We start from the raw sequence: 57671 nt of genomic DNA, 5'->3' as shown, positions 1-57671 counted from the left end.
ATCAACGAGACCGCTGTACACTATAACCTTCCTTCCGATTCTACACTTTTGAATTGGGTAAATCAGTTTAAGGAAGGAGGTATAGACGCCCTAAAACCAATGAAAAAGGGGCGTCTATCCATGAAAAAAGAAACTAATAAAAAATCGCAAGCTAATGGCTCTCAAGAAGCACTTCTTGCCGAATTAGAATACTTACGTGCAGAGAATGCCTATCTAAAAAAGTTGAATGCCTTAGTTCAAGAAAAGGAAGCCTTACAAAGAAAGAAAAAGCGAAAGTAGTCCATGAACTAAGGAAACAATTTGATTTAAAACTGCTTCTATCCATTTCTAAAATGGCACGGAGTACGACTATTATTGGGTAAACGCCTTCGGGCGTGAGGATAAATACACAGAAATTAAATCCCTTATCAAAGAGATTTTCCATACGCATAAAGGGCGTTATGGGTATCGGCGTATTACCCTAGAATTACGTAACCGAGGTGCTCGCATCAATCATAAAACAGTTCTCCGATTGATGAATGAACTAGGATTAAAGTCATTGATTCGCATGAAGAAATACCGTTCGTACAAAGGGAACATCGGTAAGATTGCGCCCAACATTCTAGCACGTGATTTCAAGGCGGCAAGGTCCATTGAAAAATGGGTGGCAGATGTCACGGAATTCCATCTAGCTGGGGAGAAACTATACTTATCAGCCATTCTTGACCTGTTTAATGGAGAAATCATCGCCTATAATATCGAATCTCGGCCTGTTTATCCGCTCGTTTCCAAAATGCTGGATAAAGCCTTTGATCGCTTGGAATGAAAGATTCACCCATTCTCCATTCAGATCAGGGCTGGCATTATCAGATGAAACAATCTCGCATGATTTGAAAAAACATAACATTACACAAAGCATGTCCCGCAAAGGAAATTGTCTCGATAATGCGGTCATTGAAAACTTCTTTGGCTTATTAAAATCCGAATTACTCTATCTTCAAGAATTTGAAAGCATGGAGCATTTCAAACAAGAACTAGGAGATTATATCCATTACTACAATCATCAACGAATCAAGGTAAAATTAAAAGGCATGAGCCCGGTAGATTACCGGGTTCATGCCCTCAAGGCTGCCTAAGTAAATAAAGTGTCAAACTTTTTGGGTTCACTTCAAAAGCAGCTCTCTTTTTGAAGTAAGGTACCTGTCTCAAATTCATGAACGATTATTGTAAATGACTGTTTCTTTTTATCACTGCCAGTTTGTGTGAAAGGATCCTGCTATATCACGTCGTTCATAGGTATGTGCACCAAAATAATCACGTTGTGCTTGCAAAAGGTTTGCATTAGAGATGCCTGTTCGATAACTATCGTAATAAGTGAGGGAAGCGCCTAAACATGGAAACGAGATACCAGAATTTATTCCCTCACAGACAACCTTTCGCAATCCTACCTGGTAACCTGTAACCTTTTCAGCAAAATATGGTGAGATTAATAAATTGGCCAGATTCGGCTGCTCTTGATAGGCTTCGCTAATGACATTTAAAAATTCTGCACGAATGATGCAACCACCACGGAAAATCAGCGCAATATCCTTTAAAGGCAAATTCCAGCCGTAAAGTTCAGAAGTCATCTTATATTGAGTAAAACCTTGCGCGTACGCACAAACTTTTCCCATATATAATGCTTTTCTAATATAGTCAATCCACTCATTTTTATCTAATTTTTGCTGATCGTTCTCAGGGCCAGTTAGAATATTTTCTGCATTGACCCTTTCCTCTTTTAAAGCAGAAATGTAACGAGCAAACAAAGACTCTGTAATAATCGATGCCGGGATTCCGTTATCAATAGCTTGCATGCTGGTCCATTTACCTGTGCCTTTTTGTCCTGCTTTATCAAGAATCACATCGATCAAGGGTGAACCCGTTACTTCATCTTTTTTCCTTAAAATTTCGGCTGTGATTTCAATTAAATAACTTTTCAGTTCGCCTTGATTCCATGTTTCAAAGATGTCAGCTATTTCATTAACTTCCAAATGTAACTTTTCTCTTAAAAACGTATAGGCTTCGGCGATTAATTGCATATCTGCATACTCAATCCCGTTATGGACCATTTTCACAAAATGACCCGCTCCTTTTGGGCCGATATAGGTACAGCAAGGGTCATCATTTACTTTGGCTGCGATTTTTGTCAGAATCGGAGCTACTTTTTCATAGGCATCTTTATCTCCACCTGGCATGATTGAAGGTCCTTTTAACGCTCCGACTTCTCCACCAGAAATACCGATGCCTAAGTAACTGATTCCTTTAGATTTCAATTCATCATATCTGCGTTCAGTATCTTCGTAATGGGAGTTGCCCCCGTCCATGATAATATCGCCTGATTCAAGATGTGGAAGTAATGAATTGATCACCGAGTCTATCGCCTTACCCGCCGTCACCATTAGAAAAATCTTTCTTGGAGTTTCCAGTGACTGAACAAAGTCTTGGATTTCGTAATACGGATGGAGCGACTGACTGTCCAAGTTAGCAACAAGCTGATCCGTTAAATCTCTTGTGTAGTTATAGACAGCTACTCGTTCACCTTTACTAGCCATATTTAAAGCGATATTACTGCCCATTACCCCTAAACCAATGACACCAATTGTATTGAACATTTATTTCTGCTCCTTTTATGTAAGAATAATAGGCAGTAAATCCCTGCCATAAGTGAGGGATTTACTGCCGGGAAAAGCTTATACAAATAAGCTTAGTAATAGAATAAATCCTAATCCAGCTACTGAAATAATCGTCTCAAGCAAGGTCCATGTTGCAAATGTTTCTTTCATGCTTAAACCAAAATACTCTTTAAACATCCAGAAACCAGCATCGTTAACGTGTGAAGCGATTAAACTTCCCGCTCCTGTAGCAAGTACAACTAGAGCAAGGTTAACGTCCGACTGACCTAACATTGGAATAACTAAACCAGCTGTCGTTAAGGCAGCAACGGTAGCAGATCCTAAGGAAATACGCAGGATTGCCGCGATGATCCAGGCAAGCAAGATTGGTGATAATGATGTTCCTTTGAATAATTCAGCTACATAGTCACCTACACCGCCGTCGATCAATACTTGCTTGAAGGCACCGCCCCCCCCTATGATTAAGAGCATCATTCCGATATGCAAGATTGCAGATGTACAAGATTCCATAATATCCTTCATTGGAATCTTTCTTGCTAATCCCATTGAATAGACCGCAAATAATAAGGAAAGCAACATGGAAGTACCGGCTTCGCCGATAAAACGGATAGCCGCTAGTAAACCATTATCTTCAAATCCGATTGTTTTTTGCATCAAAGTGATAATCGTAGCAATTGACATTAATATAACCGGAAGTAAAGCGGTAAATACACTAATCCCAAATCCAGGTGTGTCTTCAAGTTTAAAAGATTTTTGTTCTCCTAAAGAGGCAATGCTGCCTGTTTTCGTAAATGATGCAGGTACTAATCTTTTAGCTATCTTCGTAAATACTGGTCCAGCTAAAATAACTGTTGGAACTGCAATAATGAAGCCGTAAAGTAAAACCTGACCAAGGTCTGCACCATATTCACCAGCGATAACGGTTGGTCCTGGGTGTGGCGGTAAGAAACCGTGTGTTACGGATAATGATGCTACCATTGGAATACCAAGATACAATATCGAAACTTTTAATTCTCTTGAAATGGCAAATACGATTGGAATTAATAATACTAATCCCACTTCAAAAAATAATGCGACACCGATAATAAATGATGCTGCTACGACTGCCCATTGAATATTCTTTTCACCAAATTTTTTAACAAGGGTCATGGCAATGCGCTGCGCGCCGCCTGAATCTGCGATTAACTTACCCAACATCGCTCCAAGTCCAAAGATTAACGCTAAGTGACCAAGTGTTCCGCCTAATCCAGCCTCAATGGTTTTGACAATTCCATCAAGTGGCATCCCAAGTGCTAAAGCCACTCCAAACGAAACAATGATCAAGGAAATAAAGGTGTTTAATTTTAAGCCCATTATTAAAATTAATAAAGCGACAATTCCTAAAGCGACAATAACTAATGGCATTGTAATTCCTCCATGTCTTTACTTTGCAGCATTTATTAAGTTTCTTTGATAATTCGCAATCTGTGTATATTCATTTTCCAATACCCTTGATAGGTTAATAAAAATCGGCAGTAGTTGCCTATATTCTTTTACAGAATCATCTTTCGGTGTGTGCTTGTGGGTATTGCCTATCATTTCAGAAACTACTTCGAAGGACTCAATTTCCCCAGTGGCATATAACCCCAATATACAAGCACCCAGGCACGAACTTTCGTAGCTTTCCGGAACCACGACTTCCGATTCGAAGATATCGGACATCATTTGCCGCCAAACAGCCGACCTTGCGAAGCCTCCCGTAGCTTGAATTCGGGTCACGGGACCGTCCATACATTCTGTTAAGGCTAAAAATACTGTATATAAATTGTAAATGACTCCTTCTAGAGCCGCTCGAATCATATGTTCTTTCTTATGTGACAGTGTTAATCCGAAAAATGAACCCCGTACGTCCGGATTCCATAATGGTGCACGTTCACCTGCAAGATATGGATGGAATAACAATCCGTCAGCGCCTGGTCTTACACGTTCGGCAATCTTGGTTAAGACTTCATAAGCGTCGATTCCGAGCCTTTTAGCTGTTTCTACCTCGGAAGAAGCAAATTCATCGCGAATCCAGCGAAGGACCATCCCGCCATTGTTTACCGGCCCGCCAATCACCCAATGCTTTTCCGTTAAGGCATAGCAAAAGATTCTTCCCTTTTCGTCTGTTTTCGGCTCGTCAATAATCGTCCGAATCGCACCGCTTGTCCCAATCGTGACAGCAATTTCCCCTTTACGGATAGCGTTTACACCTAGATTTGAAAGGACACCATCACTTGCCCCAATAACAAAAGAGGTTTGTGGATCAATCCCAATCTGTTTGGCTAAATCCGGGTCACAGTTGTTAAAGATCTTTGTTGTTGGTACGAGTTCAGATAATTGACCACGCGTTATTCCAGCAATTCTTAAGGCTTCCTCATCCCAATCCAAGTTTTTGAGATTCAACATGCCCATGGATGAAGCAAGGGAATAATCGACAACATATTGATCAAAGAACTTTTTAAAGATATATTCTTTAATCCCAATATACTTTTTAACATTGGTTGCGATCTCTGGGTGATCATTCACAATCCAGGTGATTTTGGATAATGGAGACATCGGGTGTATCGGTGTTCCGGTTCGTTTGTAAACTTCATGCCCATCTAATTCATCTTTAATTTTATGGGCCCAAGCTTCACTGCGATTATCTGCCCAAGTGATACAACGGGTTAGCGGCTGGTCATTTTCATCCATAGCTATAACACTATGCATCGCACTGCTAAATGAAATAAATGATATCTTTTTATCTGGATGCTGTTTCGTTATATTTGAAAAGGCTTTCAGAACGGCCTGGAAAATCTCCTCAGGGTCTTGTTCCGCTGTTGTCATATCCGGTGTGTAAAGAGGATAACCAACATTCTCTTGCTGAATGACATCGCCTTTTTTCGTAAATAATACAGCTTTTGTACTTGTTGTACCGATGTCTACACCTAACATATAGCTAGTCATTTTCTTGTTCGACTCCTTTTGAAAGCATCTGTTGGGCCATCCATAAGTCTTCAACTTCCCCTTGAACATCATCAAAGTTTACATGTAACGACTTAATCATGAGTTCTCGATCTTTTGTTCTGATCGCATCAATATAAAGTTGATGATTATTAATGATCCGTGTAAAGTCTTCATACTTTTCTTTAAAACGACAACGCATGGATAGAAGAATCAAACTTTCCATCACAGGTTTTAAATTATCCCAAATCATCAGGATATAGGAATGATTGATGGACCGAATGATCGTTTCGTGGAATAGGACATCCTGATAGGAAAACTCATCAGCATCTCTGTATTTTATGGAAATTTTCATCATTTCCAGGATTTTACTAAGCTCCATTACTAATTCATTCGTGTCCACCCTTACTAGACGTTCAAATACAAACGTCTCGATGAGTATCCGTACATCATATATTTCTGCATATTTTTTTTCTGTTAAACCAATGACAACCGCACCCATTCTTTCTAATCGGATGATATTTTCAGATGCCAGTATTTTTAACGCTTCACGAACTGGTGAGCGGCTAACACCAAAATCGGCAGCTAATTTATTTTCAGATAAGATGGTACCGCTTTCAATCATCCCCGAAATAATACGCATTCTAAGCTCGGATGTTACACGATCACCAGCTGAAGCTTTTGAAAGCCATTTTACAGGATAAAGAAATTCCTTTGATTCAGCCATAAATTCACCTTCTTATAGAGTTCAAGTACACTTGTATACAAGTATTATAATAAAAATAAATAATAATGCAAGTTTTTTGAATTCACTGGGTTCTCGTTAATATAAGTCAAAGTTTGTTGGGAGTTTAGAAGGTTCTGGTGCAAAAACAATGAAATAGAAACATAGAATGGTAATATTGTGATAACTTTGGGAGTAATCAGCTACTCGGAACAACTTACGAATGAATTCAACCTCATTTTGGGCAGACTTTGCCAGTTGATGAGGTTAGTACCTATTAGAGATTGCACGTTACTGGTCGGCTAGCATAGGTTGCTACTCGCGGGGATCAACCTGCCTTCCTAAATTTACTTAGATAGCCCTCATTCACCTATAAAAAAAGATATCATTGATGAACCTGCTTGGGTTTGGCTTCGCCACGAGACATATATCCCTGGCCTTGAGACCTCCCTTTGTCTTCGGCCTTAGCCTTGTTCTCTTTGACTTGCTTGTAGGTCTTGTTGTAATGTCCGAGCGAGCACAGGTCGCTACTCGCAGCGATTTAGCTGCCTTCAGTACTATCGTAGGGTGTCCCTCATTCACCCCTTTATATTTCTTTAGTCCTGAAAGGTGTGTTCTTCTCAAACACATACGCTTTCATTCAAAAGTACACATACAATCTAATTGACTTTTCCATGTTCCCCCTTTTAAAGGAAACTTTACCTAGTTTTAAGGGTTACAATAGAATACAAATTATGTATCCTCACGTAACCCTTCTTGTAAAACAATTTTGTGCTGAAGTAAAATTTCAACTTTTTGATAATATATTTATTGATTAAAATTCCTTTATGAGCCCTACCTCTTTTATTAATAGTTGTGTAATTCACATCCATGTCCTTGTTTTTAAAAGAACCTTGATCAAAGTAATGCTAATAACCTTGATAAATGAACAAAAGAAAGAGCCTGTTTTGAAAATAAGATTTAATCAAAACAGGCTCTTAATATATTCAATTGAACCAATCACACTCACAAATACCCATACAATTGTAGGAAAGACTGCTCATCTAATCTAGTTATTTTATTCATGTGTATCGCCTTTTTTGGAAACGGTTTCACTTCAATCACCTGGGTGTTTGTTTCATTGCTTGCCCCAAAACGGCTGATTGGAATTGCTGGAGGTACATTCAATTTTATTGGTGGTACAGCATCAATTATTATACCGATTGTGATTGGCTTCCTGGCCAAGGGCGGTGATTTTGCTCCTGCACTTACCTTTATTACTTGTATAACCTTCGCAGGAGCACTGTCCTACATTTTCTTGGTCGGTAAAATCGAAAGGGTTCAGGCTTTTAGAAGCTTCTAATTTTGTCGATATCTACTCAGAATTTGTAGATATTTCTCGGGAAATTGTTGAAATTTGAAAATAGTGATTCTGAATAGTTGGAACAAAGGAATTTCTACTTTTGATTTGATTGCCTTAGGTTTAAATTGTTATTAACGTAAATTAACACCTCAATATCGTAAAAGAGACTAAAAGAAAGGTAATGAAACCTTTTTCTTATTGAAGTAATGTTTCGTAATGGGTTTTTTATTGTTCAGTTTTAAGCTGTGACATATCGTTTGTCAGTTGGATGTTCATTTGACGCGTAGCTGCGAGTACATTTGTTAAAAAATTAAGCTCTCTTTTAATTGAATGAGAACATGGGTTAAATTGTCATATATATCGGGTATCGCTATCTCTGTTTCATTGGTTCCTTTTAATCTTTCTTTTTCTTGAAACAAGAGTCCTTAGCTCTATCGTTTAGGGGGTTGCCCGTATCGTGTAACGCTTTAATCGTTTCGATGTCGGATTGAACGAAGGTATGATTATTTCCATTTATTGACAACAACTTTCCGTTTCGCTCTAAGTTTTAAACATACTTTCGAACATTGATTTTGCATCTCCACTTCTTTTGCCACTTCCTTGGAAGAGGATGCTCATTCATTCGGATGTATATCCTGTTGCATATCGGACTTCCCTTTCTATTAAAGATGAAGGTCTGTGGATTTATTTTCATGTTATATCGCCCAGCGATACGAAACACAAAAAAGAACCGATAATCCCCTTTCTTGAGGAACACTATTAAGGACGTGGATCTTGCTGGAGCTGGGAAACCGTTGTTTTAAGCTGAGACATATCGTTTGTCAGTGGACGTTCATTTCAAGCGTAGCTGCGAGTTTATTGGTTAAAACAATTAAAATCTCTTTTATTTGTTTGGAATTATGGGTTAAGCGTCATATATATCGGGTATCGCTATTCATTAGATTCATCTAATCTATCTTTTTGTAGATACACAAGGTCTTTAGCTGTACCCTCTAGGGACTTGTCCGTATCGCATAACGCTATGTGTGCTTCGATGTCAGATTGAATAATGATAGGCAACCACCATCTTAAAAACTCATATCCGCTTCGTTCTCAGTTTTGACCATACTTTTGAACAGTGGGTGTTGCATCCCCACTTCCTTAGAAAAGAATACTTGTTCATTCGGATGTATATCATGTTTGCATATCGAACGCCGCTTTTCTATTAAACTTAAAGGTTTTGAATTTATTTGCAAGTTATATCGCTCAGCGATATGAAACACAAAAAAAGAGCCGATCAATCCCTGTCTGGAGCAACTCTAGTGAGGATGACTCTTGTTTTTGAATACAAGTTCTCAACCGCCTCAACTCCCATTTTATCAAACTACCTTTTTTGCTTGCTTCAAATTGTGTATTTTGTTTTAGATGCATAGCGCTTAAACAAATCTCCAATGAATTTCAATTGAGCCTTCATTTGCCTTTGGTAGAACGTCTGATACAGTGATATCGCCGAGCTCTTACATAGCAGGCACCAAATCCTGTAAAGTTGAAATATTCTTTCTAAATTCTGTGTTTCCAGCTACGCGAATCATATATGGCACTATGATTTTTTAAAAGTTTTATGGATTCGCATCTCAATGCTTTTATCAATCATTATTTATTCAAAAAATATTTATCAAATGTTTCTACATCAATAATTTGCTTCCACAAATCAATACACAGCTAGGCAAAAAACCTTTACAGTCACCTTATTTTTTGAATATGGAGAAAAGCCCCCGCCATTTTTCGGAACGTTTTTGTATAGACTCTTCTAAACGTTTATTAAATTCATTTTGTGAACTCCATTCTTTTTTCTGTTCGTCCCGCATACTTTGTATTTCTTTTTGTAAGAGTTCACTTTTTTGTTTTTCTTGTTCCAGCAATGTTTCGTAATGGGTATTTTGTTGTTCAGTTAATTGTTCAATTTTAGCATTAGTTCTTTGCGCTGAATTTCCAATACTAGAACTTATAACATGATGATCTTGCTGGAGCCGGGAAACCTTTGTTTTAAGCTGTGACATATCGTTTGTCAGTTGGACATTCATTTCACGTGTGGCTGCGAGTTCATTGACTAAAAACATTAAGACCTCGTTTAATTGATTGGGGTCGTGGGGTAAATTTTCATATGTATCGGGTATCGCTATCTGTGTTTCATCGGATCCTTCTAATCTTTCTTTTTGTTGATATACAAGGTCTTTAGCTGTATCGTCTAGGGGCTTGTCCGTATCGCGTAGCGCTATAAGCGCTCCGATGTCAGATTGAACAAAGATACGTCGATCTCCATCTTTCAAAAACTCATATCCATTCCGCTCTAAAATTTGACCATACTTTCGAACAGTGGGAGTTGCAATCCCCACTTCTTCTGCCACTTCCTTGGAAGAGAAAGCTCTTTCATTCAATTGTATATCACGTCGCATATCGGACCTCTTTTCTATTACTAGTTGTATCTGTAGTCTACCTGACCTTAAATTTTCTGTCTAGATAAGTATAGCCTATCCAGAAGTCGTTAGGGATAGCGATAAGGTTTCCTTTTCCTTTCTTCTGTTTCCATATAGGATTAGATCATCTATTCGCTTACCTTTCTTCTCTTGCATAGCCTCTATCTATCCTTATCCATTGTGGATGTTACATCTGGTTGGGCCTGGCGCTTGGTCCCGTGCCTTTAGAAAACTGGCCAGCCTTATCCTTAAGATTCCCCCTTTTTTGTTGCAAATTACACACTCGCACAAATTTCGTATATTCACTTAAGATACATTGAACCCTCTTATATACTCACACATCCCTTTTAATTGAAGCAGGTGTAGGAGTAAAGGAGATTCAGCAGCGTTAACCTGACTGGAACTTTTGGACAATTGCAATCACTTTAGGTATTACGGCTTTTACAATGCTGACAATCGCTATAAGACTATGAATCACATTCCAACTGAAATGTAATCCATAGTTCCTTAAGTTAATGACATTGATTACCAAAGCGATTTTGCCTCGGAATCTACTCTTTTACTGTCAATTATATCTATGGGCTTTATTATTATAATTTCTCCTGAGAAAGAGCACTACCCGCTGTAAATTCTTCTAAAGCATGCATGGCAAACCTCGCGTTGGGATAAGTGATCGAGCCGCCACCAATCACACCAATTTTGAGGGTTTCCATGATTTCTTCGATGGTTACCCCGGCATTTAAGCAGCCATCCATGTGATAGCAAATGCATTCATCGCAGCGGCTGACTATTGATATGGCTAATCCCATAATGGTGTCCTTACCCTAACTGGCGTTTAAATACTTTACTGGCGAAGAAGTAAGCGATGACCATGATGCCGACGCACCAGGCAAGCGCGATCCAGATATCGTTGCCAACAGACCCTTCATACAAGAGGGCACGAATCGCATTCACGATTGAAGTCACGGGCTGGTTCTCAGCGAACGCACGGACAATTTTAGGCATGGTTTCGGTGGGGACAAAGGCCGAACTGATAAACGGCAGGAAAATCAGCGGGTACGAGTAGGCTGTTGCCCCTTCCATAGACCCCGCTGTCAATCCGGGAATGATCGCCAGCCATGTCAGCGCCAGCGTAAACAGCGCGAGTATCCCAGCTACCGCGAGCCAATCCAGGATACCAGCGCTGGAACGGAAGCCCATCAAGAGCGCGACGAGGATAACCACCACAACAGTAAGCGCATTGGAAACAAGCGAGGTCAACACGTGAGCCCACAATACCGACGAGCGCTTGATGGGCATGGTAATGAAACGCGCCATTAGCCCGCTCTTAACATCCGTAAACAACCGCACGGAAGTGTAAGCGACGCCGGATGCGATAGCCATCAGCAAGATTCCCGGCAATAAATAATTGACGTAGTTGTCCGTGCCTGTCTCTATGGCGCCGCCAAATACGTAGACAAACAGCAGCAGCATCATAATCGGCGTAATCGCCACCGTGATAATTGTATCCGGGCTGCGCATGATGTTGCGCATTAAACGTCCTAGTAATACCCCTGTTTTGCTTTTCATTTACATCTCCTCCTTTTTGCCGATGATCGCAAGGAAAATTTCCTCCAATGTCGGCTGCTTCTCGATGTACTCCACTTTCGCTGGCGGGAACATCTCCTTGAGTTCGGTAAGGGTCCCGGTCGAGATGATTTTTCCGCCATGCAGGATGGCGATACGATCCGCCAGTTGTTCGGCTTCCTCCAGGTACTGGGTCGTCAGCAAGATGGTTGTGCCTCCGTCGGCAAGCTCCTTGACGGTATCCCAGACTTCAATCCGCGCTTCGGGGTCAAGCCCTGTCGTCGGTTCGTCGAGAAAAATGACTGCTGGCGTCCCGATCAGACTCATGGCGATGTCAAGCCGGCGCTTCATCCCGCCGGAATATTTGTCCGCCCGGCGGTTGGCCGCATCGGTCAGGCTGAATTTTGCAAGCAGATCGTCGGCGACTTGAGCGGGATTGGAAACTCCCCGCAACTTGGCGATCATCATCAGGTTTTCCCGCCCGGTGAGCATGCCGTCTAAAGCTGCGAACTGCCCTGTCAGGCTGATGCTCTGGCGAACATGATCCGGTTGACGCTGGACGTCAAAGCCGCAAATACCTACTTCGCCGCCATCAGCCTTCATCAGCGTCGAGAGGATGTTGACCGTCGTCGTCTTGCCCGCTCCATTTGAGCCCAGCAGTGCGAAAATTTCGCCACGCCGCACCTCAAAATCCACCCCCTTTAAGACTTCCTTGTCTTTAAAGGATTTTTTTAACCCTTTTACAGAAATCGCTGCATTGCTCATACTTTTTTCCTCCTTATAAAATGCGCAGCAAGGTCGCTTGCGAGATCCGTAATTATCCGGTCAGCGCCTTGCGGAGCTAGATTGCCTATACTCATCTATTTAGTCTGACTGATAATCTGTATAACTTACTACTGAGTTAAAAATATAACTGAATAGCGAAGGTGGTAATTCACATTTATAACCAGCTATTCAGTCGGTATTATCTATTGAATTTATTTTTTCCCAAACGCTTCATGATACTCTGATTCAAATCTTCACGATACTTGGCGACATAGGTTTTAGCGTTTGCCACTAGTTCATCGGCAAAGGACGCCACGTCGTCCCCAGTGATTTCCAGCACTTGTCTGCCTTCCGCCGCACCGGCTTCGAACAACTCGATTAATTCATACTGCATGTGCAGCATATCCATCCCGCTGCCCGCTGAGAAATTCCACATGTAGTTTTGAATTTTCTTAAATACAAACTGGTAGTCCTCTGGCAGGGCTTCAACCCGTGCCATCATCATCTTGTATTCTTTTTTATCACCAATCATTTTTTTGAACATTTCCATCATGTTATTTTTCCTCCTTTTTATAAAGCTGAACAAGATACTCCAAAAATATCGTACGGAATATCTTATGAAGCTAGATTGACTTTAAGACGTTGATTTTTGATGATACAAAATCCCATTTTTTCCAAAACAATTCAAGTTCCTGACGGCCAGCCTCATTAAGTGAGTAAAACTTGCGGGGCGGCCCCATATCTGACGGTTTCTTTTCTATATTCACCAGTTTTTTCTTTTCTAATCGCACGAGGATGGTGTAGACCGTCCCTTCCACGACTTCAGTAAACCCAAGCTCGTTCAGGCGGCGAGTAATCTCGTAGCCATAGGTTTCATGGCGGCTGATGATTTCCAGCACGCAGCCTTCCAGCGAACCCTTCAGCATTTCAGTTAAATTTTCCATGTTCAGAACCTCTCCTATTTTGTCTGACTTATATTCAGTATAACTTAGTACCAAGGAAAGTTTTACTTAATAGCCTTTGGGAAATCACGCTATTAAGTATTGCTTATTACATGTGCATTTTAACAACGAGTAGCAGTGTTGTCAACTATTTTTCTTAAAAATAATTTTGCAACCTCACTATTCAGTGGTGCAGGTATCCAGTGTGACTAAATACAAGTATATCGTAACACGTAGTAGGTGGGGTGTCAACTGGATTTTCTAAATATTTTTAAAACCAGCTATCCCCACCTATGTTATTCACAAATTGATAGATCATCGTTTGAATCATTCGGGTGTCGTTTACTCCATTTGAATGGATCAAGTATCTGAGGATAAGAATTCAGGAATGCAGATCTTCTTTCAACAGCCACTTTGGTTAAGTTAAAAGTTCCGATATACACTTTAGGATTCCCCCATACTTATGCACAGAGTAGAAGTAAACCACTTTACCACTGCTGGATTCCTCTGATACATCTACAACTATGGGCTTCCTATCAAACTCATGCAAAATAACCGAAGCAAAAGATACAAATAAAGGGAAAACCGCCTTTGGATGATCCTTCACTAAGTTAAAAACATTTCCAATCCAACTACCAACAGTTCCTTTTACTCGAAAATACTCTAGTAGTTGCTGTTCCCCCCCATCACCCGGAACTATATGTATGTCTTTCGTTGAAATTAGATGTATGAAGTTTCCCTTTCAACAAAGAAGAAAAAGGCCAACAGTAAACCGTGGGTGGCCTTCAACTTTAAAGATATTCACATGTTAGGTGAGCATTCATTCTGAAACCTCGTCAAACCCCTATATTCCAAGGGATTTAGGCGATGATTACATCATGCCGCCCATCTAAGAGGTGGTTTTTTGCTCTTTTATGGGCTGGCAAAACCTTTGTGTAACTTGGATTTTAAGAATGGAGATTGTATACGTTGGAATGAAAAGTTAAAAAGAAGTTAGCAAACCTATTAGGTGACTATACGTAAAAAATCCAATAAAAAAGGCAATCCCTTTACACTTTTAGAGAGCAATTTTAGAACTTAACCTATTAATATCAGAAGGAGCGACTATCATGAAAATGAAAAAACCCTTAAATCCAATTCAAGCTGAGTTATTAAAGAAACACATAAAGAAGTTAGAAGAAAAAGATGGTGTTTTAACTGAAGCCTTCACTATTGATGGTGATGAAGGCATGATTTTATACGGAATTGTGTCTTCAAAAAAAAACTGTAAAAGGTGCGGTTTTTATATGATCAATAAATACAAAAGGAGTTTGTTAAATGAATTTAAAAAAGGTTTTTAGTGGCTGTCTTGTTTTATTGCTTGTAATTGCTGTATCAGCTTGTGGGAGTGATGGTGTTAATGGAGGGAAAATCTGCCTTAAAGACAGCTCCAATCTTCAGTTAACGCACCCGTTACTTTAGTACAAAAACTCCCTTGATTCCGAACACTCCATGGACAAGGCCACCAGCCATAATCAAATGAGGGAAAAGTAAAGCCGATTGAACAAATCCCCTATTTTTTCACTAATAGAACTAATAGATATGTAAGAAGTGGGTTCTGTAAAGTATGTTTACGCTTTAGAGAAGGAATACTAAAAGGCAGCAAATTTGCTGCCTTTAATTCAGGGTAGGTGAACTGTTTTAATATGATGAAGATTTAAATATACAGGTTCCTCCCTTGCCGTAATAAGTTCAACAAAATTATCTTCTAACTTATTAATTTGTCCAATTAAATTGGAATTTTCCCCTATATTTAAAATAATTAAGCTACCGACCAGTTTTTCCAATTGTACGTCAAAGGATCTTGCCATTGAAAGTTTTGATGGATGTACAGGAAGATCCTTGTTACTTAAACCATAAGGAGTTTGATTGTCTGTGTATGGGATAATCCACTTTAAATGAATTAAAGGTATATACATAGTCTTATAAACTGGTGAATAGAATTCAAAGTAATTATTCATCACCCTTGTTATATAACCATGTAAAGGCTGGTTACCAGTTACGTATATTTCCGTGAACATCCCTTTCGCGGATAAAAGAGTTTTTCTTAGTGATAATTCTTCCTCAGCTTCAATTCCAGGTGAGTCTACAGGAAGGGAAATCTCCTCGTTTTCCGTAGTATTTACTTTGCAATTTTGAATATGAATTATTGGAAGATACACAAAATCCTGTCCATTAAAGATAACCACTACATCAACACCAGTATCAACCAGTGTACCGAAAAAAAATTTTTTTCCGGAAATTTCTATTTTAATTGTTTTTCCTCTGAGATTTTGTAAGATTTTATTCATAATCACCCCTACTTCCTACTTTAATAACCAATTGGTCCAAAAATACAGCGAGATTAAACTTACGATTAACCCTATAGGAATTATCAAAAAGGTAACTTTAAGATACTTTCCCCAGGAGATATTGATGGAGTGTTTCTTCAATATATACATCCAAATTAATGTAGCCAGCGTACCAACAGGCGTTAACAAAGCACCTATATCGCTTCCAATCACGTTAGCAAGATAAGCAATTTGTACAAGGTGAGGATCCAATCCCATCTCTGTTATCGACAAAGTCCCTATCATAACTGCAGGAAGATTATTAAATAAATTGGATAGGATAGTTAATAATATGCCCATGATCATGGTAGCGTTGAATGGACTGTCCATAATTAAGGGTTTTAAATTGCTGACTAAATAATCATTCAAGCCAACATTCTTCAAACCATATACCAGCACGTACATATTGAAAGCAAATAAAAGAACATGCCAGGGTGTTTTCTTTACAATATCGCTAAGACCAGTTTTGGTTTTATACCATCTCAGTAATATCAAAAGGAACGCTCCCACCATACCGATCAATTCCAAGGGAACCCCAAAAGGTGTAAGTGCGAAGAAGCTCGCCCGAGTTAAAATGACGATTGCAAAACTCATTTTAAACAACACCCAATCATTATCTTCGGATTGTTGTTTAACATCGAGTGGATGAGTTTGCACATAGCGTGAAAAGGTTTTATCCCATTTTACAGGTACACTGGGAATTTTCCTTGGAAGGTCCTTCTTAAAATATAGATAAAGTAATAACCCGATTGTTAAAATCCCTATCATTGAAGGAACAAACATCATATTGATATAACTATTAAGGCTCAGTCCTACAATTTTTAGTGCAATCAAATTGGAAATATTGCTTACTGCTATTGGGGCACTCGCTGCCGTTGCAATTAGAGCTCCTGAGATTAGAAAGGGGATTTTTTGGTGAGGTTTAATCTTTAGTAACGTTACAATGTGAATAATGATAGGTGTTGTGATAAGGATACTTCCATCGTTATTGAAAAACATTGTCATGAAAAAACATAGGAGATTAGTATAAACGAATAATCTAACCCCTGAACCCTTAGACCGGATGATGATATTTAAAGCAATCCACCTAAAAAAACCAATGCTCTCAAGTACAATAGACATCATTATGGTGGATAATATGGTTAAAGAAGCGCCACTGATAATATCAAATATATTTAAAACATCCATCCAAGGAACAATGCCTGCAACTAATACAGTCAAGGCCCCTATTGTAGTAGGTATAGTTTCATTAATCCCAAATGGTCTCCATAACATGAGAATAATTGTTAAAGTAAAAGTTATTGACATCAAGACAATTTGTGAACTAAGCATTTACCTCCGCCGCCTTGTTTTTGGATGGTGTAATTTTTACGGTATCAGGAGTGGTTTGATTTTGAGGTTTTACAAAAAAAGAATAGAAGACTCCCCCAATTACAGAAAAAAACAAAATCATCATTCCATGTCCTCCTTTCAATTAGCCTTGAATTGTATATTAAGACTTAACCGTTTTGCCTTCAATTTCCCATGCATTCTTTCAGCAAATTTCATCAATGAATAATATTCGTTTTTTTGATTTCCGTTTTCTGTATACATTTTTTCAGTGGACTTCATTAATTCGTAACATTTCTTATCTATCAGTTTCCTTTTTTTTTATTTTTTTTTTCTTAGCGGATTGTTCGTTCATTTCTTGAGGGCCTGAGTTCCTAAATTCTTTAGTCAGGTTTTCTTGGATTGCCTCTTGTATATCTTTTTTATTAGTTTCTATAGGTTTTTCCTTCTTACTTTCTTTTTTCTTTTTTTTCGGGGATTTTTGTTTCTTATATTTATCCGTACTTTTCTTTACATTGAATTGATCTTTGTTCACTTCATTTACTGTAGATTGAACAGTCGGTTCTTCTTTCACGTTAGATAAAACTTCCGGATGGGCACTTATTTCAGTATTAGTTTCTATAGGTTTTTCCTTCTTACTTTCTTTTTTCTTTTTTTTAGGGGATTTTTGTTTCTTATATTTATCCGTACTTTCTTTTACATTGGATTGATCTTCGTCCACTTCATTTACTGTAGATTGAACAGTCGGTTCTTCTTTCATGTCAGATAAAACTTCCGGATGGGCACTTATTTCGGTATTAGTTTCTGAAGGTTTTTCCTTCTTACTTTCTTTTTTCTTTTTTTCAGGGGATTTTTGTTTCTTATATTTATCCGTACTTTCTTTTACATTGGATTGATCTTCGTCCACTTCATTTACTGTAGATTGAACGGTCGGTTCTTCTTTCACGTCAGATAAAACTTCCGGATGGGCACTTATTTCAGTATTAGTTTCTGAAGGTTTTTCCTTCTTACTTTCTTTTTTCTTTTTTTCAGGGGATTTTTGTTTCTTATATTTATCCGTACTTTCTTTTACATTGGATTGATCTTTGTCCACTTCATTTACTGTAGATTGAACGGTCGGTTCTTCTTTCACGTCAGATAATACTTCCGGATGGGCACTTATTTCAGTATTAGTTTCTGAAGGTTTTTCCTTCTTACTTTCTTTTTTCTTTTTTTCAGGGGATTTTTGATTCTTATATTTATCCGTACTTTCTTTTACATTGGATTGATCTTTGTCCACTTCATTTACTGTAGATTGAACAGTCGGTTCTTCTTTCACGTCAGATAATACTTCCGGATGGGCAGAAGCTGGTTCTTCTTTTCCAATAGTTAAAATGTCCTGTTCTTGTTTCTGTTCAACCGGCTCTTCCTTCCCTTTGGAATTAACTTCAGCGTCTTCCTTCAACACGGAATCACTTTCCTTAAATTGATCTGCCTCTGACTGTTTATTTTCAGTTTTTTCGTCCTTATTTTTCTGTTGTTTGTTCTCTGATGATTCCTTATTATCTATCCCTTTGAAAATATAGAGTATATTTGAAAATTGTACATAAAGTTGTTTATCGTTATTTAATAAAACGATATAATTATTAGTTACGGTACTTAAAAATCCGTCAAAGGATAGATTATTATCTCTGTTTACTGTCACCCAATGATCTTTGAGTTCATTTACTAATTCTGTAAAACTTTGTTTCTGTATTGGTTCGTGGTCAAGTATTTGACCCTGAAATTCTTTGGTGTTTTTTGATAAGGCATAAACCTGATTTAAGTTAAAATAACATTGTTTATTTGGATTCATTTGAATGACAATAAAGTCGCTTTTCACATCAAGTACCACCCCATTATGAACAGTTTTATCATCGGAAATAATACTGATATTAAAACCTATCAATGAATTAAGTGCCTCGTGAAAATTTTGTTTTTTCATCTGATGAGTCCCCCTTCTTAATTGGATGGTCGCTTCTGCCCTGAAGCGACACATCATTTGTGGGATATACTATTTTTCTTTTTTTTCTGCTTTATTATCTTCATTTTTTTTCGCATTTCCATCTTCTTTATTATCTTTATTATTTTCTGATTTTCCATCGTCTTTATTATTTTCTGATTTTTCATCTTCTTTTGGTTTCTCAACTCTTGCCCCGTAACTGATGCTGCGGATATGGAACATTGCCAGGCGAATAACTTCTTCGTTTAGTAATAACGATACGAATTCATCATTAATATCATGAAGTACGCCTTCAAGCTTCTCGGGACCGCCTCGGTTAATATTTACCCATTGATTTCTGAGGTCATCTAGTAAGCCTTTAAAAGTTGCAGCTGTTTTAAAAGTAAAATCTTCGGGGATTTCCAGTTGAAATTGGAACCCCTTCTTTACATTCTGGGTAATACTTTTGATATGGTCGGTTTTATAGTAGATAACACCTTCTTGCTCAGTTAAAATCGATATGTGATCATCGTATATGCCTAATAATAATCCTGTCCGAGATTCCGGCCCTCCTCTATCTACCTTTAGAACTTTCCCAACCAAATTAGTTAACCATTCGTTATTCATAATGTTGCCCCTTCCTATATAATCATTTACCCTGTATGTATATGTGTCACTGAATGACATTGTGTCGTGTTAAGTGTCCATCTTCTATCAATAAGACTGAAATTCACAAAAATGTGTATATGCACTAACCTTTAGAATCTCCTGAAGTTAAATGACTGAAATTACTGAATGAACTCTTTGACCAGAATAATGGGTAGTTTAAAAAAAGTATATTATTCGAAGCACAGAACGCCTATTAAAATAGCTGAAGGATATTGAATAGCAGGGGTAAAGAGATGGCGCTAAATCCATGTGAGAAATTCGCTCAGCATCTAACAGATGAATTGGAGTAATGGATAGTCCAACTTTAATGAACTTAAATGAAGAGTGGATCGCTGTTTAGCGGATTATTAAAACGATTGTACCCAGAAAGTTACAAAAAAAAGACCCCGGAGCATTACCGGAGTCATTTTAAGCAGCAAAACTAAAAAGTGTTTTTTATGGTCTCTAAAAAACATGATGTTTGGTCACCATTTTTCTATTTCGTTTTTATACAACTTGTGTAATTTTAAATTTTTGAGGCTATTCATAACTGCTTTTTCCCGTGCCTCCTTAATTGACGGAGGAATAGTAAACAAATTCGACATGTCTGAAGTTAGAGCTTGATGTTGGACAGAAATACTCGGAATAATTCTTGGAAGCTTGAAATGTGATGCTAAATGAAATCCCCATAAGCCGAAAGAGGGGACTATAACATTGTATTCAAGTGTATTAAGACCGGCCATATTAATTGTTTTACCAATACTCCAAAATACTGTTGGTGTATCTTCTGGTGAATTAGACTGACAAACTAACGCACCTTGTTTCGATAATATTTTTGCTGTTTGACTGAACAATTCAATTGTATATAATGAGCTAATGACTGGGTCAACGGGATCTGGAAAATCAATAATTATTACGTTGTAGGGCTGCATTTCCCTTAAAATAAATTTCTTTGCATCTTCAAAATGAATATTTACCCTTTCGTCCAGTAAAGAACAATTATTTTGAGTTATTAATTTTGGATTTGTCTTTGCAAGCCCAATAACCTGAGGATCAATATCAACAAGATCGACATGTTTTACGTTGGGATATTTAAGAACTTCACGTAAAGCAAGTCCATCTCCACCTCCTAATATGAGAACCCGTTCATGGTCAGAAGCCATCTCCATCGCAGGGAATACTAACGCTTCATGATAATGCCTTTCATCCAATGAAGAAAACTGTAACTCTTGATCTAAATATAAACGCAGGTCATTGGCCTCAACTAATGTAATATCTTGAAATTGACTGGATCCATGATAGAGAATATTATGTTGTCCTTCCACAAGTTCTTTTAACTGTATACTATCATATGCATTTCCGCGGTCATCCCGTAATTCTACAGTCCTTTCACTATCTTTCTTTTTACTGCCATCATATGTGAAAATAAGATCTTTTATGGCAGGTTTGTTTTTTGATTCATGTCCGCGTGAAAGTTCATAAACAAAAGCGGAACCCGCTTTCATTTCATTAAGAAGCTCTTCTAATACTGGCCATAATTCCTGACTTCCGCACGTATATAAATCTAAAGCTGCATATCGGTGTTCCGGCCATGTATGAATCGAAAAATGCGAAGTTGAGAGAATGATGGCACCCGTTACCCCGTGAGGCAAAAAAGAATGGAAATGAGTATTTAAAATCTCCATTCCTAAATCAGACACCGCTTTGGTTAATAATTTTTCCAACAACTTCGCATCATTTAGAATTTCCACCTGGCATTCCTTAGCATCTATAATGAAATGCTGTCCATTTGAATCCAACTATTCCACATCCTTTTAAGTAAATAGCAATTATGGAAGTTATACAGTTTACGATAGAGAGGAACTGTTACCTTACCATGCTTGTATAACTATTTTATGTTCAATAAGATAAATGGTTTGTACCTTTTCCATAAAATAATTTCTGTTTACTTTGGAGTGTTGTGGAACCCGTCCATATCATTTCGTATTGGTTTTACATAAGTTATATAAAAAAGGATTTGGACGAGATATGAATATGAAGGCCAAAAATACAGTGATCTCCATTCTGGGAAGCGCTGGCGGTGTGGCAAAGTCATTACTCGCTATATTAAATAAATCGATACTCGATAAAAAAGACCCGATTCACGATACCATTTTTAATGAACAAATACACTTAATCGATGTGAAACAAAAAGAACTAGAGTATTATCATAATCTTTTCCCTAATTTAGTCAATAAGCTTTTGCTACACGAATTTGATTTAATGGATACGATGACATTTAAAAAACATCTGGAGAGCACAAAAACAGATATTGTGGTTGATCTTTCCTATACTGACACGGTGGAAATGCTAAAATGCTGTAATGAATTCGGTGTGAAATATGTCAATTCTGCCTTGGAGAACACTATGATTGACGAAAATGAAGATTTGTATGCGGGATTCCCTTTGATTGAGAGAATCAGATACTTTGAAAAATCCAAAAAAAGTTTCACCAATACGTCCGCTATCGTATGCTCCGGAATGAATCCAGGAGTCGTTCAATGGATGGCGATAGAGCTTCTCAACAAATATGCTCAAGATTCACCAATTGCCTGCTATATTGTTGAACAAGACACTTCTTTTTTTAAGGATAAGAAATTGGCAAAAGAGAACGTCATCTACACAACCTGGTCACCAGAATGTTTCCTTGATGAAGCGATTATGAGCTACCCGATGCTTATCCAACACCACACACCACTCTTCTTATACGAACAAGTTTATAACCTTGAATTCAAAGTGAATTTAGGCGGGAACCAGTTTTATGGTTGTTTGATGCCTCACGAAGAAGTATATACGTTATGTCAGTTGTATGATATGGAAGGTGGCTTTTTATATAAAGTAAATGAACATACCACCGAGTTAATCCGTTCCCATCTGGATGACGTTGATGAATTATGGAACCATGAAATGAAGGTTCTTGATCCGCTTGAGGCGCCATTGAAAGGGGAAGATTTGGTGGGGGTGCTTCTTGTGTTTAAAGACAAGGAGCGATATATGTACAATATATTAAGCAATGATGTGGTGTTTTCAGAATATAAAACCAATGCGACCTATTTTCAGGTGGCGTGCGGTATCTATGCTTCATTAACCGTACTTTTGCTAGACCAAATACCTAACGGTGTGTATTATGTGGACGAGTTATTGTTAACAACAAACAATCACTATGCTCAATATTTGACTTATTACATGACGGATTTTGTGACAGGGGAAAATGAAAATACAGATGGTTGTTTGCTAAATAGGATGAGAAAGTTTCGCGACTGAAATTACTCTTTTAGATATCGATCAAAAATCTTAGCAAAAATAAATGTATTGGAGTCTAATCAAATTTCGGATTTTTTTCATAAGTTAAACAAGAAAAAAAATTTAATAAGATGGTGAAAAAATGAAGAAAAAATCTAATAAAAAAGAACAGCCAGTGCGTGCAACTCAAGATGTAATAGAAGGCAAAGGCACCAAAGGGAAAAAAGGATCGAAAGATGATACGCCCTCCACCAAGTCAGTGCAAACCCAGGAGCTCTCGGAACCTAAAGGCCATAAAGGTCCTCATGAAGGAGGAGAATCAGCGGGAACCGGTGAGGTGAAACAGGGTAAAGGTGCCAAGGGAAAAAAAGGATCGAAAGATGGCACAGCCTCCACCGAGTCAGTGCAGACCCAGGAGCTCTCGGAACCTAAAGGCCATAAAGGTTCTCATGAAGGGGAAGAACCAGCGGGAACCGGTGAGGTGAAACAGGGCAAAGGTGCCAAAGGGAAAAAAGGACCGAAAGATAGTACAGCCTCCACCGAGTCAGTGCAAACCCAGGAGCTCTCGGAACCTAAAGGCCATAAAGATCCTCATGAAGGAGGAGAATCAACGGGAACCGGTGAGGTGAAACAGGACAAAGGTGCCAAGGGGAAAAAAGGATCGAAAGATGGCACAGCCTCCACCGAGTCAGTGCAGACCCAGGAGCTCTCGGAACCTAAAGGCCATAAAGGTTCTCATGAAGGGGAAGAACCAGCGGGAACCGGTGAGGTGAAACAGGGCAAAGGTGTCAAAGGGAAAAAAGGATTGAAAGATGGCACAGCCTCCACCGAGTCAGTGCAAACCCAGGAGCTCTCGGAACCTAAAGGCCATAAAGGTTCTCATGAAGGGGAAGAATCAGCGGGAACCGGTGAGGTGAAACAGGGCAAAGGTGCCAAAGGGAAAAAAGGGCCGAAAAAAAGATAGCATCAAAAAGAGGACTATGGGATATAAATATTTTTGTTTAAATGGGGTTTTAACCTTTTGAGCCTGGCAATGTCTTTCTTTTGGAAGGTATCGCCCAAACGCATCACTCCCACAGCACTTTTGAAATTAGGAGCTGTCATTCAAGACAGCTTTTTCGTTATTCAATTAACGCCCGTGGGTCTTCTTTGGTATTATCATTTTCCGGAGTTAAGAAGTTTATTTAAATGGTAGTTTACTATTTTGGTTTGGTTGGGATAGTAAATTGAATTAGTGATTTCAACTAATACTTCAGGAGTAAAAACATATGCTCCTTTCTCATTGTGTTTCACTATTATTGCAGTTGTAAGAAACCACTTAAGGAAACCGTGAATATTGAGAAAGCTTCTTAAACTCCCTCAGTTTAATACGATTTTCTCACAAATACTCGCTTAATCGCAGGATTTCATCACCCCTGAATTTAAGTTCACGGTTAAATGGAGTGATTTCAGGATATGAAGATTTCGTGAAGACATAGTGAAATAAAGGAGTTGCACTAGACTCCACATTTTACCATATAATGTACACTCCACGTCGCCCCTGGAGGCTTTCCCTCCCATGTCTCAACGGGTCAATTGCCCTACCATTCCTTCGTCATGCCTATCCAAGGGGTGGAGGCCAGTTATGCTAACCTGATGGGTCAGTGCCCTTTTGTTCAAGAAATCTGGTACTCCGTACATATTTGAAACCCTACGAATAAGCCAACATTCGTAAAAAGAAAAAGTCTATGAAAATTAGTTTTTGAAGGTTCCCTTTGAGAACCCAATTTAAAAACTCCCCTTTAAAACAACGCAACCAGTTCAGTTATAGGTTGAACTTTATCTGCACAATAAGACTCGTTTCTGCGTGCTATTCCAATAAATATCCTGGTTAGCTTACCTACCAATTTCATAATCGATTTCATTTTCTTCATTTTTTTCACCTTAACATTATGGGAGTGAATGGCCTGAAATTCCGTGTTATTCATCACAAGGCTCATGGTGGCTAAGTAAAGGAAACGCCTTAGCCTGAATCTCCCTCGCTTAGAGATGACAATTTGGCCTTTCCACTTTCCAGAGCTTGCTTCAGCCAGATGCAACCCAGCGTGCCGAAGTAAAGAATTACCGTGTGAAAAACCACTTAGACTCCTGCTTCACCTAATATTCCGGCTAAAGAAATTTCACTAATTCCCTTAATGGCAAGCAGCTTGGCAAAAGGTATTTGTTTTAATACATCCTTAACCTCTTGGTCCACTCTTTCGAGTTGTAAGACTGCGAGATCATACTCCTCTAATAATTGTTCCAAATGAAATTTATACGCTTCAATTGCTTGTTTTGCACCGACAGATTTCCTAGCTAATTGATCAGCTCCTGGTAATTAAGTAAAGCACCCGTTATTTGAAGAAATAGATAAAAAGAGCTGAAATTGAAGTGAACCCAAAAAGTAGACACTTTATTTAATTAGGCAGCCTTGAGGGCATGAACCCGGTAATCTACCGGGCTCATGCCTTTTAATTTCACCTTGATTCGTTGATGATTGTAGTAATGGATATATTTAAGTACCTCTAGTTTAAAGGGGAGAGTGTAATTTGTATAGGATGAAGCAAGTCCTTCTATCCCATGTTCAAGATAGCAAGCGACCCATCTTTTCAGAGGGGATAAACCTACATTTTTTTCTTGTGCAATAGATTAATAGGATTTTTTCCCTTCCAAGTACTCTAAAACTGCATGTGATTTTTCGTCCATCGTATATTTAGTCAAAAAAACTGCACCTCCAATTGTTAGATGGTGTCTAACAATTGGGGTGCAGTTCATTGTTCAGGTCCTTTTTGTTGCTTCCCTTGATAGGGGGAGGGATCATCGGGCTCTTTTTTTCTTTGTCTTTGTCACTGCTCCTGGATATCCTTTTTTCTCTGAAATGATCTTTTATTTTCTTCAGCAGCTCCAAGCCCTCTTTCTTTCTCATGTTTACCACTTGTTTAGCCATGATTACAGCTCCTTTATATATGGTTTGATGATTACAGCATGGCCACAATTATGAATATTTATATAACTTCACCCTGCCGGAATACTTACGATTTCAGGTACATAAGTAAAGTGTACGTATTTCACTTTTGGAAGGGGAAAGGGCTTATGAAAGAGGGAAGCCCAACAACAAAAAGAAAAGTCAGATCCGATTAGAAAAGAGATATCAAACCGTCGATCTCAGAATTTTTGAATGAATAGGAAGAACGCCCCCATTCCCCCTTATCCAGGCCTCAACGAAGTCAGTGGCACATGTCGAGAACCGTACCTTTCGAAAACCTTTGACTATTGGTTACATGGTTAACGTCGCAAAAGATCCAGTGACCGGCAAACGGAGACAAATTACTAAATCCGGCTTTAAAACAAAAAAAGAGGCTCAACTTGCTGCTAACAAGGTCAAGGTAGAAGATGCTATAGCTAACGGTGGAGTGTTTCAGGAAAGCAACATAACCTTTGAAGAATCTGCTACTGAATGGTTAAGCTATTATGGACACCAAGTAAAAATCAGTAGCGTTCGAGCGCGCAAGATAGCGCTGAAACACCTTATCTCTTCGTGGCAAAATACACCTTTGAAGAAGATTACAAAGCACATGTATCAATCACGAATAAACGAACTTAATAAGGAATTTAGCCATAACTATATTGACAGTATCCATACGACGGGAAACATGATCTTCAAGCATGCTATCAGGCAAGACTTGATAAAGACAAATCCAACCTATGGTTTTGTCATGCCAAAAAAGCATGTGACTGTTGAGGATATCGAGGAAGACGAGGTTAAGGAAAAGTTTCTTGAGTTAAATGAACTGAAAACTTTTCTACGTATCACAAAAGAACATGGATTATATCTAGACTATCTATGTTTTTTCTACTTTGGCATATACCGGTATGCGCTTAGGCGAAATGCTAGCATTAAAATGGACAGACCTGGACCTTACTAAGAAAACTATAAGAATCACCAAAACATACTATAATCCAAATAACAAACGTACAGGTTATCAACTCCTAACCCCAAAAACAAAAAAGTCAATCCGCACAATCATGGTTGACGATGGACTTGTCGCCTTATTCAAAGCACACAAGCGTGAGCAGATGGAATTGAAAATGAAACAACGGTTAGTATATGAGGATCAAGATTTCATTTTTGCTGAAAACATCGGGCATCCAAGAGTTATGAAGCAAATGGTATTGCGTTTACAGCGTTTAATGAAGCATTTGGATGTAGACAAGCATATTACCCCCCACAGCTTAAGACATACTCATACATCCCTTCTCATTTAAGCTGAGGCAGGCGTAAAATAGATTCAAGAAAGATTAGGGCATTCAGATATAAACACGACGATGAACATTTACGCTCATATGACAAAAAATATTGAAGAAAAGACCTCCCATAAGTTCAGTGAACTTACGAAAGGTCTCCTCTAATTGGTGAAATAAAGTTGTTTCAAAAACTGAAAGTTAGCAAAAAGTTAGCATTTCACTAATCTCCACCTTACAAACCCCTATATACAAGGGTTCTAGGCGATGATTACATCATGCCGCCCATTCCGCCCATGCCGCCCATATCAGGCATGCCCATGCCGCCAGCGCCAGCAGGTTCTGGTTTATCAGCAACAACAGCTTCTGTCGTTAAGAACATAGCTGCTACAGAACCAGCGTTTTGTAGAGCTGAACGAGTTACTTTAGTAGGATCGACGATACCGGATGCAATCATGTTGACCCATTCGCCAGTAGCTGCGTTGAAGCCAGTACCTACTGCTTCGCCTTTAAGGCGCTCTACGATTACAGAGCCTTCAAGTCCAGCGTTGTGTGCGATTTGACGTACAGGCTCTTCGATGGCACGAAGAACGATTTTCACGCCTGTTGCTACGTCGCCTTCCGCTTGAATTTCAGCGATTTTATTGTATACGTTAAGAAGTGCTGTACCACCACCGGCTACGATACCTTCTTCAACAGCGGCACGAGTGGAGTTCAATGCATCTTCAATACGAAGTTTACGTTCTTTTAATTCTGTTTCAGTAGCTGCACCGACTTTGATTACCGCTACACCACCAGCTAATTTAGCAAGGCGTTCTTGTAATTTTTCACGGTCGAATTCAGAAGTTGTTTCTTCTAATTGAACACGGATTTGGTTTACACGAGCTTGAATTTGAGCTGTATTTCCAGCACCTTCAACGATCGTTGTATTTTCTTTTGTAACAACCACTTTAGACGCACGGCCTAATGAATCGATTGTTGCAGATTTAAGGTCAAGACCGATTTCTTCAGTGATTACTTCGCCGCCTGTAAGAGCTGCGATGTCTTCAAGCATTGCTTTACGACGGTCACCGAATCCTGGAGCTTTAACCGCAACTGCATTGAATGTTCCACGAAGTTTATTCACAACAAGAGTTGCAAGCGCTTCGCCTTCTACATCTTCAGCAATCAATAATAGCGGTTTCCCTTGTTGAACAACTTGCTCAAGTACAGGAAGGATTTCTTGGATATTCGTGATTTTTTTATCTGTGATCAAGATGTATGGATTCTCTAGGACAGCTTCCATTTTATCTGAATCAGTAACCATGTATGGAGATGCATATCCACGATCGAACTGCATACCTTCTACAACGTCCAATTCAGTAGTGAAACCTTTTGACTCTTCGATTGTGATGACGCCGTCGTTACCAACGCGCTCCATTGCTTCAGCAATCAGTTGGCCCACTTCTTCATCAGCTGAAGAGATGGCTGCAACTTGTGCAATTGATTCTTTGTTTTCAACAGGTTGGGAAATGGCTTTCAATTCTGCAATTGCAGTATTGACCGCTTTCTCGATTCCTTTACGGATACCCATTGGGTTAGCACCAGCTGTTACGTTTTTAAGACCTTCACGGATCATGGCTTGTGCAAGAACCGTTGCAGTCGTTGTACCGTCACCAGCTACGTCGTTTGTTTTGCTTGCTACTTCAGCAACCAATTTCGCACCCATGTTTTCGAATGCATCTTCGAGTTCGATTTCTTTAGCGATCGTCACACCGTCATTAGTGATAAGCGGTGAACCGAATTTTTTCTCAAGAACCACGTTACGACCTTTTGGTCCAAGCGTTACTTTAACTGCATCTGCAAGTGCGTCCACACCACGAAGCATGGAGCGGCGTGCTTCTTCACTAAATTTAATTTCTTTAGCCATTTATAAGTACCTCCCTAAAATTTAAGAAAATTTTCGTTCAGTTAAGTATGATGTATAATTAGCCGATTACAGCTAGAATGTCGCTTTCACGTAAAATTAAGTATTCAGTATCTTCGTATTTAACTTCAGTACCTGCATATTTTGAGAAGATAATTAGATCGCCTTGGGCAACCTCTAAAGCAACACGTTCGCCATTTTCAAGGACACGGCCAGTACCAACAGCTACTACCTTACCTTCTTGTGGCTTTTCTTTTGCAGTATCAGGAAGAACAATACCGCTTGCAGTTTTTTCTTCAGATTGAACTAGTTCAATAATAACGCGATCACCTAATGGTTTTAACAAGTGAAACAACCTCCTCATATTCTCTTGATAATTTGTTTCATGATTATTAGCACTCTTCATCATCGAGTGCTAACACATTTATAATATTAAATAAACCGAGCCTTTTTTGCAAGTATCTTATCGAAAATTTTTTATTAATTTCTGATAAATTACGGGTATACTACTTTAGCATAATGATTCTTTTAACAAAGTGACTGAAATGTTTGATTAGGGGTACCTTTAAGTGGTGTTATGCTTCAATATTTGATACCATTTTGGAGTATGCGTTTATTGATTGTCCCCATATTTGGAACGTTCTAAGCGAAATGGGTGACAAAATAAAAGGAGTTTTCATTTTTGAAAAAAGAATATTGGTTCGTCATCATCACTTACATTGCCATGCAATTATCCAGTATCGTTGGGGTACCCATTTTCATGCTGATCGGGTCTTCAACTGGAATGCCTGCTGATGAACTCCAAGTGAAGTCTGCAGCATACTGGATCGTATTCAGCTTTCTCGTTGCTCTATCCTTGATTCTTTTTTTAATAAGAAAAGATATGAGGGAAAAGGTGGACACAAGGAATCAAGACTCTATTCCCATGTCCATATTATGGGCAATAGCAGGAGTGTTCATGGCTCTTTTTGCGCAAAGCATTGCCGGGAGCATTGAACAGATGCTTGGGGTGGAGCCTGAATCTGAAAATACGCAGCAGCTCATTTCACTCATTTACCAAGTCCCCATGGTCATTTTCGTCACTTCAGTAATTGGACCTATATTGGAAGAAATCATTTTCCGGAAAATCATTTTCGGATCACTTCATAAACGCTTTAACTTCTTTATTTCAGCTTTACTCAGTTCAGTTATTTTCGGCTTGGCGCATGGTGAATTGGAACATCTTCTTTTATATTCGGCAATGGGCTTCACCTTTGCTTTCCTTTATGCGAAAACGGGCCGCATCATCGTGTCCATTAGCGCTCATGTTGCGATGAATACGCTTGTTATCATCCTTCAAGTGGTATATCGGAAAGATATTGAGAAGATGATAGATACTGCACAGGCATTCATCGGAGGTTTATTATGAAACGTCAATCACCATTATTCATGGGCATCATCTATGCAGGCTTAGGAGCTCTTTTTACCGCTATCGCGATTCAAACCGTCAGTTCTACAGGATGGGGAATCTTTGCCTACATACTTGTACTGATCGCGACCCTGGACTTTGGATCGGGATTACGCATGATCATGCTTCACTTTAAGATTAAAGCCGCCCAAAAAAATAAGAAAAAATAAAAAACGCTGCTATGATGCAGCGTTTTTTTCATTCCTCCAATGCAGCTTCTTCCATTACAGGATAATGTTTCAGAAAATAGATGAGCGACTGAAGCTCCACAGCCAGGTCAATGTGGTGAACCCTTATGGATGGAGGTACTGTCAGCCGTGCAGGTGTGAAATTCAATATTCCTTTTATATCGGCTTTGACTAGACGATCGGTTATCGTCTGGGCTACCTGGGCAGGCACTGTCAAAATAGCCGCAGTAATATTATTTTCCTGCAATAGTGTATCGATTTGATCCATATGGTAGATTGGCACATCAGCTATTTGCTTGCCGACCTTATCTTCAGAGACTTCGAATGCCATTTCAATCTTCGTATTATTATTTTTCATGAAATTGTAATTTAAAAAAGCGGTCCCTAAATTTCCTACCCCGATTAAAGCGACTTTTGTCAATTCATCCTGATCTAGTGTTTTTCTAAAGAAGGATAATAAATAATTGACATTGTAGCCGTAGCCTTTTTTCCCAAGCGCGCCAAAGTAGGAAAAATCACGGCGAATGGTAGCAGAATCCACTTTTACGGCTTCGCTTAGCTCTGCCGAGGAAACTCTTTGTTTGCCTGAGGAATGTAAGTTTTTTAAAAATCGATAATACAATGGCAACCTTTTGGCTGTTGCCTGCGGTATCTTTGGGTCATGGTTCATCATTCTTCCCCGCCTTCACACATGCTTTTCAACTTAATCTCTATCTGTTTGTTTTACTTGTCTTTTATAATCGTTGCTAGAAAATCCGCCTGTTTTCTCCACTAAGAATGTAGGCCCGATTACCATTCCCTTATCAATGGCCTTACACATGTCATAAACAGTCAAGGCAGTCACGGATGCAGCTGTTAACGCTTCCATTTCCACACCTGTACTCCCTTTTGTCTTAGCTTCCGTTTCAATCCTAAGCCTATATCCTTGATCTTCCTTTTCCCAATCAAAGGCTATATTGACCCCTTGCAGAGCAATGGGGTGGCACATCGGAATTATATTGGATGTATTCTTGCTGGCCATTATTCCTGCAACTTGTGCAACAGCCAGTACATCACCCTTTTTCAATTTCTGGTTCGTGACCAATTCATATATTTCATCGTTCAATAAAATGCTCGATTGAGCTATAGCCGTCCGGGTTGTTTCAGGCTTAGCACTCACATCAACCATTTTGGCCCTGCCTTGCTCATTAAAATGCGTTAAGTCTCCCATTTAAGTAACCCCTCCTAAATCATACACTATTATTCCACTTTATGTAACAGCTTGTTTTAGCTTGGAACCAAGCTGTTGCCGATAATAACTAAAATACGTTACACTAACAATAATCAATTGAGGTGAAATCTATGATTTTATTACAAATCAATCAACTATCGAAATATTATGGAGCTGAACTTATTTTATCAAATATGAAGCTCGAAGTTCAAAATAAAGATCGAATTGCACTTGTTGGCCGTAACGGCGCCGGGAAATCCACTCTGCTAAAAATCATAGCCGGGCAGATTTCCCATGATGGCGGTGAAATAATCAAACCAAAAGGCGTCACCATCGGATATATGGCCCAGGATACGGGACTGGAATCGGAACTTACCATTTGGGATGAGATGCTGACAGTATTCAAGGACCTTATAGAGCAAGAAAAAGAACTGCGTCGCCTTGAGGCCGATATGGCCAGACCTGACATCTTTGAAAACGAAGTAATTTACCAAAAAGTGTTGAATGAATATGACACTTTGATGGTAGCATTCAAGGAAAAGGGCGGTTATCAATATGAAGCGGATATCCGTTCCGTATTGCATGGACTTCAGTTTGCTGACTTTGACTATTCTACCCCAATTTCCACTTTAAGCGGTGGGCAAAAAACTAGACTTGCTTTAGGGAAACTGCTTTTAAGGAAACCGGATATATTGATTCTGGATGAGCCAACGAACCATTTGGATATCGAAACGCTCTCTTGGCTTGAGCAATATTTACAAGGCTACCAAGGAGCTGTTCTTATTGTTTCCCATGACCGCTATTTTCTAGATAAAGTCGTAAACCAGGTATATGAAATTTCCCGGAACAACATGAAAAAATACTATGGTAATTATAGTTCTTACCTAGAGGGCAAAGCGGAAGATTATGAGCGGGACATGAAGCTTTTCGAGAAACAACAAGGGGAAATCGAAAAGCTTCGCGACTTTGTCCAACGCAATATCACAAGGGCTTCCACCACGAAAAGAGCACAAAGCAGACGCAAACAGCTCGAAAAGATGGATGTATTGGACAAGCCGCAAGGTGATGAAAAATCCGCAAATTTTTCATTCCAGATTGAAAAGCAAAGCGGAAATGAAGTGCTTCACCTTCAGGACCTGGCTATCGGCTACGAAGGGGAAATGGTATCAAAAAATATAAATTCCCGGATGACAAAAGGAGAGAGCATAGCTCTTGTTGGCCCAAATGGCGTTGGGAAATCAACGTTATTGAAAACGATCATCTCTAGACTGCCTGCACTTTCCGGGGATTTCCGTTTCGGAACGAACGTCGAAGTCAGTTACTACGATCAGGAACAGGCTAACCTTGTTTCCAATAAACGCGTACTCAATGAATTATGGGATGACTATCCCCTTAAACCGGAAAAGGACATACGCACCGTACTCGGTAATTTCCTTTTTAGCGGGGACGATGTTTTAAAAACCGTTTCCACACTAAGCGGCGGCGAAAAGGCACGGCTTGCTCTAGCCAAAATGATGATGGAAAAAGGGAACTTTTTAATTCTTGATGAACCAACGAACCATTTAGACCTCGATAGTAAATTGGTGCTTGAAAACGCATTGATCGATTATCCGGGAACTATTCTTTTCGTTTCACATGACCGTTATTTCATTAATCGGATAGCAACGAAAGTGATCGAGCTCTCCAAAGACGGCAACGAAGAATTCCTCGGTGATTATGATTACTATGTGGAGAAGAAACAGGAGCAAGCGGAAATCAAAGCACTTGAACAGGAGAATCAAGCGAAAACCTTAGATGTATTCGTAGAAAAAACAAATTATAAAATCGATAAAGAAGCAAAAAAAGCCGAACGTCAGCGAAAACGGCGCATTGAGGATATCGAGGCTGCCATGGAGCTTCTTGAAACCGAAATAAACGAGTATAATGAACTTCTTTGTGACCCAAATGTTTTCCAAGATCATGAGAAAGTAATGGAAGTCCAAACAAAGCTTGATAAAGCACAGGAAAAATTGGACCGGCTTCTCGAAGAATGGGCTGAGCTGGAAGAATGACAATTGACCGAGTCAAATGACTCGGTCTTTTCTTTTTCATGTAAAATGGTTCAGAAAGTTATCCACAAACTTGTTAACAAATCACTTACCGTTCACTAGGCATTAATTTGAGTTATACACATTATCCACAGAAACATATCCACTTATCCACAAAACCACCCATTTATACACACCCAGTATGATTATCAAAAAAACTTTATCCACAGAATATTCTATTTTTTTATTAAACACGATAAAAAGGCAGGATGCCGAAGTTCGGAATCCTGCCTTCTCGTCAATCAAAATACTTCTATATCCAATCCAGGATTTCCGTTCAAATCCAATCCAGAGCGCTTTCCTTTTTCAAACATGACACTGCCAGCAGCACCGATCATGGCCGCATTGTCCGTACAAAGGTAGAGGGGCGGAATCGATATATCCATAGGTAAATCCTTAAAAGCTTCCGTTAACGCTTCCCTCAGGCCTTTATTTGCCGCAACTCCTCCAGCAAGCAGTACCTGCTTCACATTATATTCCTTTGCAGCCTTTACAGCTTTCATAACAAGCACTTCTATCACGCTTGCTTGGAAACTTGCCGCTAAATCTTTAGGTTCAATTTCTTCCCCGCGCTGTTCTGCATTATGCAAAGTGTTGATTACTGCTGATTTCAACCCGCTGAAAGAAAAGTCATAGCTGCCATCCAACCATGCCCGGGGCAGTTTCAAAGTTGGTGAGCCTTCTTGCGCAAGCCTATCTATATGCGGTCCACCAGGATAAGGGAGCCCCAAAGTTCGAGCCACTTTATCATACGCCTCTCCTGCTGCATCATCCCGCGTCTCCCCTATCACCTTGAAAGAACCCGGTTCTTCTAAAAGCACCAATTCCGTATGACCTCCCGAAACGACTAAAGAAAGGGCAGGATATTGGATTTCCTGAATAAGTCTATTTGCATAGATATGGCCTGCAATATGATGCGTACCAACAATCGGGATTCCATGTGCGAAAGCTACAGCCTTAGCTGCATTCACGCCTATTAATAGTGCCCCTACAAGTCCGGGGCCTTCTGTAACGGCAATGGCATCCAAATCTTCATATGTCACACCTGCCTGGAGCAGTGCCTCTTCAAGAACAATCGTAATTTGCTCTACATGGTGACGGGAAGCTATTTCGGGGACGACACCGCCAAAACGTTTATGGCTTTCTATTTGTGAAGCCACGACATTGCTCAGTATTTCTGTTCCATTTTTTATGACAGCTGCCGCAGTTTCGTCGCAGCTGGTTTCAATTCCTAATATAAGTTGATCTGTTTTCATGAAAAATTCACCCACATAACATAAGCATCTTCTTGATTATCTGTATAATAATTTTTCCGGATTCCACCCATTTGGAAACCTAGTTTTTCGTAAAGTGAAATGGCGACTGCATTACTGACACGGACCTCAAGCGTCATCCTCACCACACCCATCGCAATGGAGATTTCAATCATCTTCCTGAGCAAGGCTTCTCCAAGCTTTTGCCCTCGGTATTCAGGTAAAATAGCAATATTGGTAATGTGCGATTCATCAATGACGATCCACGCACCGCAATAACCGGCAATTTTCCCCTCATCCTCTATCACCATGTACACAGCATATTGATTATGATTCAATTCATTAAAAAAGGCTTCCCGGCTCCAAGGCAATGTAAAGGACTGCTTTTCCACGTTAAGCACTTGGTCGATATCTTCCGTTTTCATCTTTCGGAACGTCAATGTTTTACTCATAATAATCGGTCGCTTTCCTTTTTTATTTCCCCTGCTGTTCAAGCCACTTAGCTTCTGCTTCAGCCATGCGAATATAATTCGGTACAAACTGGTGAACATCCACTTCGTCCTTCTCAAGACCAATGAAAGCAAGTTCGCTTGGTCTTGAGTTAAAGGACTGTACCGGAGCAAATACTGCTAAATTGCCCAATGCATCCGTAATAGCATCCCGATGGATATCCACATCTTGACCAACAAATAAAACGGGACGATTTAATTCCTTCAATCGAATCGCCCACTCAGAGGATAGAATATTACAATCTTCCATGACTGTTTTTAACAAATCGTTTTCCATTTCATATAATCCAGTATAAATCTGCCCTCTTCTTGCATCGAACAAGGGAGATATCAACCCGTTAAAATAACGTCCATTGGCTGCTAATACTTCCAAACTGGATACACCTGATAACGGAATCTGAAGCGTCCATGCCAAGGTTTTCGCAATCGTCACACCAATCCTGACACCTGTATAGGAGCCTGGACCTTGAGCGACCACTATCTTAGTCAATTCCTTAGGATTAGTATCACAATCACTTAGCAGCGTTTCAATTGCTGGCATTACCCGAACCGAATGATTTTTCTTTAGGTTCGTCGTATACTCACCAATTACTTGACTCCCGTTTACCAGTGCAATCCCTAATGTAAAATTCGATGTATCTATAGCTAAAACCTTCATCAAATAATCTCCTTACATAACGTTACATATCGTTCGCCTTTGGCCTCTAAGACAATACGCCTGCTTGTATCACTAAGACGATAAATATATATGGTCAAGATTTCATCCGGGAGATGATCCTTTATTAAATGGGCCCATTCAACGACAGTCACACCATCACCTTCAAAATATTCATCAAAGCCTAAATCATCTTCTGATTCACTTACCCGATATACATCCATATGATATAAAGGCAGTCGCCCCATGTATTCCTTTATTATTGTAAAAGTAGGGCTATTTACTACTCTAGTTACACCTAATCCTTTAGCTAGCCCTTTTGTGAATGCCGTTTTTCCTGCACCCAGGTCACCTTCTAAAGCAAGTACATCACCACTCGAAAGTTTTTGTGCCAATTCATGCGCAAATTGCGCTGTTTCTTCTTCACCCTGAGAAATCCATTCAAAATGTTGCATATATCAATCACCTTTATCATTATTAGGAAAACGTCCTATAGTTCATATCAAGAGAACCATAAACGCAGTATTATGGAACAATAACCATTCTATATGTAGTTTACCTTGTTTCAAAAGAAGAAACAAATAAGTTAGGGACATAATTATTCGAATTTCGGATAAAACAAAAAAACGAAACCTAAGTTTCGTTTTTTTCATGATTGCGGGGACAGGATTTGAACCTGCGACCTTCGGGTTATGAGCCCGACGAGCTACCGGACTGCTCCACCCCGCGACGGTATAAATGCTACTTTTATAAATTTAGTATTCCCATTTTCTCAAAAAGGATACGAAGATTATAGCTTGGCGGCGTCCTACTCTCACAGGGGGAAACCCCCAACTACCATTGGCGCTGAAGAGCTTAACTGCCGTGTTCGGAATGGGAACGGGTGTGACCTCTTCGCTATCGCCACCAAACATTTAATCTTTTTTCAGTACATTCATTATCATATCATGTATGAGATCAAAATGCAAGAAGAAATTTTCATTCCTTCAAAACTAGATAATAAGAAGGTATTTCATTTTTTAAAAAGCGTTGGTTAAGTCCTCGATCTATTAGTATCAGTCAGCTCCACATGTCGCCACGCTTCCACCTCTGACCTATCAACCTGATCATCTTTCAGGGATCTTACTAGCTTGCGCCATGGGAAATCTCATCTTGAGGGGGGCTTCATGCTTAGATGCTTTCAGCACTTATCCCGTCCGCACGTAGCTACCCAGCTATGCCTTTGGCAAGACAACTGGTACACCAGCGGTGCGTCCATCCCGGTCCTCTCGTACTAAGGACAGCTCCTCTCAAATTTCCTGCGCCCGCGACGGATAGGGACCGAACTGTCTCACGACGTTCTGAACCCAGCTCGCGTACCGCTTTAATGGGCGAACAGCCCAACCCTTGGGACCGACTACAGCCCCAGGATGCGATGAGCCGACATCGAGGTGCCAAACCTCCCCGTCGATGTGGACTCTTGGGGGAGATAAGCCTGTTATCCCCGGGGTAGCTTTTATCCGTTGAGCGATGGCCCTTCCATGCGGAACCACCGGATCACTAAGCCCGACTTTCGTCCCTGCTCGACTTGTAGGTCTCGCAGTCAAGCTCCCTTGTGCCTTTACACTCTACGAATGATTTCCAACCATTCTGAGGGAACCTTTGGGCGCCTCCGTTACTCTTTAGGAGGCGACCGCCCCAGTCAAACTGCCCACCTGACACTGTCTCCCACCCCGATAAGGGGCGCGGGTTAGAATTTCAATACAGCCAGGGTAGTATCCCACCAACGCCTCCACCGAAGCTAGCGCTCCGGCTTCTCAGGCTCCTACCTATCCTGTACAAGCTGTACCAAAATTCAATATCAGGCTGCAGTAAAGCTCCACGGGGTCTTTCCGTCCTGTCGCGGGTAACCTGCATCTTCACAGGTACTATAATTTCACCGAGTCTCTCGTTGAGACAGTGCCCAGATCGTTACACCTTTCGTGCGGGTCGGAACTTACCCGACAAGGAATTTCGCTACCTTAGGACCGTTATAGTTACGGCCGCCGTTTACTGGGGCTTCGGTTCAAAGCTTCGCTTGCGCTAACCTCTCCCCTTAACCTTCCAGCACCGGGCAGGTGTCAGCCCCTATACTTCGCCTTGCGGCTTCGCAGAGACCTGTGTTTTTGCTAAACAGTCGCCTGGGCCTATTCACTGCGGCTTTTCCGGGCTATTCACCCTAAAAAGCACCCCTTCTCCCGAAGTTACGGGGTCATTTTGCCGAGTTCCTTAACGAGAGTTCTCTCGCACACCTTAGGATTCTCTCCTCGCCTACCTGTGTCGGTTTGCGGTACGGGCACCTTACATCTCACTAGAGGCTTTTCTTGGCAGCGTGGAATCAGGAACTTCGGTACTATATTTCCCTCGCCATCACAGCTCCGCCTTAATGGAAACGGGATTTGCCTCGTTTCCGGCCTAACTGCTTGGACGCGCATATCCAACAGCGCGCTTACCCTATCCTTCTGCGTCCCCCCATCGTTCAAACGATGTATAGGTGGTACAGGAATATCAACCTGTTGTCCATCGCCTACGCCTTTCGGCCTCGGCTTAGGTCCCGACTAACCCTGAGCGGACGAGCCTTCCTCAGGAAACCTTAGGCATTCGGTGGAAGGGATTCTCACCCTTCTTTCGCTACTCATACCGGCATTCTCACTTCTAAGCGCTCCACCAGTCCTTCCGGTCTGACTTCAACGCCCTTAGAACGCTCTCCTACCATCGACACCTAATGGTGTCAATCCACAGCTTCGGTGATACGTTTAGCCCCGGTACATTTTCGGCGCGGAGTCACTCGACCAGTGAGCTATTACGCACTCTTTAAATGGTGGCTGCTTCTGAGCCAACATCCTGGTTGTCTAAGCAACTCCACATCCTTTTCCACTTAACGTATACTTTGGGACCTTAGCTGGTGGTCTGGGCTGTTTCCCTTTCGACTACGGATCTTATCACTCGCAGTCTGACTCCCAAGAATAAGTATTTGGCATTCGGAGTTTGACTGAATTCGGTAACCCGTTGGGGGCCCCTAGTCCAATCAGTGCTCTACCTCCAATACTCTCATCTTGAGGCTAGCCCTAAAGCTATTTCGGAGAGAACCAGCTATCTCCAGGTTCGATTGGAATTTCTCCGCTACCCACACCTCATCCCCGCACTTTTCAACGTGCGTGGGTTCGGGCCTCCATTCAGTGTTACCTGAACTTCACCCTGGACATGGGTAGATCACCTGGTTTCGGGTCTACGACCTCATACTCATTCGCCCTATTCAGACTCGCTTTCGCTGCGGCTCCGTCTTATCAACTTAACCTCGCATGAAATCGTAACTCGCCGGTTCATTCTACAAAAGGCACGCCATTACCCATTAACGGGCTTTGACTACTTGTAGGCACACGGTTTCAGGATCTATTTCACTCCCCTTCCGGGGTGCTTTTCACCTTTCCCTCACGGTACTGGTTCACTATCGGTCACTAGGGAGTATTTAGCCTTGGGAGATGGTCCTCCCTGCTTCCGACGGGATTTCTCGTGTCCCGCCGTACTCAGGATCCACTCAGGAGGGAACGAAGTTTCAACTACAGGGTTTTTACCTTCTTTGACGGACCTTTCCAGGTCACTTCATTTACCCCGTTCCTTTGTAACTCCATGTTGAGTGTCCTACAACCCCAAGAGGCAAGCCTCTTGGTTTGGGCTAATTCCGTTTCGCTCGCCGCTACTCAGGAAATCGCATTTGCTTTCTCTTCCTCCGGGTACTTAGATGTTTCAGTTCCCCGGGTCTGCCTTCAGTACCCTATGTATTCAGGTAAAGATACTGTTCCATTACGAACAGTGGGTTTCCCCATTCGGAAATCTCCGGATCAAAGCTTACTTACAGCTCCCCGAAGCATATCGGTGTTAGTCCCGTCCTTCATCGGCTCCTAGTGCCAAGGCATCCACCGTGCGCCCTTTCTAACTTAACCGTTAAAAAGATCTTACAGATGCTTTGAAAAAAATTAATTGCCTTCTATCTATTATCTAGTTTTCAAGGAACAAAGCAGAAAGAATCCATCACATCGTGATGTTTTTCTTCCCTATCTGAATGAATTACTCATTCAAAACTGAACAAAACAAAAGCGCTCTCGTAATTATCCTTAGAAAGGAGGTGATCCAGCCGCACCTTCCGATACGGCTACCTTGTTACGACTTCACCCCAATCATCTGTCCCACCTTAGGCGGCTGGCTCCATAAAGGTTACCTCACCGACTTCGGGTGTTACAAACTCTCGTGGTGTGACGGGCGGTGTGTACAAGGCCCGGGAACGTATTCACCGCGGCATGCTGATCCGCGATTACTAGCGATTCCGGCTTCATGTAGGCGAGTTGCAGCCTACAATCCGAACTGAGAATGGCTTTATGGGATTCGCTTACCTTCGCAGGTTTGCAGCCCTTTGTACCATCCATTGTAGCACGTGTGTAGCCCAGGTCATAAGGGGCATGATGATTTGACGTCATCCCCACCTTCCTCCGGTTTGTCACCGGCAGTCACCTTAGAGTGCCCAACTGAATGCTGGCAACTAAGATCAAGGGTTGCGCTCGTTGCGGGACTTAACCCAACATCTCACGACACGAGCTGACGACAACCATGCACCACCTGTCACTCTGTCCCCCGAAGGGGAAAGCCCTATCTCTAGGGTTGTCAGAGGATGTCAAGACCTGGTAAGGTTCTTCGCGTTGCTTCGAATTAAACCACATGCTCCACCGCTTGTGCGGGCCCCCGTCAATTCCTTTGAGTTTCAGCCTTGCGGCCGTACTCCCCAGGCGGAGTGCTTAATGCGTTAGCTGCAGCACTAAAGGGCGGAAACCCTCTAACACTTAGCACTCATCGTTTACGGCGTGGACTACCAGGGTATCTAATCCTGTTTGCTCCCCACGCTTTCGCGCCTCAGTGTCAGTTACAGACCAGAAAGTCGCCTTCGCCACTGGTGTTCCTCCAAATCTCTACGCATTTCACCGCTACACTTGGAATTCCACTTTCCTCTTCTGCACTCAAGTTCCCCAGTTTCCAATGACCCTCCACGGTTGAGCCGTGGGCTTTCACATCAGACTTAAAGAACCACCTGCGCGCGCTTTACGCCCAATAATTCCGGACAACGCTTGCCACCTACGTATTACCGCGGCTGCTGGCACGTAGTTAGCCGTGGCTTTCTGGTTAGGTACCGTCAAGGTACCAGCAGTTACTCTGGTACTTGTTCTTCCCTAACAACAGAACTTTACGACCCGAAGGCCTTCTTCGTTCACGCGGCGTTGCTCCGTCAGACTTTCGTCCATTGCGGAAGATTCCCTACTGCTGCCTCCCGTAGGAGTCTGGGCCGTGTCTCAGTCCCAGTGTGGCCGATCACCCTCTCAGGTCGGCTACGCATCGTCGCCTTGGTGAGCCATTACCTCACCAACTAGCTAATGCGCCGCGGGCCCATCTATAAGTGACAGCGTAAACCGTCTTTCCATCTTCTCTCATGCGAGAAAAGAACGTATCCGGTATTAGCTCCGGTTTCCCGAAGTTATCCCAGTCTTATAGGCAGGTTGCCCACGTGTTACTCACCCGTCCGCCGCTAATCTCAGGGAGCAAGCTCCCATCGATTCGCTCGACTTGCATGTATTAGGCACGCCGCCAGCGTTCGTCCTGAGCCAGGATCAAACTCTCCGAAGAAATGTTTGACTTGCTCATTTTGCTTTTTTGATAGTGTGTGCTCACTCAAAATTTAACGTTGGCGCTTTGTTTTGTTCAGTTTTCAAAGAGCAATAATAATAATAATGGAGCGGGTGAAGAGAATCGAACTCTCATCATCAGCTTGGAAGGCTGAGGTTTTACCACTAAACTACACCCGCATTTAATTTTTAGGATATTTTCAGAAAGAATGGTCGGGAAGACAGGATTCGAACCTGCGACCCCTTGGTCCCAAACCAAGTGCTCTACCAAGCTGAGCTACTTCCCGTAAAATATGGTGCGCCCGGCGGGAGTCGAACCTACAACCTTCTGATTCGTAGTCAGATGCTCTATCCAATTGAGCTACGGGCGCTAAATTCTATGATGTTATTGGTGCGGCCGAGAGGAGTCGAACCTCCACGGGGTTTCCCCCACTAGGCCCTCAACCTAGCGCGTCTGCCATTCCGCCACGACCGCGAAAGCGACTTTGTAAGCTTAACACCTTTTCAACTTGATGTCAAGAAGAAAAATATCAGTGCGGGTGAAGGGACTTGAACCCCCACGCCTTGCGGCGCCAGATCCTAAGTCTGGTGCGTCTGCCAATTCCGCCACACCCGCGAAAATAAATGGTGAGCCATGAAGGATTCGAACCTTCGACCCTCTGATTAAAAGTCAGATGCTCTACCAACTGAGCTAATGGCTCCAAATGAAAATGGCTGGGCTAGAAGGGATCGAACCTTCGCATGACGGAATCAAAATCCGTTGCCTTACCGCTTGGCTATAGCCCATTAATCAAATACTAATTAACAGCCAGGTTAATATTATATCACCATAATATTATCTTAGCAAGTATTTTTTAAAAAAAATGGCGGTCCCGACGGGAATCGAACCCGCGATCTCCTGCGTGACAGGCAGGCATGTTAACCGCTACACCACGGGACCAGTATTATTAGAAAGTGACCCATACGGGATTCGAACCCGTGTTACCGCCGTGAAAGGGCGGTGTCTTAACCGCTTGACCAATGGGCCTTGATAAAATGTGTAACTGGCGGAGAAGGAGGGATTTGAACCCTCGCGCCGCTTACGCGACCTACACCCTTAGCAGGGGCGCCTCTTCAGCCTCTTGAGTACTTCCCCAAAAAATGGCTCCGCAGGTAGGACTCGAACCTACGACCGTTCGGTTAACAGCCGAATGCTCTACCACTGAGCTACTGCGGAATAATGAAAATTGGGTTCCTTTTTCACGCTCAAGGACCTTAGTGTTTGTCGTGAAGAACAAGTTGTTATCTTGTCGACTCTTATGATTATAAAGAGGTTGCAGCCTAAAGTCAAGGGTTCTTTTGTGTTTTTTTATATTTTTGTTTTTTCTTCCTTGAACCCTTGGTAAATCAACGTTCCACGACATTTACCACAAACGAAACGGGTAGTGTCGATTCGTTTTTTTCTTACATACACCTGCTGACAGTCTTCACATTTATATTGAATAGTATTCATCTTTCTCTTTACTTGGTTTGATGGGAGTGGCTCACAAAATCTCGGTGCCCCGACTTTTTTGAGTAATTGCTTAAAGTCCGCATCACGATGCTGATACCCTTTCTTCTCGATGTGCAGATGATAATGGCACAATTCATGTTTTATGATGCCAATCATTTCTTCCACACCGCGTTCATCAAGATACTTCTTATTGATTTCTATATTGTGTGAACGCAGCAAGTATCGACCTCCTGTAGTTCGGAGACGCGGATTAAAAGTGGCTACGTGGTTAAAGGTCTTTTTAAAGTCTTTCAACGAAATTTCTTCGACTAGTTTTTGCAATTGCAGATTATCCATTTCCCCCTCCCTTTCCTTGGTAACATGACAACCCATTATAACATAGACTAATAATACAATAGGAAACTAAGGGAGGAAAAGCTATGCCTAATTGGTTCCAGAATCAAATACGTAAAGCCTTTTATGAAAAGGATTATTATCAAGTGAAGATGTTGAATCAATGTTGGTTTTTTTATCAAAAAAAAGAAAGTCTCCGGTTATAGATTCAACTGTGTTCGAAATATAACATACATTCGCTTCGTTAAAAAAACCCCTTCTAATATAGAAGGAGCTTTCCATAGGCTAGATTTGATTCTTTGGCTCGAGCATAGTTAAGGAAACCCTTTGCTTTTGAGAGTCGACCAGTTCTACCCAAACCGTCACAACATCCCCAACGGCAACTATATCCAAAGGGTGTTTTACAAACCGGTTGCTTAGTTTGGAAATATGTACCAGTCCATCCTGTTTGACACCAATGTCCACAAACGCACCGAAATCCACAACATTCCTCACTGTGCCTTGTAATTCCATCCCAGTTTGTAGATCCTCCATTTTCAGTACATCCTGCTTAAGCAGTGGTTTTGATAATTCATCCCGAGGATCTCTTCCCGGTTTCATCAAATCATCAATGATATCTTGAATCGTAATTTCCCCAATTTCCAATTCATTGACTAACTCGGCCGGATTTAGTTTCCTTAATTCTTCATTAAGTGCATCACTGCCTAAATCCACAGATGTGAATCCCATTTTCTTCAACAATTTATTCACGGCACTGTAGTTCTCAGGATGTATCGCAGTTTGATCCAAAGGCTCATCTCCATTAATGATACGCAGGAACCCTATGCATTGTTCATATGTTTTGGCACCAAGGCGGGGAATCTTCTTTAATTCCTTCCTGCTTGAAAACTTCCCTTCCACTTCCCTTTTCTTCACAATATTTTGAGCAACCGATTTTGATAAACCAGCTACATATTGTAATAGTGACGATGAAGCGGTATTGACGTTCACGCCCACCTGGTTAACAGCTGTTTCTACTACAAAGGTGAGGGATTCCGTTAATTTTTTCTGGGACACATCATGTTGATACTGTCCTACCCCCACGGATTGAGGATCGATTTTAACAAGTTCGGCAAGGGGATCTTGGAGCCTTCTGCCAATTGATACGGCGCTTCTCTGCTCTACTTGAAGATCCGGAAACTCTTCACGGGCAATATCCGAGGCTGAATACACACTAGCTCCCGCTTCATTAACAATAATATATGAAATATTCCCGTTCACTTCTTTTAGAATATCTGCGATGAATTGCTCTGATTCACGCGATGCCGTCCCGTTGCCGATTGCTACAATCTCAACTGAGAACCGCTGAAGTATTTCGATTGTTTTTTCCCGGGCAGCATTAAACTTCGCAACAGGAGGATGCGGATAGATTACACTGATATCCAGTACCTTTCCCGTTTCATCAATGACAGCCAACTTACAGCCCGTCCGATATGCCGGATCGAGAGCGAGGACCACTTTCCCTTTAAGCGGAGGCTGCAAGAGCAGGTTCCGGAGGTTTTCAGAGAAAATATGGATTGCTTGATCCTCAGCTTTTTCCGTCAGCTCTTTTCTGATTTCCCGTTCCACCGAGGGCATGATCAAACGCTTAAGTCCATCTTCAATTGCCGATTTAAGAACATCTTGGGCTTCAGATTTGTTATTTTTAATGATTTTCCGTTCCAGATGACCAATGATGATTTCCGTACGAGGCTGAATGGATATTCGTAAAACCTCTTCCTTTTCACCTCTATTAAGTGCCAAAACCCGATGGGGTACGATCCTTTGAACCGGCTCCTCATATTCATAGTACATCTCGAAGATTCTTTTCTCGTCCTTCTCCTCATTTTTCACAGTCGAAATTATTTTTCCAGCTTTGAAACTTTCAGCCCTTATCCACTTCCTTAATTCTGCATCATCGGAAATATGTTCTGCTATGATATCCTGCGCTCCTGCAATAGCCTCTTCAATAGAAGGAACTTCTTTTTCTGCGGATACGAATTCAGTGGCTTTTTCGCTAACTCGAGCATGGATTTGACATTCAAGAAGCCAAGTAGCCAGTGGTTCAAGACCCTTTTCTTTAGCGACCGTCGCTTTCGTTCTCCTTTTTTGCTTGAATGGCCTGTATAAATCTTCGACTTCCTGCAGTTTTGTCGCCTTCTCGATTTGCCTTTTTAATTCTTCCGTCAATTTCCCCTGTTCACCAATCGAACGCGTAACTTCCGCTTTCCTCTGGCCTAAGTTTTCCAGGTAGTTCCACCTTTCCATGATGGATCGAATCTGCACTTCATCAAGTGAACCTGTCATTTCTTTTCTATATCGGGCAATAAAGGGAACAGTATTCCCCTCTTGCAGCATCTGTATGACGTTTTGAACTTGATGATTTTTCAAAGTTAGCTCATTGGATATTTGTTTAATCAATTCTTTTAATGTATCTTCTACAACGATCATTATGTTTACCCCCAACCTTTTGATCTTATATATATAGTCTAGCAAATGAGAGATGAAGTTGCGAATTCAACACAAAAAAGCTCACTTCCGAATTACGACGAAAGTAAGCTTCCTAAAATGAAAGTTGTATCATCTGCAGTTGTTGGACTGCTTTCTAAAATGCATTTGGCGTTCTTATCGATAGGGACCAGCCTTTTTAAAAAAGATTTAGCTCCCTTAAGTTCTAAACCATCGGAATGAAGAATGAATTTTGCATTTGGTTCAAATTTGTAGCTCTGCGTCCGGTATTTTTGTTTCCTGCCGGATAAATACCCTGTAACAGGTAAAGGGTAAACTAGTTTGTCGTCCCTTGGATTATACAGAAAAAAGCGGATGTTACCCACTGAACTGTATACAAATTCATTCTTGTCATAAAATATCTTCAAAATGGAAACGGCGGCCCCCCGCTTATCGATTAAAACTTGATTACACACTGCCATTAGTGATTCTACATCCAACTCATGATTACGTTTTACTTCCTCGATGACGGCATGGGAAGATTCGTAAGCGTTTTTCCCGCTACCTAGCCCATCAGCCAGTACACACACAAAGTACTCTTTCGTATGAAGAAAGAAGTAATCATCACCACAATAAACCATCCCGTTTTTTGAGGATTGAGAGACAAGGACTTCAATTCTTTCTCCCCTCAGAATATCTTTGATCACTGAATTAACTCCGAGTTTTCAGCATTAATCGCTTCTTGAAGTTTCTTGATCGCGCGTCGCTGGAGTCTCGACACATGCATTTGAGAAATTCCAAGTTTATCGCCAGCTTCTTTTTGACTTAAATTTTCTAAATAAGTATGTTGAATGATCATCTTTTCACGGTCACTTAACACATGCAGCACCTTTTCGAGCACGAGGCGCTGATTGACCTTTTCAAAACCTTCATCGACATTACCGAATATATCAAGTAATGTGACAGTACCGCCATCAGAGTCCGCCTCAATAGAATGATCAACAGATAAAGCTTGATAGCTTTTTCCCATTTCCATCGCTTCTAAAACTTCTTCTTCAGTCACTCCTATACAATCGGCTATTTCATCTATTCTTGGTGAACGATGAAGTGTCGTTGTTAATTCCTCGACAGTCACCCTGATTTTTGGACCAAGTTCCTTTATTCTTCTTGGCACATGGACACTCCAAGTTTTGTCACGCAAGAACCTTTTGATTTCCCCAATTATAGTAGGGACGGCAAATGCCTCAAAGCTCTTACCAAAGGATTCATCATATCGTCGGATGGCACCTAATAAACCAATCATGCCGACCTGGGAGATATCCTCCTGAAACGATTTTCCTTTCGCGTACTTACGGGAGATTGTTTCAACCAAACTTTTATAATGGATGACTAGATTGCTCTGTGCTTCATCATCTTGGTCTTGCTGATAAGCTCTAATCCATTCATTTACCTGTTCTTTTTGTGCCTGATTAGGTTGAGACTGTTTTTGCATCCATCTCCACCTGCTCTCCTTCTAAAAACTTAGTCATAAATACTGTAACCCCGTCATGCTGATGAATTTTCACATCATCCATCAGAGTTTCAATGAGGTAAAGACCCAAGCCTCCTTCTCTCAAGAGTTCGACTTTTTGTCCATTTTCGTATGGACCGAGCCCTTGACGAACCTCTTCGAAATTACAGCTCTTACCGCTATCAGAAACCATGACCTCCAAACGGTCAGGATAAAGCCCGAAACTCACTTTCACTTCACCTTTTTCGGAATCCTTATATGCATGCTGTACTGCATTTGTACAAGCCTCACTGGTTGCGATTTTCAAATCCTCAATTTCATCATACGCAAACCCCATCCGGCTACCTATTCCAGAAAGCGTTAAACGAATGACACCGATGAATTCCGGTTTTGCAGGTATTTTCATTTCGATGTAATCATATACTTGACTCATTCTAACCCACCTTCTGTACCACTTTTTATATCAATGATATCTGCAAGACCAGTAATATCAAATAAACGTCGTAACCTTTCTGATAACCCAACTAAAGTGAATTCGCCATTATGTGCCCTTACGCTTTTAAAAGCACCGACAAATACCCCAAGTCCCGTACTATCCATATAGGAAACTTCGGTTAAATCAATAGTAATCGAAACATTGTCCTGCTCTGAAATCGGAAATAGTGATTCCCTTAGTTTTGGTGCAGTATAGGCATCGATTTCACCTTTTAGTTTTACAATAAATTCAGTATTTAATTCATTAACATCTACAGTTATATTCATCCTTGACCCACCTCTTTAAATGCTCATCTTTCTTATATCTATACCCAGCGAAAACAATACTAAACATTTGATTTTAAAATTATTAATGTGAAATCATCCCGCAGTTGGAAGTTCTGCATTTTTTCCAATTGCTTATATATATTATTCACCATTTCCTGGGCTTGTAAGTGCATATTCTTTTTAATGAAACCAATAAGCGTTTCCCTTTCTATAAACCCATCATTCGTCCGGCACTCCGTTACTCCATCAGATAATAAAATGATCATGTCTCCGCCATTCACCGTTTTTTCATATTGGCGATACCTTGTTTTTTTATCAACTCCAAGCAACAAACCTTTTGCATCCAAATCGCTGAATGTACCTGTAGCGGCATCATAGTAAAATCCAGGTTCATGTCCAGCTGAAGCATAGGAAAATTGCCTGTCATGCGGATCATATAAACCATAGAACATAGTTATGAACATGCTTGGATCCACATTATGCTCCACAACACGGTTCAAACTCTCAAGCACGCTTTTCGGTTCATGTCGATGCTCCGGAAGACTATCCATCGCATATTTAATCATCGACATGCACAATGCAGCAGGAATGCCTTTTCCTATGACATCAGCTATCCCTACCCCGATTCGCTCATTTTCATCTTGAACAAAATGATAATAATCTCCATTCATCTGTCTGGCCGGAACACTGATCGCCCCAATTTCAAGAGCTTTGATATCAGGAATTTCCGTTTCCAAAAGAGTATGTTGAACGTTTGCCGCAATCTCAATTTCCGTTTTCAGTTCCTGCTGTTGATGTCTAAGGCTTTGATGTTCACGGTATGCTATGCCATAGCCCATCATGACTTCCAGCAAAAAATCGAAAGAATCCAATACTTTCCCCGGTAATTCCGGGTAAAGTTCCATTAAGTTATTTTTATGCATACTGATGATTTCTTCAGGAGATATATTGTATTTAATATGTAGGCGGCTAATCTTTTGCCCTTGGTAGAGTGCTTGCTCATTTTGGTCTTTAAGATAAGTAGAAAGCGCCTCATGATACTTTTTCTCCATGTTCTCCCTAATATCCATAGTCCCCCCCTAACGGAGCCATTTCGTAGCGACAATCTTAGTCCCTTCACCTGGTATCGATTCAATATCGAAGTCATCCATTAAACGTTTGACTCCCGGAAGGCCTGCCCCCAGTCCCCCTGAGGTGGTATATCCATCTTCCATGACTTTCCGGATATCCTCAATTCCCGGCCCTTTGTCCTCTGCAATGATTTTCAATCCTGACTTCCCATTTTTATTTGGCTTCTCTATGCTAACACTGCCTTGTCCAGCATATAGGTATATATTTCGGGCCAATTCGCTTATAGCCGTTGTGATCCTTGCCTGGTCTACAGTGCCGAACCCCAACTCTTTAGCGACATTTCTTCCGAGCTGCCTTGCAGCTACGATGTCCCATTCATTTATGATTTTTACGCAGGATTGGAACTCCATTCTTTAATCCCCCAATTCCTGTTGTAATTTCTCCAGGCCTTTCTCTAGATCTAATGCTGTCAGAACATCATCGAGACTAATTCCCAGTTCAATTAATGTTATTGCAACAGCAGGCTGGATCCCCGTAATTACAACCTTGGCCCCCATAAGCTTAGACATGCTAAAGACATCGCCTAATACCTTTGCGATAAAGGAATCTATAAAATCTATTGAGGTAATATCTATAACTACGCCATTCGCGCTTGTTTCATGAATCTTATGCAATAAATCCTCTTGAAATTGAAGGGCTGTCTCATCATCCAATTCCCACTGTATAGAGACTAACAAGCAGTCATAAAGCTTTAATATCGGAATCCTCATACTTATCCCTCCACCTTTACAATCTTACGGCTCGTTAATTCCAACGCAACTTCTATCCCTTTTTTTAATGTATTTTTTGTAATCACTTCATTTAAATTAATTCCTAGGTTAACGATGGTTTGAGCTATTTCAGGGCGAATGCCGCAGAGTATACATTTTGCACCCACTAATCGGACTGCTTCCGCTGCCTGAATGATATGATGAGCAACCATGGTATCCACGACAGGCACACCCGTTATATCGATAAGGACAACTTCAGATCTATGCTTAACAACGCCAGTCAACAGGTTCTCCATTATCTGTTTGGCACGTTCTGTATCAATTGTACCAATCAGCGGCATAACCGTAATGCCTTCCAATACAGGAATGAGCGGAGCCGAAAGTTCTTGCAAGGCTATTTTTTGCATAGAAACAGTTCTTTCCCAAGTTTGGGTATAAATATTGACTATTTCATTATTTATTGGAGTTGCCCATTTATCCAAATGGTTAACAAGATTGACTTGATTATCAGGGGTCACCAGACTCTTGGCCACCATACCATTAATGACAATTAACGTGAATTTATGAAGACCTTCATTGACGAAAGTGAGAGGCCATCCCAATTGGATTACTTTCTCGGCAAAATCTGAAAGCTTCAATGTGAATTCCTTGTTTTTACTATCAACATTCGTGATGATCATATCTATGAATTCACTGCTCGTTTGCGTGAACATTCGATCGGAGACGACTTTAATTAATCTTTCGTCTGTACTTTCCTTCATGATGCCCATCCACTCAGTAAGGATGTAATCTTGATTTTGCTTAATAAAATCGTAAACCAATTGATTCATAATATCCTCCCATTCTAACACAATTGCTATGTTCCCCTGTTCTCGTCACAAGGATGTTAACTAACTGTAATGTTTTTCCCATCTAGTTTTCCATTGGGTTTTCCTTTACACTTTTGCTTTTATTTAAGTATTTACAACATAACTACATACCCAAAATTCAGGTAAGGAAAACATCATTTCAAAGAAAAGTTAGGAGGATTCTATCCAATTTCTAATTATATACTGATTTTATTCGTCAAATTTTATATATATCCTGCTGTAATATTAAGTACATTCATAATAATATGCAAGAAGAGTCATCCTCTGTATTACTTAATTTGGGGCATGTTATTTCGACAAAAAAAACACGATTCCCACCGTCGCAGGAATCGTGCCATCTAAAAACATCAAGAAAGATTTGTATTATAATAACGCCCGGTTTAACGGGAAAAATTTTCTCTAAAACTCAATGAGGCCTAAACTAATTTGCAAAGCTTCATTGACCTTTTGCATCATTGGTTCGTCAAGATGCGTAATTTTATCAGTTAATCGCTGCTTATCAATTGTCCGGATCTGTTCTAATAAAATGACGGAATCCCGCTCGAATCCGTACTTTTTTGCATTAATCTCAACATGCGTAGGCAATTTCGCTTTTTGAATTTGAGCTGTAATGGCTGCCACGATCACAGTCGGACTAAAGCGATTACCAATATCGTTTTGTAAAATTAGTACCGGACGGGTTCCACCCTGCTCTGAACCGACTACCGGGGAAAGGTCTGCGAAGTATACGTCACCACGCTTAACAACAATCAATGGCTCAGCCTCCGCTAACTAATCGTTCAACGCAATGACCAGCCTCGAATTCAGCCTGGAAGGCTTCAGAAGCAATCGTTAAATTAATGGCCGCCATTTCAATATAACCGCGTTTCATCGATTCACGAAACTCTTTCTTTTTACGTTCGCGAAGATACATTTTTGTGGCACGATAAATAAATTCACTGCGATTTACATTTTCTTCACTCGCATACCCATCTAACTCTGTTAAAAAATTTTGAGGTAATCGAATTAATATCTCTCTTGTTGCGCTGGATTCAGACACAAACATACACCTCCACCATCACTACACACCTTTATTATATATCCTTTTCAATATTACCATTAAAATGCCTATCTGCAAAGAGTATATTCTATTCTCAATCCTATTATCAGCATAATAAAGGAAATCTTATTCACAATCTTAGGATTTATTTACAATCCTGTCATTCCAAGATGTAGTTACGTACATGTTTCAACTGATTATCTTTAATATATATGCGGGGCACTCTTGCACCTATCATACATGTTACCTCATAATTGATCGTTTCCAGCTTTGCCGCTATCTCATCAACAGTAATCGATTCATCACCATCATTCCCGATGAGTGTGACCTCTGTTCCTACAGGGAATGGTCCAGGTAGCTTGATCATGCATTGATCCATGCAAATCCTGCCGACAATCGGTACTCTGCTTCCATCCACAAGAACTTCCTGACCTTGCAGTTTACGGATCCAGCCGTCAGCATAACCGATTGGCAAAGTCCCAATCCATTCATCACCTTCAGCCGTATAAGTTGCCCCATAACTAACGCTTTCACCCTTAGCAAGCTGTTTAACCGCGACCATCTTCGTTCTTAAAGATATAGCCTGTCTTAAGGGAAATGGCAATATCGGCTGCATTTCCATGGAAGGGCTTAAACCATACATGGAAATCCCCATTCTTATTGCATTCCATTCAGGATCGGTAAACCTTAAAGAAGCTGCACTATTGGCTGCATGAATATATTCTGGCTTTGTAATCAATGCGGAAAGCATCCCTTTAAATGAAGCAAGCTGCTTTTCATAAAAGTCGGTATTCAATTCATCTGCCGTCGCGAAATGTGTGAATATCCCTTGGAAGTTGAAACACACCTCTTGCTTAAGCAAACTTTCCACTTTCAGGAGTTGACCTTCATCACGAATGCCAATTCTCCCCATGCCGCTATCCACTTTCACATGAACTTGCAGAACTTGTCCCGGTTTCAATAAATCCTTTGCCTTCTCCAACCACGCTACATCGAAAACCGTCACGGAAATCCCATACTCGGCAGCAAGTGCTGCACTTTCAGGCCTCGATGCCCCAAGTACAAGAATTGGAGCCAATATTCCCTTTTTCCGTAAAGCAAGTGCCTCATCCAAAAAAGCGACACTTAAAAAATCAGCCCCCGCTTCAAGTGCCGTTTTAGCCACTTCATAGTCCCCGTGGCCATAAGCATTCGCTTTAACGACAGCGAAAAGACTAACGCCATTTCCCAGTCTTTTTTTCAATGAAGAGATATTTTCAATAATATTATCCAAATTTACTTCTGCCCACGTATCTCGATGAAATACTTTCATTTCCAAGCCCATTTCCTTCTTTCCTGCACTCACAGTAAGATTCTTCCCAGTAGCGAAGTTTTCGTTTCATTATAGGACCATTCTATAACCAACTGATAGAAAGATAAAGTGCTTTTTCACCTTGAATCTAATTTTCCAGCTTGCCAACCCATACCAAATGGAAGGATCTAAAATGTCAACAAGCTGCTTCCCCGCCTATCCTTCCCAGAAGAAGCCTTCATGAGGAGACGGGAAACATCAGCTTGTTATGTAATCCTATTTGACTGGATCTCCCCCAACAGAACGGGCGACTTCTATCATCTCTTCCTGTTTCAAGTCCTTTGATGCAAGCATATAATCCACACCTTCAAAAGTCCATGCAATCGTATTTCCTGTCATGGCTCCGACTGTATAACCCAAATCAACCGGCTCCCCATTTACATTCGTCGAAACGGAAGTTTGGACTACCTCAGCTTTTTCCTGAACCAATGTAAAACTTTTTGTACCCTCATAGGTCAAAACGACACGTTCTCCCTTTTCCGTTGCAATTTCTTTTTCTTCCGTTAAGTTCATATCACCAATATTTTCTGGGTATTTCACCGCAAACCCTTCTTTTTGGACTTCTGCCATAACAGGTGCTTCAAGTTGTGCACTTGTCATGTTTTTCTTCATATCAAATGAATCTTTATCAAAAGTCGTATCGAATTTCACTTTTGAAAATTCAACAAGGACTAATGCGGTCTTATCGGGGTCCATGACTTTTACACTGACTGGAGATAAATCCTTTTTGTTTATAGTAATCTCTTGAAATGGCAACATTTTATTGTTTTGGTAGCGCGTTTTCGTTTCAAAGACATAATGTTTATCCGTTTCTTTATATGTCGCACTTTTATCTTCCGTAATGTCTTTCACCAACGACTCGAACAAATAAGCCTGACTGCTATTCTCCGGCCACTCGCTTTGAAATTTAAAGCTTTTATTCAAAGCAGGCGTCAAAACATATACACCATCATCATTTTTCAAAATCATCTGGCTTTGATCCTTCTCTTCATTTTTAAGATTTACGCGGTAAAAAGAAGGGTCCTTATGCCAAATCTCCACATTATACACTTGAGGTTCCGTCCCCATCTTTAATGTCATCTTCGCGTTAGCTTTATATCCTTTCATTTCGCCAAGCTTCTCATTCAATTCACTCACTACGTCACCCTGTGATTTTTGGCCGCAAGCAGAAAGAGCAAGCAAGAGCATGATCCCTGCAAAAAGCATTAACATCTTCTTCATCTTTTCAACCCCTTTTTGTCATTTGAACGTAAAAGGGAGAGGAAAAGGCAGGATCCGGACATTGGCTCGACTGATGTCTTAGTTTCCTCGGTATTTCAGCCACGGACCAGTTCGATCCGGGCTAAAAACTTTTCGAGAGCACCTACTCTGCCATGTACCTTTTACCGGGCCTTGTCTCCCTATAGCACTAAATGTATATGAGACAACCTTAAGGTTTATGACCCGATTGGACAAAACTCAATTCACCCTTTCAATTACGACCTGAGCCACAGCATAATCCCTGCTGTGGCTAATCGAAAGATGGACCCCTTCAGAAAACGGCTTTGAAATCACTGGCTTTCCTTTTTCATCCGATGTGATTTCGATATCCAAAAAGGACAAGTGCTTACCGATCCCCGTACCATATGCTTTGGAAAAAGCTTCCTTTGCTGCAAAACGTCCAGTAAAATACTCGACCTTCCTTCTTCCATTTAACTTTTCGAAAATCGAGATTTCCTTTTCTGTCAATATACGTTCCTTTAAACGGGGTTGCCGATTAATCAGTGTTTCCATTCTATCCAACTCAGTAATGTCCACGCCTATACCTTTAATCACTTTGACACCTCTTCTATTAAAGTAATAAGTTGCATATCATTAGGAGGACTCTTTTACCTGAAAATGATAATATTGTATCTAATTATAAAAATAATAAGGAGGAATTTATGTTTACAAGAACAGAAGGCTTCCGCGAATACGCCAATTCATATCGAGCTGTGACTGTGCTCATACTCATTATGATGATTGTTTTCGTTCTCATCCTTTTCCCCATATTTCCCGGCAATGTACTCTTTTATTACGGCACAGGTGTAAACTTATACATCTCCGATGGACAATGGTGGCGTTTGATCACCCCCATCTTTCTACATAGCACGTTTACACATTTACTGTTTAATGGGTTCTCACTTGCCATCTTTGGTCCATTCCTGGAGAAATCCCTTGGATCCATAAAGTTTTCAATCTTCTTTTTAACAACCGGAATCCTTGCTAATATCGCAACCTTCCTGATTAAACCACTGACATATAACCACGTAGGTGCCAGCGGTGCAATTTTTGGTTTACTCGGTTTCTTCCTTTACCTTGTACTGTTTAATAAAACAAATTTTACAAATAACGAAAGAAATACAGTATATACACTGACCGGAATTGCCATTATCATGACATTCATCCAACCACAGATTAACGTTGTCGGTCATTTGGCGGGTCTTACAACCGGCGCTTTAACAGCTCCATTATACTTGAGAAAAAAATGGTAGGACAAACAGCCGACTCTTTACTTTCAATCATTGGAGTCGACTGCTTTTTTTGGCAAATACCATGATTTAATTATTAGGCAATCCTTTTCTTCTAAATCCACAACCATGCCGACCCTGGAAGTAACTCCAGATTTAATCGATGCTGAAATCGTAGCTAATTCTTTTCGATTCTGAAACCAACTTTTTTTATACGTGATTGATTGAATTCTGCTTCTCTGCATGATCAATGTTTGCTTTGAGAAAAAACGGCTGCTCAATAGCAACAAATTCCCTTCGATACTCCACCCTGCATCTCTATATTGCATGTAACCCCAAAAGATCGCCAACGGTACAATCAAAAAGGAAAGTAAACCCCAAGGTTTGACAAACCATACCAAAGCTCCGATTATCGGGATGATGTATATAACCTTGCGAAACACATACCGGGAAAGCGCATGCTTAGGGATCGGCTTCATCTCAGTGGTTGTTTGAAAAACAGGTAAAATTTCCAGGATTTTTTCAGGTAAATGCCCCTTCTTGATCAAAGGGAACAGCATGATGGATAGACTTTCTTTATCTTCCATGCTGCCTCCTGCATATTCAAGATAAACCGTCGCCAAACCCAATGGCTTTCGAACGAAATTCTCCATGATCCGGATACCTTGTATTTTATGGATAGGGATTGTCAGCTGTCTTTTCTCGAGAAGCCCTCTGGAAATTACGATTTCATCATCCGTTTTTATCACTGTAAAAGAAGCATATTTAATTACCATACTTAATGTAGCCAGTACATAAACCACCAATAAGGCCACAAGGCCAAGCACGGACAGAATAATGGTTCCCATTCCAATGAAATCTTCATAATCCTTAAATATCCGTTCAAAAGGAATCATTTCATCAAACTGGGAAATAAAAGCGATTCCTCCAGATAAAAAGACACCTACCGCCCCAGAAGTGGCAGCCATAACGAATAATTGCGGCAGTGTCTGTTTAAAAACGGATGCCGATTTTGCTGCATCTTCATAACCCGCCACTTCATATTTATCCTTATCAAGAGGGTTATTCGTATTTTTGTTTTTTTCCTCGTTTATAAAAGCATTGATTCGCTGGGCATCACTTTTTCTTATGGCTGATAATACAGCATCGGCCTGAGATCCGCCTGCAGTTTCAATATTCACCTTCACTAGCCTGAATATCCTCTGGATGATACCCTCTGATATATCAATGCTATGGATTCGATCAAACTTTATATACCGTTTCTTCCTTACGAATACTCCGGACTCAATTCTGAATTCGCCCTCTTCTATGCGATATGTA

Annotated in this window: 53 protein-coding genes, 12 tRNA genes, 3 rRNA genes and 3 pseudogenes (2 of these 71 only partly in view); 12 read left to right on the top strand and 59 right to left on the bottom strand. The window is 40.7% G+C overall.

Annotated features, from left to right (window positions below; translation table 11 throughout):
• A pseudogene (locus tag QUF78_RS02570) lies at window positions 1-1115 on the top strand (IS3 family transposase) (it extends 230 nt beyond the left edge of the window).
• A 111-nt stretch (window positions 1116-1226) separates the two neighbouring features.
• Here QUF78_RS02570 and gnd read toward each other — a convergent pair.
• The 4 genes from gnd to QUF78_RS02550 form a co-directional block, all read right to left on the bottom strand.
• Window positions 1227-2630 (bottom strand): decarboxylating NADP(+)-dependent phosphogluconate dehydrogenase, encoded by a 1404-nt coding sequence (gnd, locus tag QUF78_RS02565; protein ID WP_289323451.1) that lies wholly within the window; start codon window positions 2628-2630, stop codon window positions 1227-1229.
• A gap of 78 nt (window positions 2631-2708) precedes the next feature.
• Window positions 2709-4055 carry a GntP family permease gene (locus QUF78_RS02560; protein WP_289323450.1) on the bottom strand — a complete coding sequence of 449 codons (1347 nt, stop codon included), beginning with the start codon at window positions 4053-4055 and terminating at the stop codon, window positions 2709-2711.
• 18 nt (window positions 4056-4073) lie between these two features.
• Window positions 4074-5618, bottom strand: coding sequence for a gluconokinase (gntK, locus tag QUF78_RS02555; RefSeq protein WP_289323449.1), 1545 nt, complete (start codon window positions 5616-5618; stop codon window positions 4074-4076).
• Window positions 5611-6342 (bottom strand): GntR family transcriptional regulator, encoded by a 732-nt coding sequence (locus tag QUF78_RS02550; protein ID WP_289323448.1) that lies wholly within the window; start codon window positions 6340-6342, stop codon window positions 5611-5613. The genes gntK and QUF78_RS02550 overlap by 8 nt, the downstream gene beginning before the upstream one ends.
• A gap of 1060 nt (window positions 6343-7402) precedes the next feature.
• On the opposite strand from QUF78_RS02550, the gene QUF78_RS02545 reads away from it, so the two are divergent.
• Window positions 7403-7681, top strand: a complete 279-nt coding sequence (locus QUF78_RS02545; protein WP_289323447.1) for a hypothetical protein — start codon at window positions 7403-7405, stop codon at window positions 7679-7681.
• A 1727-nt stretch (window positions 7682-9408) separates the two neighbouring features.
• On the opposite strand, the gene QUF78_RS02540 is transcribed toward QUF78_RS02545, so the two are convergent.
• The 7 genes from QUF78_RS02540 to QUF78_RS27740 form a co-directional block, all read right to left on the bottom strand.
• Complete coding sequence (locus QUF78_RS02540; RefSeq protein ID WP_289323446.1) at window positions 9409-10098, bottom strand: SH3 domain-containing protein; 690 nt, start codon at window positions 10096-10098, stop codon at window positions 9409-9411.
• A 629-nt stretch (window positions 10099-10727) separates the two neighbouring features.
• Window positions 10728-10946 (bottom strand): carboxymuconolactone decarboxylase family protein, encoded by a 219-nt coding sequence (locus tag QUF78_RS02535; protein ID WP_289323445.1) that lies wholly within the window; start codon window positions 10944-10946, stop codon window positions 10728-10730.
• A 10-nt stretch (window positions 10947-10956) separates the two neighbouring features.
• Window positions 10957-11706 carry an ABC transporter permease gene (locus QUF78_RS02530; protein WP_289323444.1) on the bottom strand — a complete coding sequence of 250 codons (750 nt, stop codon included), beginning with the start codon at window positions 11704-11706 and terminating at the stop codon, window positions 10957-10959.
• Window positions 11707-12468 (bottom strand): ABC transporter ATP-binding protein, encoded by a 762-nt coding sequence (locus QUF78_RS02525; RefSeq protein WP_289323443.1) that lies wholly within the window; start codon window positions 12466-12468, stop codon window positions 11707-11709.
• 199 nt (window positions 12469-12667) lie between these two features.
• Window positions 12668-13021, bottom strand: coding sequence for a DUF1048 domain-containing protein (locus QUF78_RS02520; RefSeq protein ID WP_289323442.1), 354 nt, complete (start codon window positions 13019-13021; stop codon window positions 12668-12670).
• 70 nt (window positions 13022-13091) lie between these two features.
• Complete coding sequence (locus tag QUF78_RS02515; protein WP_016131412.1) at window positions 13092-13412, bottom strand: PadR family transcriptional regulator; 321 nt, start codon at window positions 13410-13412, stop codon at window positions 13092-13094.
• Between the two features lie 415 nt (window positions 13413-13827).
• Window positions 13828-14109, bottom strand: coding sequence for a DUF927 domain-containing protein (locus QUF78_RS27740; RefSeq protein WP_353957934.1), 282 nt, complete (start codon window positions 14107-14109; stop codon window positions 13828-13830).
• Between the two features lie 409 nt (window positions 14110-14518).
• Between QUF78_RS27740 and QUF78_RS02510 the strand changes: the two genes are divergently transcribed.
• On the top strand, window positions 14519-14749 hold the full coding sequence (locus QUF78_RS02510) for a hypothetical protein (RefSeq protein WP_289323441.1): 231 nt from the start codon (window positions 14519-14521) through the stop codon (window positions 14747-14749).
• 321 nt (window positions 14750-15070) lie between these two features.
• Here the strand turns inward: QUF78_RS02510 and QUF78_RS02505 are convergent, their stop codons facing one another.
• The 6 genes from QUF78_RS02505 to speD form a co-directional block, all read right to left on the bottom strand.
• Window positions 15071-15739: a DUF2642 domain-containing protein gene (locus QUF78_RS02505; protein ID WP_289323440.1), complete on the bottom strand. Its 669-nt coding sequence runs from the start codon at window positions 15737-15739 to the stop codon at window positions 15071-15073.
• 15 nt (window positions 15740-15754) lie between these two features.
• The gene (locus QUF78_RS02500) at window positions 15755-17110 is read right to left on the bottom strand and encodes an arsenic transporter (RefSeq protein ID WP_289323439.1); all 1356 of its coding nucleotides are present in this window, start codon (window positions 17108-17110) and stop codon (window positions 15755-15757) included.
• A complete protein-coding gene (locus QUF78_RS02495) occupies window positions 17103-17234 on the bottom strand; it encodes a hypothetical protein (RefSeq protein WP_258249134.1) in 132 nt (43 codons plus the stop codon). The genes QUF78_RS02500 and QUF78_RS02495 overlap by 8 nt, the downstream gene beginning before the upstream one ends.
• Before the next feature lie 171 nt (window positions 17235-17405).
• Window positions 17406-19070 carry a DUF2642 domain-containing protein gene (locus tag QUF78_RS02490; RefSeq protein WP_289323438.1) on the bottom strand — a complete coding sequence of 555 codons (1665 nt, stop codon included), beginning with the start codon at window positions 19068-19070 and terminating at the stop codon, window positions 17406-17408.
• A gap of 69 nt (window positions 19071-19139) precedes the next feature.
• A complete protein-coding gene (locus QUF78_RS02485; protein WP_289323437.1) occupies window positions 19140-19694 on the bottom strand; it encodes a hypothetical protein in 555 nt (184 codons plus the stop codon).
• A gap of 506 nt (window positions 19695-20200) precedes the next feature.
• The gene (speD, locus tag QUF78_RS02480) at window positions 20201-21514 is read right to left on the bottom strand and encodes an adenosylmethionine decarboxylase (RefSeq protein ID WP_289323436.1); all 1314 of its coding nucleotides are present in this window, start codon (window positions 21512-21514) and stop codon (window positions 20201-20203) included.
• A 229-nt stretch (window positions 21515-21743) separates the two neighbouring features.
• Here speD and QUF78_RS02475 point away from each other — a divergent pair, with 229 nt between their 5' ends.
• On the top strand, window positions 21744-23018 hold the full coding sequence (locus tag QUF78_RS02475; protein ID WP_483313822.1) for a Rossmann-fold NAD(P)-binding domain-containing protein: 1275 nt from the start codon (window positions 21744-21746) through the stop codon (window positions 23016-23018).
• A 121-nt stretch (window positions 23019-23139) separates the two neighbouring features.
• Window positions 23140-23961 (top strand): hypothetical protein, encoded by an 822-nt coding sequence (locus QUF78_RS02470; RefSeq protein WP_289323434.1) that lies wholly within the window; start codon window positions 23140-23142, stop codon window positions 23959-23961.
• Between the two features lie 817 nt (window positions 23962-24778).
• Here QUF78_RS02470 and QUF78_RS02465 read toward each other — a convergent pair.
• From QUF78_RS02465 to QUF78_RS02455, 3 genes and pseudogenes are all read right to left on the bottom strand, one after another.
• Window positions 24779-25335 (bottom strand): annotated as a pseudogene (locus tag QUF78_RS02465) (transposase); the annotation flags it as partial.
• Between the two features lie 101 nt (window positions 25336-25436).
• A pseudogene (locus QUF78_RS02460) lies at window positions 25437-25538 on the bottom strand (IS3 family transposase); the annotation flags it as partial.
• A 229-nt stretch (window positions 25539-25767) separates the two neighbouring features.
• Window positions 25768-25962, bottom strand: a complete 195-nt coding sequence (locus QUF78_RS02455) for a hypothetical protein (protein WP_289323433.1) — start codon at window positions 25960-25962, stop codon at window positions 25768-25770.
• Window positions 25963-26281: 319 nt separating this feature from the next.
• On the opposite strand from QUF78_RS02455, the gene QUF78_RS02450 reads away from it, so the two are divergent.
• Window positions 26282-26941, top strand: coding sequence for an Arm DNA-binding domain-containing protein (locus QUF78_RS02450; protein ID WP_289323432.1), 660 nt, complete (start codon window positions 26282-26284; stop codon window positions 26939-26941).
• Window positions 26904-27281: a tyrosine-type recombinase/integrase gene (locus QUF78_RS02445; RefSeq protein ID WP_289323431.1), complete on the top strand. Its 378-nt coding sequence runs from the start codon at window positions 26904-26906 to the stop codon at window positions 27279-27281. The genes QUF78_RS02450 and QUF78_RS02445 overlap by 38 nt, the downstream gene beginning before the upstream one ends.
• 247 nt (window positions 27282-27528) lie before the next feature.
• On the opposite strand, the gene groL is transcribed toward QUF78_RS02445, so the two are convergent.
• Both groL and groES read right to left on the bottom strand, forming a co-directional pair.
• A complete protein-coding gene (gene groL, locus QUF78_RS02440) occupies window positions 27529-29166 on the bottom strand; it encodes a chaperonin GroEL (protein WP_063235581.1) in 1638 nt (545 codons plus the stop codon).
• A gap of 58 nt (window positions 29167-29224) precedes the next feature.
• Window positions 29225-29509 (bottom strand): co-chaperone GroES, encoded by a 285-nt coding sequence (groES, locus tag QUF78_RS02435; RefSeq protein WP_053348954.1) that lies wholly within the window; start codon window positions 29507-29509, stop codon window positions 29225-29227.
• Between the two features lie 336 nt (window positions 29510-29845).
• Between groES and QUF78_RS02430 the strand changes: the two genes are divergently transcribed.
• The gene (locus QUF78_RS02430; RefSeq protein ID WP_289323430.1) at window positions 29846-30571 is read left to right on the top strand and encodes a CPBP family intramembrane glutamic endopeptidase; all 726 of its coding nucleotides are present in this window, start codon (window positions 29846-29848) and stop codon (window positions 30569-30571) included.
• Complete coding sequence (locus QUF78_RS02425; RefSeq protein WP_289318772.1) at window positions 30568-30780, top strand: YdiK family protein; 213 nt, start codon at window positions 30568-30570, stop codon at window positions 30778-30780. Before QUF78_RS02430 ends, QUF78_RS02425 begins: the two co-directional genes overlap by 4 nt.
• A gap of 28 nt (window positions 30781-30808) precedes the next feature.
• Here the strand turns inward: QUF78_RS02425 and QUF78_RS02420 are convergent, their stop codons facing one another.
• Both QUF78_RS02420 and moaC read right to left on the bottom strand, forming a co-directional pair.
• Window positions 30809-31471 carry a redox-sensing transcriptional repressor Rex gene (locus tag QUF78_RS02420; RefSeq protein WP_289318771.1) on the bottom strand — a complete coding sequence of 221 codons (663 nt, stop codon included), beginning with the start codon at window positions 31469-31471 and terminating at the stop codon, window positions 30809-30811.
• A 30-nt stretch (window positions 31472-31501) separates the two neighbouring features.
• Complete coding sequence (gene moaC, locus QUF78_RS02415) at window positions 31502-32008, bottom strand: cyclic pyranopterin monophosphate synthase MoaC (RefSeq protein WP_289323429.1); 507 nt, start codon at window positions 32006-32008, stop codon at window positions 31502-31504.
• 131 nt (window positions 32009-32139) lie between these two features.
• Here moaC and QUF78_RS02410 point away from each other — a divergent pair, with 131 nt between their 5' ends.
• Entirely contained in the window at window positions 32140-34059 is a 1920-nt protein-coding gene (locus QUF78_RS02410; protein WP_289323428.1) for an ABC transporter ATP-binding protein, read from the top strand.
• Window positions 34060-34337: 278 nt separating this feature from the next.
• Here the strand turns inward: QUF78_RS02410 and tsaD are convergent, their stop codons facing one another.
• From tsaD to QUF78_RS02310, 20 genes are all read right to left on the bottom strand, one after another.
• Complete coding sequence (gene tsaD / locus QUF78_RS02405; RefSeq protein ID WP_289323427.1) at window positions 34338-35351, bottom strand: tRNA (adenosine(37)-N6)-threonylcarbamoyltransferase complex transferase subunit TsaD; 1014 nt, start codon at window positions 35349-35351, stop codon at window positions 34338-34340.
• Window positions 35348-35800: a ribosomal protein S18-alanine N-acetyltransferase gene (rimI, locus tag QUF78_RS02400; RefSeq protein WP_289318767.1), complete on the bottom strand. Its 453-nt coding sequence runs from the start codon at window positions 35798-35800 to the stop codon at window positions 35348-35350. The genes tsaD and rimI overlap by 4 nt, the downstream gene beginning before the upstream one ends.
• Window positions 35801-35822: 22 nt before the next feature.
• Entirely contained in the window at window positions 35823-36515 is a 693-nt protein-coding gene (gene tsaB, locus QUF78_RS02395; protein ID WP_289318766.1) for a tRNA (adenosine(37)-N6)-threonylcarbamoyltransferase complex dimerization subunit type 1 TsaB, read from the bottom strand.
• Window positions 36515-36967 (bottom strand): tRNA (adenosine(37)-N6)-threonylcarbamoyltransferase complex ATPase subunit type 1 TsaE, encoded by a 453-nt coding sequence (gene tsaE, locus QUF78_RS02390; protein ID WP_289323426.1) that lies wholly within the window; start codon window positions 36965-36967, stop codon window positions 36515-36517. Before tsaE ends, tsaB begins: the two co-directional genes overlap by 1 nt.
• Window positions 36968-37167: 200 nt before the next feature.
• Window positions 37168-37241, bottom strand: a tRNA-Met gene (locus QUF78_RS02385).
• 66 nt (window positions 37242-37307) lie between these two features.
• A 5S ribosomal RNA gene (gene rrf, locus QUF78_RS02380) occupies window positions 37308-37423 on the bottom strand.
• Between the two features lie 118 nt (window positions 37424-37541).
• Window positions 37542-40474, bottom strand: a 23S ribosomal RNA gene (locus QUF78_RS02375).
• 175 nt (window positions 40475-40649) lie between these two features.
• Window positions 40650-42200: ribosomal RNA gene (locus QUF78_RS02370) — 16S ribosomal RNA — on the bottom strand.
• The 16S, 23S and 5S rRNA genes sit together here with 12 tRNA genes alongside, the layout of an rRNA operon.
• 105 nt (window positions 42201-42305) lie before the next feature.
• A tRNA-Gly gene (locus tag QUF78_RS02365) sits at window positions 42306-42379 on the bottom strand.
• Between the two features lie 30 nt (window positions 42380-42409).
• Window positions 42410-42486, bottom strand: a tRNA-Pro gene (locus tag QUF78_RS02360).
• 7 nt (window positions 42487-42493) lie between these two features.
• Window positions 42494-42570: transfer RNA gene (locus tag QUF78_RS02355), tRNA-Arg, on the bottom strand.
• 18 nt (window positions 42571-42588) lie between these two features.
• Window positions 42589-42674, bottom strand: a tRNA-Leu gene (locus QUF78_RS02350).
• Between the two features lie 59 nt (window positions 42675-42733).
• A tRNA-Leu gene (locus QUF78_RS02345) sits at window positions 42734-42815 on the bottom strand.
• Window positions 42816-42824: 9 nt separating this feature from the next.
• A tRNA-Lys gene (locus tag QUF78_RS02340) sits at window positions 42825-42900 on the bottom strand.
• 10 nt (window positions 42901-42910) lie between these two features.
• Window positions 42911-42985: transfer RNA gene (locus tag QUF78_RS02335), tRNA-Gln, on the bottom strand.
• A 78-nt stretch (window positions 42986-43063) separates the two neighbouring features.
• A tRNA-Asp gene (locus QUF78_RS02330) sits at window positions 43064-43139 on the bottom strand.
• Between the two features lie 15 nt (window positions 43140-43154).
• A tRNA-Glu gene (locus QUF78_RS02325) sits at window positions 43155-43226 on the bottom strand.
• Window positions 43227-43243: 17 nt separating this feature from the next.
• Window positions 43244-43334: transfer RNA gene (locus QUF78_RS02320), tRNA-Ser, on the bottom strand.
• Between the two features lie 6 nt (window positions 43335-43340).
• Window positions 43341-43415: transfer RNA gene (locus tag QUF78_RS02315), tRNA-Asn, on the bottom strand.
• 132 nt (window positions 43416-43547) lie between these two features.
• Complete coding sequence (locus tag QUF78_RS02310; RefSeq protein WP_289323425.1) at window positions 43548-44027, bottom strand: SprT family protein; 480 nt, start codon at window positions 44025-44027, stop codon at window positions 43548-43550.
• Window positions 44028-44110: 83 nt separating this feature from the next.
• On the opposite strand from QUF78_RS02310, the gene cmpA reads away from it, so the two are divergent.
• A complete protein-coding gene (gene cmpA / locus QUF78_RS02305; RefSeq protein WP_089364909.1) occupies window positions 44111-44230 on the top strand; it encodes a cortex morphogenetic protein CmpA in 120 nt (39 codons plus the stop codon).
• 79 nt (window positions 44231-44309) lie between these two features.
• Here the strand turns inward: cmpA and QUF78_RS02300 are convergent, their stop codons facing one another.
• The 14 genes from QUF78_RS02300 to acpS all read right to left on the bottom strand — a co-directional run bounded on the left by QUF78_RS02300 (window position 44310) and on the right by acpS (window position 55677).
• Window positions 44310-46493, bottom strand: a complete 2184-nt coding sequence (locus tag QUF78_RS02300) for a Tex family protein (protein WP_289323424.1) — start codon at window positions 46491-46493, stop codon at window positions 44310-44312.
• A gap of 92 nt (window positions 46494-46585) precedes the next feature.
• Complete coding sequence (locus QUF78_RS02295) at window positions 46586-47197, bottom strand: PP2C family serine/threonine-protein phosphatase (protein WP_289323423.1); 612 nt, start codon at window positions 47195-47197, stop codon at window positions 46586-46588.
• Entirely contained in the window at window positions 47194-47982 is a 789-nt protein-coding gene (sigB, locus tag QUF78_RS02290) for an RNA polymerase sigma factor SigB (RefSeq protein WP_289323422.1), read from the bottom strand. Before sigB ends, QUF78_RS02295 begins: the two co-directional genes overlap by 4 nt.
• Window positions 47960-48433: an anti-sigma B factor RsbW gene (gene rsbW / locus QUF78_RS02285; RefSeq protein ID WP_034306366.1), complete on the bottom strand. Its 474-nt coding sequence runs from the start codon at window positions 48431-48433 to the stop codon at window positions 47960-47962. The genes sigB and rsbW overlap by 23 nt, the downstream gene beginning before the upstream one ends.
• On the bottom strand, window positions 48430-48762 hold the full coding sequence (locus QUF78_RS02280) for an anti-sigma factor antagonist (RefSeq protein ID WP_063236355.1): 333 nt from the start codon (window positions 48760-48762) through the stop codon (window positions 48430-48432). Before QUF78_RS02280 ends, rsbW begins: the two co-directional genes overlap by 4 nt.
• 59 nt (window positions 48763-48821) lie before the next feature.
• A complete protein-coding gene (locus QUF78_RS02275) occupies window positions 48822-49832 on the bottom strand; it encodes a PP2C family protein-serine/threonine phosphatase (RefSeq protein WP_289318758.1) in 1011 nt (336 codons plus the stop codon).
• Between the two features lie 9 nt (window positions 49833-49841).
• Window positions 49842-50243, bottom strand: a complete 402-nt coding sequence (locus QUF78_RS02270) for an anti-sigma regulatory factor (RefSeq protein WP_289323421.1) — start codon at window positions 50241-50243, stop codon at window positions 49842-49844.
• 3 nt (window positions 50244-50246) lie between these two features.
• Window positions 50247-50603, bottom strand: a complete 357-nt coding sequence (locus QUF78_RS02265) for an STAS domain-containing protein (RefSeq protein WP_289323420.1) — start codon at window positions 50601-50603, stop codon at window positions 50247-50249.
• A 2-nt stretch (window positions 50604-50605) separates the two neighbouring features.
• Window positions 50606-51433: an RsbT co-antagonist protein RsbRA gene (locus tag QUF78_RS02260; RefSeq protein WP_289323419.1), complete on the bottom strand. Its 828-nt coding sequence runs from the start codon at window positions 51431-51433 to the stop codon at window positions 50606-50608.
• Window positions 51434-51871: 438 nt separating this feature from the next.
• Window positions 51872-52222, bottom strand: a complete 351-nt coding sequence (locus QUF78_RS02255; RefSeq protein ID WP_034306610.1) for a type II toxin-antitoxin system PemK/MazF family toxin — start codon at window positions 52220-52222, stop codon at window positions 51872-51874.
• A 7-nt stretch (window positions 52223-52229) separates the two neighbouring features.
• Window positions 52230-52511, bottom strand: a complete 282-nt coding sequence (locus tag QUF78_RS02250) for a CopG family ribbon-helix-helix protein (protein ID WP_034306380.1) — start codon at window positions 52509-52511, stop codon at window positions 52230-52232.
• A 160-nt stretch (window positions 52512-52671) separates the two neighbouring features.
• Window positions 52672-53823: an alanine racemase gene (gene alr, locus QUF78_RS02245; protein WP_289327212.1), complete on the bottom strand. Its 1152-nt coding sequence runs from the start codon at window positions 53821-53823 to the stop codon at window positions 52672-52674.
• A 255-nt stretch (window positions 53824-54078) separates the two neighbouring features.
• Entirely contained in the window at window positions 54079-55083 is a 1005-nt protein-coding gene (locus QUF78_RS02240) for a LolA family protein (RefSeq protein WP_289323418.1), read from the bottom strand.
• A 237-nt stretch (window positions 55084-55320) separates the two neighbouring features.
• Entirely contained in the window at window positions 55321-55677 is a 357-nt protein-coding gene (gene acpS / locus QUF78_RS02235) for a holo-ACP synthase (RefSeq protein WP_289323417.1), read from the bottom strand.
• A 107-nt stretch (window positions 55678-55784) separates the two neighbouring features.
• Here acpS and QUF78_RS02230 point away from each other — a divergent pair, with 107 nt between their 5' ends.
• On the top strand, window positions 55785-56375 hold the full coding sequence (locus QUF78_RS02230) for a rhomboid family intramembrane serine protease (protein WP_289323416.1): 591 nt from the start codon (window positions 55785-55787) through the stop codon (window positions 56373-56375).
• 23 nt (window positions 56376-56398) lie between these two features.
• Here the strand turns inward: QUF78_RS02230 and QUF78_RS02225 are convergent, their stop codons facing one another.
• Window positions 56399-57671 carry the 3' portion of a PH domain-containing protein gene (locus tag QUF78_RS02225; RefSeq protein ID WP_289323415.1) on the bottom strand. Its footprint extends 200 nt past the window's final position, so 1273 of the gene's 1473 nt are visible here — the last part of the coding sequence; its start codon lies off the right edge, out of view — the gene reads right to left on this strand; the stop codon is at window positions 56399-56401.

Source organism: Peribacillus sp. ACCC06369, assembly GCF_030348945.1.
In the GTDB taxonomy this organism is placed as follows: Bacteria; Bacillota; Bacilli; order Bacillales; family DSM-1321; genus Peribacillus.
The sequence above is the reverse complement of the archived record's forward strand: the minus strand, read 5'-3'. Positions and strand labels throughout refer to the sequence as shown.

Coding starts and splice junctions, on each gene's coding strand:
- QUF78_RS02475 (WP_483313822.1), top strand. CDS start 21,744: ATGAATATGAAGGCCAAAAATACAGTGATCTCCATTCTGGGAAGCGCT.
- rsbW (WP_034306366.1), bottom strand. CDS start 48,433: ATGAGTCAAGTATATGATTACATCGAAATGAAAATACCTGCAAAACCG.
- QUF78_RS02310 (WP_289323425.1), bottom strand. CDS start 44,027: ATGGATAATCTGCAATTGCAAAAACTAGTCGAAGAAATTTCGTTGAAA.
- rimI (WP_289318767.1), bottom strand. CDS start 35,800: ATGAGTAAAACATTGACGTTCCGAAAGATGAAAACGGAAGATATCGAC.
- QUF78_RS02425 (WP_289318772.1), top strand. CDS start 30,568: ATGAAACGTCAATCACCATTATTCATGGGCATCATCTATGCAGGCTTA.
- QUF78_RS02550 (WP_289323448.1), bottom strand. CDS start 6,342: ATGGCTGAATCAAAGGAATTTCTTTATCCTGTAAAATGGCTTTCAAAA.
- QUF78_RS02535 (WP_289323445.1), bottom strand. CDS start 10,946: ATGGGATTAGCCATATCAATAGTCAGCCGCTGCGATGAATGCATTTGC.
- gntK (WP_289323449.1), bottom strand. CDS start 5,618: ATGACTAGCTATATGTTAGGTGTAGACATCGGTACAACAAGTACAAAA.
- QUF78_RS02410 (WP_289323428.1), top strand. CDS start 32,140: ATGATTTTATTACAAATCAATCAACTATCGAAATATTATGGAGCTGAA.
- QUF78_RS02500 (WP_289323439.1), bottom strand. CDS start 17,110: ATGCTTAGTTCACAAATTGTCTTGATGTCAATAACTTTTACTTTAACA.
- QUF78_RS02470 (WP_289323434.1), top strand. CDS start 23,140: ATGAAGAAAAAATCTAATAAAAAAGAACAGCCAGTGCGTGCAACTCAA.
- QUF78_RS02270 (WP_289323421.1), bottom strand. CDS start 50,243: ATGGAGTTCCAATCCTGCGTAAAAATCATAAATGAATGGGACATCGTA.
- QUF78_RS02490 (WP_289323438.1), bottom strand. CDS start 19,070: ATGAAAAAACAAAATTTTCACGAGGCACTTAATTCATTGATAGGTTTT.
- QUF78_RS02545 (WP_289323447.1), top strand. CDS start 7,403: ATGTGTATCGCCTTTTTTGGAAACGGTTTCACTTCAATCACCTGGGTG.
- moaC (WP_289323429.1), bottom strand. CDS start 32,008: ATGGGAGACTTAACGCATTTTAATGAGCAAGGCAGGGCCAAAATGGTT.
- sigB (WP_289323422.1), bottom strand. CDS start 47,982: ATGCAAAAACAGTCTCAACCTAATCAGGCACAAAAAGAACAGGTAAAT.
- tsaD (WP_289323427.1), bottom strand. CDS start 35,351: ATGAAAACAGATCAACTTATATTAGGAATTGAAACCAGCTGCGACGAA.
- QUF78_RS02510 (WP_289323441.1), top strand. CDS start 14,519: ATGAAAATGAAAAAACCCTTAAATCCAATTCAAGCTGAGTTATTAAAG.
- tsaB (WP_289318766.1), bottom strand. CDS start 36,515: ATGAAGGTTTTAGCTATAGATACATCGAATTTTACATTAGGGATTGCA.
- tsaE (WP_289323426.1), bottom strand. CDS start 36,967: ATGCAACATTTTGAATGGATTTCTCAGGGTGAAGAAGAAACAGCGCAA.
- QUF78_RS02485 (WP_289323437.1), bottom strand. CDS start 19,694: ATGAATAACGAATGGTTAACTAATTTGGTTGGGAAAGTTCTAAAGGTA.
- QUF78_RS02505 (WP_289323440.1), bottom strand. CDS start 15,739: ATGAATAAAATCTTACAAAATCTCAGAGGAAAAACAATTAAAATAGAA.
- QUF78_RS02560 (WP_289323450.1), bottom strand. CDS start 4,055: ATGCCATTAGTTATTGTCGCTTTAGGAATTGTCGCTTTATTAATTTTA.
- QUF78_RS02240 (WP_289323418.1), bottom strand. CDS start 55,083: ATGAAGAAGATGTTAATGCTTTTTGCAGGGATCATGCTCTTGCTTGCT.
- gnd (WP_289323451.1), bottom strand. CDS start 2,630: ATGTTCAATACAATTGGTGTCATTGGTTTAGGGGTAATGGGCAGTAAT.
- groL (WP_063235581.1), bottom strand. CDS start 29,166: ATGGCTAAAGAAATTAAATTTAGTGAAGAAGCACGCCGCTCCATGCTT.
- QUF78_RS02455 (WP_289323433.1), bottom strand. CDS start 25,962: ATGGCTAAACAAGTGGTAAACATGAGAAAGAAAGAGGGCTTGGAGCTG.
- QUF78_RS02530 (WP_289323444.1), bottom strand. CDS start 11,706: ATGAAAAGCAAAACAGGGGTATTACTAGGACGTTTAATGCGCAACATC.
- QUF78_RS02265 (WP_289323420.1), bottom strand. CDS start 50,603: ATGAGGATTCCGATATTAAAGCTTTATGACTGCTTGTTAGTCTCTATA.
- QUF78_RS02520 (WP_289323442.1), bottom strand. CDS start 13,021: ATGATGGAAATGTTCAAAAAAATGATTGGTGATAAAAAAGAATACAAG.
- cmpA (WP_089364909.1), top strand. CDS start 44,111: ATGCCTAATTGGTTCCAGAATCAAATACGTAAAGCCTTTTATGAAAAG.
- QUF78_RS02515 (WP_016131412.1), bottom strand. CDS start 13,412: ATGGAAAATTTAACTGAAATGCTGAAGGGTTCGCTGGAAGGCTGCGTG.
- QUF78_RS02260 (WP_289323419.1), bottom strand. CDS start 51,433: ATGAATCAATTGGTTTACGATTTTATTAAGCAAAATCAAGATTACATC.
- QUF78_RS02280 (WP_063236355.1), bottom strand. CDS start 48,762: ATGAATATAACTGTAGATGTTAATGAATTAAATACTGAATTTATTGTA.
- QUF78_RS02495 (WP_258249134.1), bottom strand. CDS start 17,234: ATGATGATTTTGTTTTTTTCTGTAATTGGGGGAGTCTTCTATTCTTTT.
- QUF78_RS02525 (WP_289323443.1), bottom strand. CDS start 12,468: ATGAGCAATGCAGCGATTTCTGTAAAAGGGTTAAAAAAATCCTTTAAA.
- QUF78_RS02275 (WP_289318758.1), bottom strand. CDS start 49,832: ATGGATATTAGGGAGAACATGGAGAAAAAGTATCATGAGGCGCTTTCT.
- QUF78_RS02230 (WP_289323416.1), top strand. CDS start 55,785: ATGTTTACAAGAACAGAAGGCTTCCGCGAATACGCCAATTCATATCGA.
- QUF78_RS02420 (WP_289318771.1), bottom strand. CDS start 31,471: ATGATGAACCATGACCCAAAGATACCGCAGGCAACAGCCAAAAGGTTG.
- QUF78_RS02445 (WP_289323431.1), top strand. CDS start 26,904: ATGCTAGCATTAAAATGGACAGACCTGGACCTTACTAAGAAAACTATA.
- alr (WP_289327212.1), bottom strand. CDS start 53,823: ATGAAAGTATTTCATCGAGATACGTGGGCAGAAGTAAATTTGGATAAT.
- QUF78_RS02300 (WP_289323424.1), bottom strand. CDS start 46,493: ATGATCGTTGTAGAAGATACATTAAAAGAATTGATTAAACAAATATCC.